The organism is Sporolactobacillus shoreicorticis (assembly GCF_024125445.1).
GTDB lineage: Bacteria > Bacillota > Bacilli > Bacillales > Sporolactobacillaceae > Sporolactobacillus > Sporolactobacillus shoreicorticis.
This window is the reverse complement of record NZ_JAMXWM010000023.1, coordinates 1-57,671: the sequence shown is the minus strand read 5'-3', so window position 1 is coordinate 57,671 and position 57,671 is coordinate 1. Positions and strand designations below refer to the sequence as shown.

The following is a 57,671-nucleotide window of genomic DNA, read 5'->3' as shown; positions in this document are numbered from 1 at the left end:
CTTCTGCTCCGTATACAGTAAGTTCCAATCCGTTCACCTCAGGTTCACATGTAATTTACTAATTAATATAGCAAATTCGTGCGGCTGCGTCACTGATTTGATTTTTGACAATTATTTCAGTTGGTCATCATGGCATAACGTATCAATAGATTTTCCAAATCAAAAAAGATATAATAAATTTAAATGCAACAGTGGAGGAGTGTGTATATGTATAATCAAGTCGAAGAAGTACTGGAGAAGCTTCGTCCCTATCTGCTGCGTGACGGCGGAGACGTGGAATTGTTAGACGTGGAAAACGGCATTGTACGTGTCCGGTTGCTCGGCGCATGCGGCAATTGTCCAAGTTCGACGCTTACACTGAAAGCAGGCATCGAACGTGCCCTCATTGAAAATGTTCCCGGAATCAAAGAGCTTGAACAAATCTTTTAAATAGAACTGGAAATGAGGAGCACCGTTTGCCTGCCGATTGCAAACGGTGCTCCTTATATCGTTATGTGCGTGCCAGCCATTCTGGTGCATAAAATCGGTCTTTATAACGATCTGCAAGAAAGGATAGCAGCCGCTCCTGATCCTTCGCTTTTTCTTCTCCTTGACGCAGGACCAATTCAAGTTCGCGCTCATCGGTGTTTGCGGGGCCGTTAAAGTACCGTTCACAGCATTCAATGAAGGTAATCGGATAAAGGAGGCGCCCATACATCTTGCCGATTGCAGGTCCACTCAATGGAAAAAAAGATTCGTAATCATCTAAGAAAGCTGCTGCTGCGGGTTCGATATCGCTTCGTGCACTTTGCCAGGTCAGCGCGCGAAGTCCTTCTGCCAAATCTCTGGACCGATCGTCAACGACCCAATGTGCTGGGTTATCCGCAGGAAAACGTTCATAATCGACAAATCGATAGTGCCCGATGCAAAGCGGTTCTGCATTTGGGAAGTTAATGGATTCATCAACAGCCATCTGAATTGCATTTTCTGCACATCCTGAAAAGTATGGAAAGTGTTCCGTGAACACTCGTTCAAATGATGAAGGCTGTTCTTCGTTTCGGCAAACATCATATTTTTTTTCCAATGCGTCAAGTCGATTCTCCAAGTGCTCTATTTTCGATTGAACTGATGACTCAGGAAATGCGGCTAAATCAACACCTGTTGTCCGCGCATGGAGCTCTGCCAGCGTTGCCCCGGCCGATCGTTCCAGTCGATCCGTTTGCTGCGGAGGATTCATCAGAACCCATGATTCTCCGTTTGCTTCCGTATCGTAGCGACCTTCACGGTTTCGCACCATTCGGCAAACCGGCAGTCCGGCCTCAATCGATAAATAATCCGCCCATCCTGCAAGCTGTTCTAAATTATGGTGATAAAATTGATTCAGGGGATGAAAATAAAGCCTGATTGGTCCATCCGTATGGGACAAATCATAGTCTTTGGCTACTACCGACCGCCAGTCCGGTGTACTCATTCACGGCCGCCTCCATTTACAGATTTCTTCTTTATCCATTCTATCGAACAGCAGCCTATTTCATCACTCGAACAAGCAATGATTTCCATAAAAAACAGCCACATGATTAACATGCGGCCAAATAAGTGGCTAGTTCGTTAAAAGATTTGTTAAAAGATCATGAAATTCGTCACCATTGGCTTATTCATGAAAAGTCCATTCACTCAAGGAATTTAATGCATAGGTGGGCTGCACTGCCTTCGTTTTCAACACTTCGGCTGAAGTCACGCCAGTATGAACGATTAACGTATCAAGACCTGCATTAATTCCTGCCATGATGTCCGTATCATAATTATCTCCGATCATGAGCGTGCGCCGCTTGGTTGTTGCCAATTTTTCAAGTGCCAAATCAATGATAATCGGTTCCGGTTTCCCAATAAATACGGGTTTTACACCTGTGGACACAGTAATCACAGAGGTCAGTGCTCCATTTCCCGGTGCAAGTCCATGTTCATTAGGAAGTGCAACATCCGGATTTGTGGAGACAAAAGCCGCACCTGAACGGACTGCAAGGCATGCCTTCGCATATTTCTCATAAGTAATCTGCCGATCCATGCCGAATGCAACAAAATCAGGATGTTCTTCTTCATAAGTGAAACCGGCAGACTGCATCGCCTGCTGCAAGCCCTGCTCACCAATGTAGAGTACCTTTGCATTTGGTTTTCTCGCTTTTATATAACTCGCTGTTGCGATGCTCGTTGTCAAGACATCATCCGGCGTGCAAGGAATGCCGAACCCGGATAGTTGATCGGCAACGGCTTCTTTCGTTCGCGTCGAATTGTTGGTTACAAACAAATAAGGCAGTCCTTTGCTTTTTAACGTCTTTACAAAGGTTACTGCTTCCGGTATTTCTTCTTTTCCCCAATAAACGGTTCCGTCAAGGTCAAGCAAGAACGCATCATACTTTTTCACCGTCTCTACCTCCATGTTCTTCTGTCTTCTTGAATTCAGCGCTCATCAATTTCCTGATTTTGTGCAAACTAACAGAAAAGGTTCATTCGATCATTTGCCATCAATTTTTCTTAATACAAAATAAGCGCATCCAAAACTGCAATATTCAATGATATAGTCCACCAGAGTGCTTATTTTCGTATCAAAAGTTGATTTCGGATTATGATCTTCATAGAAGCCGCGAAGCCTCAGCTGCTCATATCCCCAATCGCCGACTATGTAATCGAATTTGTTCAGAATTTCGCTGTATCGTTTTAAAAAGGCTTCCTCATTCCAGCCGTTCCGAACATCTTCAATAATTTCATATTTATGGTGTTCGACAGAAACGATTGAACCGGTCAATGGGATAACCTCCCCTCTTAATTGCCGCAAAGCACGTCATGATGTGTCGGCATACTGTTCATTATAGCAGATTGCACAGATTTCGTGAAAAGCGCAAAGCTAAATCATTTTATATAAAATTAAGCCAGGAAAGGATCGTTGTTAAGCCATGCCGCTGTGGTCACGAATAATCTCTTGTTTTTTCATTGTATTTTTCATATTATCACAATCCATTTGCGCACAAGCAAAGCCACGTGCACAAATGCAAGAGCGAAAGGCGCTTTATTTAAAAACCGCGCTACTCACCGACGTTCCTTGGAATGTGCTTGCCGGATGTGACCAATACGCCCGCAATATTAATGCGTTAAAAGCCGAGAAAACAAACAATAAACAACTGATTAGCATTACCTTTAAAAAGCGCGTCTGGGCCGGTCCGCTCAATCCGGATCTAAATGATGAGGATCCGAAAACCATTGCCTTATTTGGCGGTGTAGGCAAGGACGGGAACGGTGACGGCCGCGCAAGTCTTCAAAGTCCCGAGGATCGGCTCTACACATTTGCCGAACAAATCGCTCAAGCCGGACCCGGAGAAGAAAATAATCGCATTGGTTTATGGAACATCTATAAAAGAGGCAAGGCGGTAGATCTAATAGAGGACTTTGCCCAGCTGTTTGAGAATGCAAAGCCCGCTGACTTGGACCAGCACGCATTCCCCGTTCCGATCAATTACAATTATGATTATGCGTCGACATGGGGCGCGAAACGAGGATGGGGCGGCAATCGAATCCATGAAGGAACCGATATCTTTGCTGATTACGGCACTCCGGTCAGAGCAACCGCCTATGGCATTATTGAGTTAATCGGCTGGAATAAATACGGCGGCTGGCGAATCGGCATTCGCGATCTGCACGGAAATTACCACTATTTTGCACATTTGAATGGATATGCTCCCGGAATTCACCACAACATCATCACAAAGCCGGGACAGGTGATCGGCTATGTCGGCAGCTCGGGATACGGTCCGAAAGGCACAATGGGAAAATTCCCGCCACATCTGCATTACGGGCTTTACAGAGATAACGGGCACGCAGAATATTCCGTTGATCCGTATCCTTTATTACGAATCTGGGAGCGACAGGCAAATACGCACTGATCATATTGGTTTCATTGAAATAAGCAGCCTTTAAACAAAAGCTGCTTTTTTACTGATCACTTTTCTTTTTCTCGTCTGTTTTAGGTGTCTCAATCGGTACCGATGTCGAAATTCCGGATCCATTTGAGCTGTAATAGTAAGGAACGCCCGGATTGATATTTTTTCCGCCAAATGGTATACGTTGTACAATCGTCTTCGTCTTTATTTCAAAGGGAACAATTACATCAACTTTGACTTTGACTTTGAGATAAAGTAAATAGAGCGGATTGTTAATCCCTACATTCCCATACTTTGTTTTAATGTCGGTTTCAACATTGCTCACGATGTCCATTTCAACAGGAACGCGCGGTCCATAATTGCTCAGCAGCGCGTTATTTAAAACCTGCCCCAAAGGTATGTCGGCAATTAATGCATCGCCATTATGATGTTTGCTGTACACCAGATCATCAGCATGGCCATTGGTTAAGGAAATGCGCCCCTTTTCTGCCGCTCTTAAAAACCAAAGGATGCGATTAGAAATAATGCCTTTAAGTCGATTGGCTTCTTCCATATTCAGATCAAAATCAGTAACCTTGTTATCATCCGTTCGATGTGTGACAATGAGTTTCGAGTAATCTATTGTCGGAATTTCATTAGGGTCATTTTCCTTAGTCACATTGCTTAATACTTCTTGACCCGTTCCATAATTGATGGCGTAATTGCCGATTTGTTCGGTTTGCGTGAGCGCGATACTCATTACGGCGGGCTTCATTTTCTCATTGACAATCCATACCGCTATAGAAATGCAGAGGATGAAAATGAAGAGCGAGAGAAACAGCGTATGCTTGATCGACATGTTCTTTCGTCTGTAGCGCCGGCTCGGTTTAAACATGACAACCCTCCTCCACATCATTTATATGACTGTGAAAGAGGGTTAAGTCTTTTTTCTTTGGAAAACTCAGACTGATCACGGTATCTGTCTTATCCTCAGATCTTATTCAGTTTACTCGAAGAAATTAGGCCATTTTCTTCAAGGCATCTAAACCGATCGTACCCGCATGAATGCCAAGCTTTTCCGCGCCGATCGTCACTTCGGCAAGCGGCGCGTGCAGCAGATCGTCCAAGGTTCGGACACCGACTGCTTTTCCGGCCAGCACATTTCGATCCGCAAGCTTATCATTAAGAAGGTTCACATCCAGCGCTCCGCACATAATGTAGCCGTTTTTCCCAGTAATCACAAGCAGAGTCGTTTTCGGCAGTGAAACACTGATCCCTTGGTACAGGTTACCGTCTATTGTAAATGGTTGCACGTCAATCATTACTATGCCTCCCTCCTCATCTATCCTATGGAGAGAGTGGGCGATCGGTGAATAGCCTTTAATTTTTGCGCGTTTGGCTGAGCTGCCAGGCAAGCAGGTCGCGCAATGTTTCCGGCAAATAAAAGCGCTGCTCCGCTTTAACAATTGGAGGAAGAAACGATCCCAGGGTAAACATATCGATCGTCCCGACACTGTATCGTTTTGAACAATCAATCGGCCGCTCATGTATGGTAACACCAACCGGTGAATCAGAGTTCATTTTATATGACAGTCCGCTGAACACAAGCCGGCCAATCATTTTGCCGCGAAATCCAAATCCTTTTAATTCATAGGTCTGAAAATCTTTCTTTAAACCGAGTCTGATCATGTCAATAATTTCTTTTCCTGTCACTTCGACGCGGCATGGATTAATCGGATGAGGACAGATGCGATGCACCATGAAACGTGTTACAGGACCCTTCGGCAAATGATTGAGTATAACTCCTGCATTTACCAAACCAATGTCGGCGCCGCACCACTTGCGCAGTGCATCGGCCATTAAGTCAGTTAACTCAGATTTAGCAAACCAGTCAGCCTCATAATCGCGATCAAGCACGGCAATCACATCCTGCATATTTGCAATGCCTTTTTCGGTTAGATCACGCACCTCATTGTTCGCTGTTTGATCAGATGGTTCACGCAACGTCACTAGATCCGCGCCTTTATAAACCACACTCCTTTTTTGCTCATCATAATCGACCACAATATGACCGGCGTATTGAAGAAACTTTCCGGTTTGAGCGATTAATGTGCCGCTTACCATTTTTCCCTGTTCCAGCACATGGTGCGTATGTGCGCCGATAATGACATCGATTCCATCAATTTCCCGTGCGATTTTCTCATCAAACGGCAGACCGACATGCGATAATAAAATAAGAACATCAACCTTGCCACGTATCCGTTTTACAAGTTTCGTTAATTCGGAATATGGATCTTTAATAGTCCAACCAAGCTGACTGTAAAAATGAGGAAAAGAAGCAGTCAGACCGATCAGACCGACCTTAACGCCCTGCATATCCTGAATGACATAAGGTGCACACCATTCAGGACGCCTTCCCGTGTGCTGATCATATAAATTGGCAAGCACAATTTTAAAACGCCTCATGAGATATGCGGCGCCAAGCTGTTCTTTCGTAAAGGTAATCCCCTCATTATTGCCGATCGTCACGTAATCATAGCGTGCATCATTTAATAATTTTACATTCCCCGTTCCGAGCAGCCCTTCTGTCATCGGGTTTACACGGTCCATATGATCGCCCAAGTCGAGAGTCAGAAACGGCTCTCCGGCTTCGGCAAGGTGTTCTCGCTCCTGATTTAAATAACGGACTAAGCAGCCCCACGAATCAAGATGGCTGTGAATGTCATTTGTATGTAAAAAATGGAGTGTGATCAAACTTGAGGCCTCCCAATATGAACAAAACGTACAGCCATTAAAGCTGACATATCTATTTTATCCCCAGAAGCTTTTATTCTGTCAAGAAAGAATCATCGCTTGCTCTTTTTTCTTTTAGAAAAACCAGGCAAAAAACACCTGGTTTTGAGTACGCTCCGGATACTCACAATCAACTGCTGCGCTTGCGGGCAGTCCGGGAGCCTCCTCAGACAGGCAGAAATCTCGGATTCCCGCTGGCGTCTCCTACCTTCGTTTTGATCCACGGCCAAGACGTCAGTTTATTGGTTTTCATACGAGGCAAAATCATATGCTTTCCTATCTTGTTAAATAACTTGGCAAGGCGAAGACTTAAGGCTGTATTAAAAGTTTATGCGGCTCAACCCTATTTATTGGCTCAATTGACACTTTTCAGCCTGCTGAAAGGTTTATCTGTTTGAACGGCGTTTAACAGCGCCTTAAAAATAAAACCTTCCAATCCGCCGAAAGCGAATTGAAAGGTAACCATACTCAACTTGATCCTATATGTTTTTTAACCGATTGAGCCTTCCATGTTATATTTAATCAAACGATTCATTTCGACGGCATACTCCATCGGAAGTTCCTTCGTAAATGGTTCAATGAAACCCATAACGATCATTTCCGTCGCTTCTTGTTCGGTCAAACCGCGGCTCATCAGATAGAAGAGCTGTTCTTCGGAAACCTTGGAAACCTTCGCTTCATGCTCCATTGATATGTCTTTATTCAGCACTTCATTATAAGGAATCGTATCTGATGTTGATTTATCATCCATGATCAAGGTATCGCACTCAATATGAGACCGGGAATTTTTCGCGTTCGGTGCAAAATGAACCTTGCCACGATAGGTAACATTCCCACCGTTTTTTGCGATTGATTTCGAGATGATCGTTGACGATGTATTCGGCGCGAGATGGATCATCTTTGATCCGGAATCCTGATTCTGACCTTTGCCGCCAATTGCAATTGTCAGCGTGCTCCCACGCGACCCCTCGCCTTTCAGTACGACGGATGGGTATTTCATCGTAACGGCGGAACCGATGTTGCCGTCTACCCATTCCATCGTTGCATGTTCCTCACAGATCGCACGCTGAGTAACAAGATTGTATACGTTGTTCGCCCAGTTTTGAATGGTCGTGTAACGACAATAAGCATCTTTGCACACGTAGATTTCAACAATACCGCTGTGCAGCGAACTGCTGGAATATACCGGCGCGGTACAGCCTTCAACATAATGTACGGAAGCGCCTTGATCGACGATGATCAGCGTACGTTCAAACTGACCCATGCTCTCTGAGTTAATACGGAAATAGGCCTGAAGCGGTGTCTTGCAGATCACACCTTTCGGAATATAGACAAAGGAGCCCCCGGACCAGCAGGCTGCGTTCAGTGCGGAAAATTTATTGTCAGCAAAAGAAATGACTTTGCCAAAATACTGTTTAAACAAATCTTCATGCTTTTGAAGAGCGGAATCCGTATCAAGAAAAATGACGCCGTCCTTTTCAAGTTCTTCCTTCATGCTGTGATAGACAACTTCAGACTCATATTGCGCAGAAACACCTGCAAGGTATTTGCGTTCGGCTTCCGGGATACCCAGCTTATCAAAGGTGTCCTTAATTTCATTCGGTACTTCATCCCAAGTGCGGCCTTGATTTTGTACCGGTTTAACATAATAAGTCAGATCATCAAAGGCCAGACCGCTCAGATCTGCACCCCACTGCGGCATTGGCCGTTTATAGAAATGATGCAATCCTTTCAGACGGTAATTCAGCATCCATTCCGGTTCATTTTTCTTCTTGGAAATTTCGCGTACGATGTCCTCAGTCAAACCACGCTTTGTTCGAAACACAGATACGTCCTTTTCCCGGAACCCATACTTATATTCTTCAATTTCGGGCAGCTGTTGTTCTGTAGCCATCGCATTATTCCTCCTTTTTCTTCGTACTCAGCGATGCCATGGCATCGTTATTTATTAGTCACAGATCTATACTGATAATAGTCAACCGTTGACATTAGCAATTGTATCAATTAAGTTTACCACAATTTACAGAATTATTGGTTATTGGTGGCTCTTTTCCTTTTTATCTGCCTCACGCAATGCTTTTTCAACAGCCTTCCACGCTAAAGTCGCACATTTAATTCGTGCCGGGTACTGAGAAACACCATGAAGCGCTTCGGCATCACCGAGATCCATGTCATCATTATGTTCGCGCCCTTGAACCATTTCAGAGAAATCAAAGGTGAGCTGATGAATTTTATCAATTGCCAATCCCTTAATCGCTTCAGTCATCATCGAAGCGGAGGACTGGCTGATCGCACATCCGGAACCTAAATATTTTACATCAACAACCTTGTTATCTTCTATTTTAAGAGATACTTGAATCTTATCGCCGCAGGACGGATTGTTCATGTTTACCGTCACACAGTGGTCGCCGTCAAGCTCGCCTCGGTTGTGGGGCTTTTTATAATGATCCATGATGACTGAGCGGTAAAGCTGGTCAAGATTATTAAACAACATGTCCGAAGAACTCCTTCGCTTCTTTAATTCCTTTGGCAAGTGCTTCAATTTCATCCTCAGAATTGTAGAAATAGAAGCTTGCGCGAACCGTTGACTCACATTTTAAGCAGCTCATCAAGGGTTGCGCACAGTGATGTCCGGCGCGCACAGCGATTCCTTCCGAATCAAGTGCAGTCGATACATCATGAGGATGTACACCTTCAATATTGAATGAGACAAGTCCGGAGCGCTTGCTCGGGCCATAGAGCGTAACCCCTTCAATTTCCGAGAGCATATTGTATGCCTTCGCTGTCAATTGTTCTTCATAATGCTGGATCGCATCCATGCCGATACGTTGTAAATAATCAATTGCCGCTCCAAGTCCGATTGCTCCGGCAATATGCGGCGTGCCGGCTTCAAGCTTCCAAGGAAGCTCTGCCCAGGTCGCATTCTGAAAATTAACCTCGTCAATCATCTCGCCACCGGTTTCAATCGGTTCCATGGCTTCCAGCAGCTCTTGTTTGCCGTACAGAACACCAATGCCTGTCGGTCCGAGCATTTTATGACCTGAAAAAGCGAAAAAATCCGCATCCAGATCTTGAACATCCACAGTCATATGCGGCGTGCTCTGCGCTCCGTCTACAACCATAATCGCACCATGTTCATGAGCAATTTTTGCGATCTCTTTTACAGGGTTAACGGTACCCAGCACGTTGGAAACTTCGGTTACCGACACGACCTTTGTCTGATTCGTGATCGTTTCGCGCACTTTGACAAGATCCAAAGTTCCGTCAGCTTCCATTGGAAAATAACGGAGTACGGCTCCTGTTTTCTTAGCAACCTGCTGCCAGGGAATCAGGTTTGCGTGATGCTCCATCGGCGTGATCACAATCTCGTCTCCCTTGCCCAGCCGTGCAAGACCGTATCCATAAGCAATCAGATTAAGGCTCTGAGTTGTGCCCATTGTATAAATGATTTCCTTTTCGCTGCTCGCATTGATAAAACGGCGGATTTTTTCCCGCGCTTCCTCATAGCGATCCGTCGCAATCGTGCCCAATGTGTGCACGCCGCGGTGGACATTGGAATTATAGGTCTCATAATAATCAACCATTGTCTGGATGACAGACACAGGTTTCTGAGAGGTCGCCGAATTGTCCAAATAAACCAAATGATGCCCATTGACTTGTTGCTTCAGAATAGGGAAATCTTGACGAATTGTCTGAATATCCATTAGCCGACTTTCCTTTCAATTAAAGTGGTCAATTGTCTGCGAACACCTTCAATAGGAAGCAAATCAACGATCGGCGCGAGAAATCCTTCAACAATTAGTTTTTCCGCCAACTCTTGTTTAATGCCACGGCTCATCAAATAATAAAGCTGATCCGGGTCGACCCGTCCGACAGATGCCGCATGTCCAGCAATAACGTCGTATTCATCAATGAGCAGGATCGGGTTCGCATCGCCACGTGCATCGTCGCTGAGCATCAGAACACGCTGCGTCTGTTCACCATCAGCGCCCGATGCACCGTGTTCAATTTTCGTCCTTGCGTTAAAAATTGAATTTGATGCATCTTTTTGCGCGGCGCGAACAAGCAGCTGGCTTTGCGTCGCCTTACCGACATGACGCACATAATTATCAAAATTCTGTTTCTGAGTTCCGCTGCCGATACTTACCGCTTTAATATCCGCCGCTGCTCCGTCCCCTTCGAGGTTCGTTGCATTCTCGGACAAGGTGTTTCCATCATTCATTTGACCGAGTGCCCATTGAATACGTCCGTCCTTCGCAACTTCCGCCTGGCGGCTGACGTACGTAACAATTTGATCTGTAAATTCATCGACAGCGCCGTATTTTACCTGTGCGTTCTCACCCACAATGACTTCATTAACAAGGTTCGCCGCACCCTCGCCTACCGAACTGTCAGAAAGATAGCTCTCGACGAACGTAACCGAGCTGCTTTGTTCCGCAACAACAACTGTATGTGCTACGAGGCCTGAAGATGGGGCATCTTGATAATAAACAGCTTGAATCGGCTGTTCAATCACAACATTCTTGGGAATATAAAGAAATGTACCTCCGTTTACAAGCGCTGCATTCATAGCGGTCAGTTGGTGTTTTCCTATTGATGTTGTCTTAAAATAATAGTTTGCAAGCAAGTCACTATGTTCCCGAACCGCTGTTGCCAAATCGGTATAGATAACGCCTTGATCAGTCAATTCTTTAGAAAGCTGACTGTAAACAGCGGAGCTGTTTACATGAATCAGAACATTGGCTGCTTCTTCACCATTCTTCATCAGATTTTGAATACTTTCAGGCAGCTCGTTCAGCTGGCTGACAACACTGCTCCCGATCTGATAACTAAAATTGGTAAAGTTCCAGTCTGCAATCCGCGTCTTCTCCGGTTTTGGAAGCGGAAGTTCTTCAGCCAGACCCAAACCCTTTAACCGTGTATCTGTAAACCATTTAGGTTCTTTTCGTTTTTCAGCAAATTTTATGATTTCTTCCGCACCAAACGGAAGCTTTTTCAGTTGCATGGACATCCTCACCCCTCCTCACGTATGAAAAATTTATGCCTCAACCGTTTTTTCATCATCAGTAATACCGAGTTCAGTCTTCATGCCGTCATAGCCTTCTTTTTCAAGTTGCAGTGCAAGTTCCGGGCCGCCGGTTTTTACAATCTGTCCATTCATCATAATGTGAACAAAATCTGGCTTAATATAATTTAAAAGCCGCTGGTAGTGTGTAATAATCAGGCAGCCGAAGTTTTCCGAACGCATCGAGTTGACACCCTTAGCCACCCATTTCAAAGCGTCGATATCCAGACCGGAATCAATTTCATCAAGTATGGCAAATTTCGGTTCGAGCATCATCAGCTGCAAAATCTCATTGCGTTTTTTCTCACCGCCGGAAAATCCTTCATTGACGTAGCGTTCTGCGAAAGACTGATCCATTTCCAGCAGCTGCATTTTCTTATCCATCGTCTTAATGAACTTCATCAGAGGAATTTCATTGCCCTCTCCGCGTCTCCCATTGATCGCAGTTCTCAAGAAATCGGCATTGCTGACCCCGCTTACTTCGCTCGGATACTGCATGGCGAGAAACATTCCCGCCCTTGCGCGTTCGTCAACTGCCATATCGAACAGGTTCTGACCGTCAAGATGTGCCTGCCCCGAGGTGACTTCATATTTTGGATGTCCCATCAATGCAGAAGCAACGGTTGATTTTCCGGTTCCGTTCGGTCCCATCAGGGCGTGAATCTCTCCGCCCTTCATATTAAGATCAAACCCCTTAACAATAGACTTTCCTTCAACAGAAACGCGGAGATCGTTTATTTTCAATTCCGGTACAGTCATATCAAAGCCTCCAATATAAAAGTCTAATTATGGATTGAAATCCGTTCTCAATCTATTCTCATTATCATATTATATCAGATGTAAATAGATAGCAACCCAAAGGATAGTCCACAATTTACAGATACGTGTCTATCCATATTATACCGCTATTTTCAATGATCATAATAGAAGAATGAACAAAAAGGATGAAGAAAAACGTATATAAGTTTAGTTTTACACCCGCTCTACTTCCTACACGATATGATGATTTTCGCGTTACGGGCGGGACCGTGCATACAGTTAGCAAAAAATGCTTTCAGTTTTCTTATACCTAAATTCCACAAATCTTTTGTACATTTTTATCGGACAAGAATAAAATACACAAAGCGGTTCGGCCTTAGATATATTTATTTCGGATTAAATTAAAACATTATGTGTGATTCCTTATCACGGTTTTTCATGGTCTAAATGAAAAATCGCCCAACAATTACTGCTGGACGATTTCTCATTATTCTCTATCCAATATCATTCGGAAACAGGCAGTACTGCGCCTTTATATTTCTTAGTAATGAAATCTTGAATCGTTTTTGAATGAAGCACATTAACTAATTCTTTAATGGCCTTTTTATTTTGATCGCCTTTGCGTACAGCGATTATATTCGCGTAGGGTGACGAAGCTCCTTCAAGAATCAGCGCATCCTCTTTCGGGTCCAGCTTTGCCTGCAGTGCATAATTCGTATTAATTGCATAGAGATCAGCCGCACTATGCTCATATGCTTTCGGAAGAATAGCGGGATCGATCGGTTGCAGGAATTTTAGATGTTTGATATTGTCAATATCCTTAAGTGTTGCGGAGACCGGATCAACACCCGTTTTGATTTTCACGAGTCCCTTTGATTGAAGCAACAGCAAAATGCGCCCTTGTTCTGATTTGTTATTGCTGATCTGGACAGTCGCCCCGTCTTTTATCTTGCTTACATCAGTATACTTCTTTGAATAAATGCCAAAAGGTTCAATATGAATCTTGCCTGCATTTACTAAATCCGTGTTGTGTTGTTTGTTATAAAGGTCAAGATAGGGAATATGTTGAAAATAGTTAGCATCTAATTGTTTTGAAGCAAGTGCTTTATTTGGGAGGACGTAGTCTTGGAAAACTTTCACTTTCAAATCAATGCCTTTTTTCTTGAGTAAAGGCACCGCCTTTTTCAAAATTTCAGCATGCGGCACTGCTGAAGCGCCAACGGTTAACGTTTGATTTTTCTCTGAATTGCCTGATGATTGTCCACACGCCGTGAGAATGAGTACAAACGCAAGAATAACAGTCAATACACTATATTTCTTCATATCAGGTTCCCCCTAGTTATTCGTTGATTTTTTTTAAGTTCCATCATTTTAATGCATAACAGCATGCTGCTGCCTATCTCTTGTCTACATGGCGTGTAATGCGATCGCCAATATATTGAATGAAAAATACAATAATCAGTATGATAATTGTGGCAATAAAAGTTATCGTGTTGTTGTTTGCTTCAAACCCTTCATTATAGGCAATCGTACCCAGTCCGCCGGCACCGACAACACCTGCCATTGCCGTATTGCCAATGAGTGCAATCAGTGCAACCGTCATTCCGGAAGAAACGGATGGAAGTGATTCTGGAAGAAGAACTTTCCAGATAATTTGCAGACGCGTTGCTCCCATCGCTTGAGCTGCTTCAATGACTCCTTTATCTACTTCTCGCAATCCGATCTCGACTAACCGCGCGTAAAACGGCGCTGCCCCGATAATTATTGAAGGCAAAGCCGCTGTCGCACCGATCATGGTACCAAGAATCAGCACAGTAAACGGAATAAGAAGAATAATCAGGATAATGAACGGAATCGAGCGAAATACATTAACGAATGAAGCGATCAGTTTGTAAATAATCGGATTTTCATAGAGTCCGCCCTTGGCGGTTAAATAAAGCAACAGCCCTAATGCAATCCCAAGAAAAAATGTAAAGACTCCGGAAATGGCTGTCATATAGAGCGTTTGTCCCGTGGAAAGCCACATACTCGGCCAATCGACACTTTGTACCCACTCACTCATTTTTCTTTGTCACCTCAACCCTCACGCCTTCTGAACGCAGATCATCAATCGCTTTATGGATAATTTCCGAAGCACCCTGGAGAGAAACGATTGTTCGGTCTGTTCGAACACTTTCCCCGCGCACTAAGCCAAACACCTTTACCGACAGTCTGGCGTTTCCAAGCAAATGCGATAAAGCCCGTTGAAAAGCGATTTGATCATCCGAAGAGAGACTGATTACAGTCTCCTCTGCGTGCGCTGCGGAATAATCGATTTGAAATGGTGCTTTTTTGCCTGTATGGGTACCAACAAATTCTTGAGTAATGGTTTGACGCGGATTCGAAAACACAGAGGCAACTGTTCCTTGCTCAACAATTTTCCCGCCGTCAAGCACAGCCACACGATCACATATTTTCTGAATAACCGTCATCTCATGGGTAATCAAAATGATCGTCAGTCCAAGCGTCTTATTAATTTCCTTCAGAAGTGTAAGAATAGAATCAGTTGTCTTCGGATCAAGTGCCGATGTCGCCTCATCACAAAGAAGAACCTTTGGATTGTTAGCCAATGCCCGGGCAATACCTACCCGCTGTTTTTGACCGCCGCTCAGTTGTGCCGGATAGGCAGCTGCTTTACCTTCAAGCCCAACCATCCGAATCAATTCAGAAATCCGTTCTTTTCTTTGCTTCTTCTTCAGCTTCGTCAGTTCTAATGGAAAAGCGATATTCTCAGCCACTGTACGCGACCACAGCAAATTGAAATGCTGAAAGATCATCCCAATTGACCGACGTTCTTCACGCAGCTGGCGCTCATCCAGATCTGTAAGGCTTCGGCCGTCAATCGTGATCGTACCCGCCGTCGGTTTCTCAAGCAGATTAATCATCCGAATGAGTGTGCTCTTTCCTGCACCGCTGTAGCCGATGATGCCGAATACTTCTCCTTCTTGAATAGAAAGACTGACATCCGATAGTGCACGCACCGGACCCTGTTCGGTCCGAAACGTTTTTTCAACATTGCTTAATTGAATCAAACTCGTTCACCGCTTTCAAATAATACAGCTGATAAAACTTAACCTACATTTTTACTTGGCATTTGATCTATGATCTATCCGGCAGCAGTCCCCCTCACATTTCGCTTCAACCAATAAAAAAACCCGCCTTGAGAGAGGTGGGTTTCGCCTCTCTCATCTGCCAGAAACATTCGTTTCTGAAGGAATTAGCACCTTTTATTGCATCGATCTGCAATCAGGTTGCCGGGCATCATCGGGCCAGTCCCTCTGCCTCTCTGGATAAGAGTTTTTCTATACAATTGAGTGTTAATAATTTACCACGCATAACGAATACTGTCAAACCTTCTTACCCGACCAAATACCTAATTATGCACGGTTAAAAGCTCCAGGCAAATGCTTCTTTGCTTGGAACTTCATGAACAGAAATCAGGCGTAGCCTGCAGTTCGGGTATTCAAATAATTATAGCTGCTGCTCTCCCTGTTTTTATTCACCTCACCGACTTGAAAAGGATTTTGAAACAGCGGTTTAAACTGTTTAATCCTGAAGGATGCTTGCTCTATATGTGACCCGCTTCCCGAGGTAGTGCTATTAATCCGTTCTCTGATCAGCGAATGCCACGGAAGTGAAACAGCTCCTGATACTTCACGCATCTTCTCAATAGACAGCTGCTTGGCATCTTCAAGCGAAAGCGTCTTGCCATATGCATTCGCCTGCAGGTAAAGCAAGTACTTCCCAACGGACAGACCTCGCGCTTCGGCATCCTTTTTTCGTTCAAGTGAAGCTTGAAGCCACTCGATTCCTCCTCCATTCGCTTGGAGAACTTGTCTTGCACCGCTATTAAAAGATGCAGTCAGTCTCTGTGTAAATACCGACTTCTGCGAACGGCTGATTTGATTTGTCAAAACGGTTGTAACCAAACAAAGGGATTGCTTGTTCGAAGCTCCTTTGTTCTTCAGTTTTGAAAAGAGTGCTGAACTGAACTGCTGAAGAGGCATTTTTTGAACGACAGGTGTTACCTTGAGCAGCTGTCTTGCCTCACTGTTCAGAGGCTGCACAGAAATGACCTGCATATTACGATCTACACTCGCCTCAATACTTGCCTTTAAATCAAAATAAACATATGCGGCTACCGGTCCAGGAGGTGCATATGTACTGTGCGACAACGGAATAAAACACAGCAATGAAAAACCGAGTGCGACCATCGGCGTCAGGATTGATTTGGGAAGAAGGTGGAATTGGGCAAGGTGTTTACAACGTACCGTTTGTCCTATTGAAAGGTCGACCGTGCGTCTGAGCCGGACCGACTTGAAGTCGCCTTCATCAGTCAGAATGACAGCACGCCTCCCCTTCTTGGACACTAGCACACCCTGATTAATCAGTTTTCCTCCCCACCTTTCTTGGTCACCGAACCGCTTCTAGCTCCGGTTCAATATATGACTTCAGTGCACTGAACCCGCCGATATAGATCAGCGACAATGCTATTATATACTTTCGATTCCTTTCAATCGTTTTGCGGCTACACGAGACAAATTGTAACAAATCTTTTATCGGCAGCTGTTTCTTTTTCTTTAAATAAGTCACTAATTCCTTATGCTCAACCAGCCTTTTTGCCGAAACTTTTGCATTTTCACGCGCATCCGCGTGCTTCGGACAATGCTTGCTCAGCACATCAAAGGTAATCCCATACTCAAGCAGCAGTGATTGATAGCTTTCAATTTGCTCCATGCGTTCGTTAATTCGCCGCTGCTCTTCGAAGTGGTCAATAGCAGCCTGTTGCTCGATGAAACTTTCTTCCATTGTATTTTCATCATTCTGTTTTGTCTGATCCAAATAAATATGGCGCACCTGACGAGATTCTTTACGAATAAAATCAATAATTCTGCGTCGAATAACCATATCCGCAAATGTCAGAAATTTGCTTCCCTGCCCTTTTTGATATTGATTAATCGCTTCGTTAAACGCAACTAAACCGATACTGAATTCATCCATTGTCTGATCTATAAAACGATTGCATACTTTAGAAACAACCTTTTTAATAAAAGGCTGGTAGGATTCGATAATTGTGTTACGCAAGGATTCATCGCCTTGCTGTACCTGAAAAATATTCGTTTCAAGCGAAATATTAAACGCTCCGCCTAATGTTAACTGGTTTGCGCTCATCAAAACACTCACCTCTCGCTTTGGTTTCTCATTCTCTGTTCCATCCAAAAATGATTAAAATAACATAGTTCATTCATCTTTTTTTTACAATAACATGTCCTACAGAAACGTATGACTATTGTCAAAAACTTTTGTTAATGTCCGGGGTTCGAGAGTTTTGTCGAAAAAGCAAAAAACCCCTGCCTCATTTATACCATGCTTTCCTGTTGAAAAGAAAGCGACAATCTGGTAACAAAAAGATGACAAGGGCTGTTAAGTTATTTTGTGAGCGACTTTATAAGTGCCTCTATTGCTTGTACCTGTCTTTCGTTAATTAATCAATTTCTCATACGCAGCGGCATCCAGCAAATCATCGAAACTTGACGCGTCAACAGATTCAAGTTCAACCATCCACGCTTTTTCATAAGGGGATTCATTGACGAATTCCGGTGAATCTTCAAGTTCGTCATTGATTGCTGCAACAACACCACTCACCGGAGCGTATAGTTCAGAAACCGTTTTCACTGATTCAACGCTGCCAAATGAATCACCGGAACCGAGTTCGGCACCGATATCCGGAAGTTCAACAAAAACAATATCTCCGAGTTCCTTCTGAGCAAACTCCGTAATACCGATGCGAACCTTGCCGTCCGCCTCTTTCTTAACCCATTCATGATCCTTTGAATACAGCAAGTCTGTAGGTACACTCATTATTTTGCCTCCGTTTTCAGGTACTGAATATGCTTACATTCCTAAAGATACTTCTATTATAGCGTAAAATTTGGCAGATAAAACAAATGAATTTTATTCAGATATCAGTGCTTTGTCCATTCATTTTCAAACAATGCTTCACTGAATCCGACCGTTGCTTTATTTGCATCATAAACAAGCGGTCGTTTAATCAGCATCCCGTCCTGAGCAAGCCATTCAAGCCATTTTTCTTCAGGTTCATTCTTCCTGCGATTCTTAAAATCGCCGTCACGATAATGCCTCCCGCTCGTATTGAAAAATTTTCCGATCGAAATCCCGCTTTTTTCAACCAATTGCTTCAGTACCTCTTCGTCCGGCGGATGATCAGCGATATTGATTTCTTTATAGGGTATTGAATGTTCATTCAGCCATTTTTTCGCTTTTCGGCATGTTCCGCATGGCGGATAACTATACATGGTCAGCACTGCCTTCATCCTTTCCTCCACATAAATGATCTTCCTATATTATACCCGCCGTCATGAATCATGCAAAAAAACAGTCGCTCACCCAAATTTTTTGACGTTGACCGGACATACTAACAAAGAGCACCGCCACCACAAATATATAGGAGTGTGAATAACACATGAACATTCAGCAACAGAGCGGGCAGACTCCAATGAAATTCGCACAACCACCTGCGATTTTGTCGACAAAGGACTTCCTTTACATCGAAGATATCCTGTCCTGGAACCTGGAGATCATAAAAAAAGCAAATGCTTATGCTTCACTGTGTCAGGATCAAGATGTCATTCAGGCGATGAATCGGACCTGTCAGCTGCACATGCGCCATTATCAAAGTATCCTCAATCACCTGGGTAAACATGTTCAGGCAACGACTATGGCAGGGGGAATGGCACAATGATGGAAAAACAGCCGGCACAATCGATGCCGATTCAAAACACGGAAACACAAGTTCCTCAGACACCGCAGATGAATGATCGCGATTATCTGAATGATGTCCTTCTTACGGAAAAATATCTGGGCACCTCTTACGTGCATGCACTTCAGGAAGCCAGCCACCAATCGTTGTACCAAGATATCAAAGGGGTCTTTGATCAAACATGCGATCATCAGCGTGACCTCTTCAATTTGATGTTCAACAAAGGCTGGTACAAAATGGAGTCGCAGGATCCACAGAAAATCCAGCAAACACAGCAGCAATTTACGCAGTATGCACAGCAGCAATTTCCTAAATAAGCACCAATCAAGGCTGTATCAAACCATCCTGATCTTATTCAGGATGGTTTTTTTTTAGCATAGATCTGAAATGGGAGACATGAATAAATTTTCTGACAGCTCGCTAAAAAAGATGCTGTTTACTTGCTAATCACCTATAATTGAACAAAAGGAGGGAAATTAATTTGAGCAAGCGACTGATAACTATTGATGATTTAGCTGCCTTCACCTTTGCCGGTTCCCCTGCACTTTCTATTGACGGGCTTCAGGCAGTCTATGTTGTCACAAAGACTGATTTAAACCAAAACGGGTATTCTTCGTCATTATATTGGACAGACGGCGAACATTCACCGAAGCCATTGACCTATACCTATAATGATACCCTTTTGGAGAAACATCACCACCCCATTTTCTCTTCAGATGGTACGTATGTCTACTATTTATCAAACCGTACGGGAATCGATCAAGTATGGCGAATCCCTGTCTCAGGCGGAGAATCGGAGCAAGTCACTGATTTCAAAGAGGGCACGAATGATTTTACTTTGTGCCCGGATGGACAAAAACTTGTTTGTCAAACAACAAAAAAGGATAAGAAAAAATCCGACAACCCGGATGTTACGGTGGTTACGAGACTCAGGTATTTACAGAACGGCAAAGGATTTGTTGATGGAACAACGGCGCTGCACCTTTGTTCCATCGTGGACAGGCATCAAGAACTGATCACAAATCCGCATTGCGATGCAGAACTTCCTACCTTTTCACCGGATGGTAGCCAGTTGTACTTCTGTATGGGAAAACCACAACCGGATCAAAGTGATTATCTTTTGGATCTGTATGTCTATGATTTTTCCACACGAACAACAAAACGCATTTATAAAGCATTAGGTTCCATTAAAGAAATACAAATTTCGCCGGATGGACAAACGGTCGCTCTCGCAGGAAATGACGACGGAGAATGCACTCCTGAAAACATCAGCATTCTGCTCGTACCCGCAGCCGGCGGACTGGCCAAAAATCTTACTAAAAACAAGTACCTGTCACTGGGCAATTTTATCGGAACCGATGTCCGTTTTGATGACGCCCATCACTTGATTCAATGGGCAAAAGATGGACAATCCCTGACGTATCTCGTTCAAGACGGTGCGATCAGTGGATTAAAATCGATAAACTTAAATGGAGAAATCGCTACAGTATTCATGCGAAAAAAAAAGGTGATGACTTCATTTTCGATGAACAATGATAAAATCATCGCCATTCTTTCAACACCTCTTTCAACAGGAGATCTCTATTTCCTGGGAAATGGCGACACGATTCGACAAGCGAGCGATCATAATCAAGAACTTTTCAACCAATTGGATCTGAATGAACCCACTCCATTTACATATGATGGCGCTGACAACTGGAAAATTGACGGTTGGGTGCTAATGCCGCCTAAAGCCGCTCGAACCGCAAAAAAAGTACCGGTTGTATTGGAAATTCACGGCGGACCTGCAGCTGCCTATGGTGAGTCATTCAATCATGAGTTTCAATGTCTGGCGGCGCAGGGCTACGCTGTCGTCTACACAAATCCGCGAGGAAGCCGCGGCTATGGTGCTGAATTTTGTGCCGGTTGTTATGGCGACTGGGGTAGAAAGGACAAGCTTGATATTCTTAAAGGACTCGATTATGTATTAGCAAATTATCCAGAATGCGATCCCGATCGCCAATTTGTAACCGGCGGAAGCTACGGCGGGTTTATGACGAACACGCTTGTCGGAACAACGAACCGTTTCCGTGCGGCTGTTACCCAGCGATCCATCTGCAATCTCTATAATTTCTATGGAACAAGTGATATCGGCTATTACTTCCTTACTCGTTATTTTAACGGTGCTGATCTGTGGAGCGATGAGGATACACTGATGCAATTCTCTCCGATTCGCTATGCCAATCAAGTCAAAACACCGACCTGTATTATTCACAGCGAGCAAGATCATCGCTGCCCGATCGAACAAGCCGAACAATGGTATACCGCACTGCGCCGGCTTGGTGTTGAAACACGATTTGTTCGAATTAAAGGAGAAAATCATGAGCTGTCACGGAGCGGGCGGCCAAAAAATCGGCTTACTCGCCTTCAAGAAATCATCGATTGGTTCCAGCACTATAATTCACTTGCTTTGTCTCCCAATGAGTGACCGCCTTTAAACACAGCTTCATCTGAAACAGCCATCCGATCCGTTCGGGTAGCTGTTTTTACATGCTATCTCTTGCTTCTTCTAACATTGTCTGTGAAATAAAGTTGCCTATGATCGTGGGTAGATCTTCCATAAATCTGGTAACATCATGTAATTCGACCTTTTACCCCACTACCAATCTCCTAAACCCGAAACCTATTGACCAAGGAGGGAGTTACACAATGAAAAAGAAAGTCGTTGGTTTTACCATCGCAGGGATGCTTGCCTTGCCACTCGTTATGGGGGGTGGTCAGGCGAATGCGGCAGCGCAAACAAAAGATGAAATCTGCAAAGCTGCCAAAACAGACCTGCTCAATCCATGGAAGTTGAAGGATCAGCAAAATACGAATCTGGATGAGCTGCTGAAGAAACTCGGAATTACACTGGACTTCGCGCAAATTCAGGAACAGCTGTCTAAATCACCGGAGGCAGCAAACACCGCTGAAAAACCTGAGAGTCCAAAGAAAGATCGGGACACTCAGGCAGAAAAGCCGGAGCAAGCGAAGCCTGCTGAACCTCAGCAGGCCGACACACCGGCAAATTCGGAGAAACCCGCAGCAGACAATTCAGAAAAGCCTTCAGACAGCCAATCTTCAAACAGCGAAATGAATGCATATGAGCAAAAGGTTGTTGAATTGACAAATCAGGAACGAACGAAAGCCGGTCTGCAGCCATTGAAGGCCGACAACAGCACTCTATCAAAAATGGCGCGTGCCAAATCTCAAGATATGAGTGACAAAAATTATTTTGATCACCAATCGCCAACCTATGGCTCACCATTTGACATGATGAAAAAATTCGGTATTTCTTATAAATCTGCTGGTGAAAACATTGCTGCCGGTCAAAAGACACCTGAAGAAGTGGTACAAGGGTGGATGAACAGCCCGGGTCACCGTGCCAATATTTTGAATGCAAGCTTTACCACAATCGGTGTCGGCTATGTTCAGGGCGGCTCCTATGGCTCCTACTGGACTCAGGAATTCATCGGCAACTAAGCGCTCATCAAACACTCAATAGGCAACGATCCCAACAGAAAACAGCGTTTCACTGTATTTCACATGTGGACGCTGTTTTTTGCGTTGTTCTCCTTTTCACCCATCCTCACAGCAGAACCTGTTTCGAAAAGATGAATACACTGATAGAGAAAACTTGCCGATTGAAACAGACCGCGGCTTAGCTGTTCTTATTCAAGGGCAGCGCTGATCGCTTATCTTTTATATTCTTTTGTATAAAAAGACAACTTGTGAACAGGAGGTGATCCGGTTGCCTATGCGTCCGCTTTATGTTGCTATTGGTGATTCACTGACTGTTGGTATTGGCTCAACTTTCTTTCAACCGAATTTTGTCAAACTCTATCATCGCGACCTTGAGGCCTATTATCGGACGCAGATCGAGCAACGTGTATACGCAAAAAATGGGGCGACAACCGAGGGGATTCGTCATATACTTGCTCAACCTGAAGTAGCTGAGGCGGTAGCCAATGCTTCATTTATTACACTAACTGGCGGAGGCAACGATTTTCTGAAGGCAGGAAGGAAATGGATGCGAACGGGTGATTCATCACCGATTATTGAAGCCGCCGAACAGAGTATGATTCACTTTGATCAGATGATCCGGTTTATTGATTCTTTCCATGCAAACAATCCAAACCCATTCATCGTTCGCGTGTTGAATTTATACAATCCCTTATTTTACATTCCGAATACAAATCACTGGCTTGAAGAATACAACAAACAGCTCAATGATCTTGAGCGCTATCCGTTTGTCCGGGTAGCTGACATATACCGTGCTTTTTCAGGACATGAACCGCAGTTGCTCAGCTTTGACCGCATTCATCCGAATCCGATCGGTTATCGTGTCATGGCACAGGTCACAGCTCATTTAGGTTTGTCTTTTCAATAACCTTTCTCCACAGCATCATCTCTTGCTTTGCCCGAAAATCATAAAAAAGCTAAAAAAACACCCGATCCTTAATCTCTGGCCATCTGTAATTAATTCGTGTCTTTTCGGTGCTGAATCGTCACTTCGGTTACTCGCTTGCCGCGAGCCTCCTCAGACATGCGAATACAGAGCAAAAATCATATGCTTTCTTAGTGCTTAAAAACCCGGAGCAGATGCCCCGGGTTTCCTAATCAATTTATGCACGCCATTTGGGCGGCATGTTCTTACCCCAGTAGATCGTTTTTATCTCATGATGCTGCTGAAAATCATCCAATGCTGTGTGATAATGAAAATTAAAATAATAACCGTCAAGCGGTGGGTGGTCGCGCCGAACATGGAGTTTCAGCACTTCTTTACCTGATTGTCTATTATATACATGCATGATCCGTTCTCCGAGTCCCTGAGCTGGAGAATGAGTGACATCCAGTTCGCGAATCCATGCATTGCTATGTACATCACTGATCTCGTGTACCGCCTGAGCAAAGGCAGGAATAATCTGGTTTCTGTATTGTGGATTAATTCGTTCTGTAATACGCGACCCGAATTTAGCCGTACCTTGCTTTTCTGCTTCTTGTACTGCATAGCTTGAGAATCCGTCAATCAAGTCTTCTTTGGAAACATTCAGTTTCCAAGAATAGCGACTCTCTTCTTTTGCTGACGACTTGGCTTCAAAACTGGGGGAGGAAACGTCATTCCCTGTCTTTTGGACATTTTGTTTATCATTTTCTTTATCAAGATAATGGGCCGGGAGAGTCGGGACGACCGTACCAAAGGTTAGAACCGCAACACAGGCAACCAAACTCTTTTTTATCCATTGAGGGATCACAAAACCAACCTCCAAGCCAAACTTTGCCATACTTTTCTCGTATATCTATTCGAAACTCAAACGCTCATTAGGTCAGTCATTTGAAAAAAGTTCCGAACACAGCGGATCGGAACTTTTCTTCATACGTTATCGAAATTGAAATCTTCATCAGTTAACGGTTCAATGTTCAGCGGAACAACATAATCACCCTTTGTCGAGAAGAAGTCATGATTAATCGTGCTTGTATCAATTCCATTTAAAACAGTTTGGCTCACCGGCTTATGATCGTACTTATTATCATATCCTAAATTCTGCAAGGCACGGTTTGCGTTGTAGTATACATAATCCATCACTTCATCAGTTAACCCGATCTTTGTATAGATTTCGGCCGTATACGTCTTTTCCACCTCAAGCAAGCGGTCAAGAAGGGCTTCTCTTTCTTTGTCAGCCGTTCGACGCTCTTCATCCGTAAGCTCTTCACGATACAGACGCTGTGCAACCATACCGGTGAAGCTTCCGTGAATTGATTCATCTTGGATAATCTTGCGGATGATTTCGCCACTGGCGATCATCCGGCCCTGTCCAGACAGGAAAACCGGATAAAAAAAACCGCTGTAGAAGGAAAAGCTTTCAAGGAAGACAGAAGCGCACATTGCCATATAACGCTTAAACGATGTCACGTTTTCCTTCTTATCATAAAGCTGATGATACCAATAGGCAATCAGGCGGTATTTTTCCTGGAGTTCAGGCTGATTGTTCACCCATTCACCAAGATAATAATCAGTTTCCCTCGATGAAATCAGTGTTGAAAAAATATGCGAATAGGATTTTGCATGAATATGCTCCATCATTCCCATCCAAGCAAAAACAGCTTGCTCATGCATATTGTCATGGTGAATGGCCACAAGCGGCATTCCGTTATCGCCCTGCTCGCGATCAAGACCGGTAAGCCCGGAGAGTACTTCAACATAAGTTGCGCGCTCGTCTTCACTCATTTTCGACCAGTCTGAAAGGTCGCGCGATACCTTAAACGCTTCCTCCGTCCAAAACTGGTTGATGTTTTGTTTCCAGTAAACCTTTGCGATTTGATTATCGCTGCTGTTCCAGTTAATAGCTTTCATGGTAATCCATCCTTCAATTGAACTTCTCTTGATCACTAATGATCTGAGCTTAGACCGAGCAAGCCGTGCATTCTTCAGGTGACAAGAGCTGAGTTCGAGTATAGTAGAGCGATTTTAGTCCTTTTTTGTGTGCATAGACATACAGTCTCGCCAACTGACGCGTGCTGGTCATGCTGTCGACATAAAGAATCGTTGAAATCCCTTGGTCGACATGCGCTTGAATTTCAGCGATCATATCAATCACCCGAAACTGGTTCGTCTGATACGCCGACTTGTAATACCACATGGTCTGCGGTGACAAGAACGGCATCGGATAGATCGTTTCGCTGTTCCCATATTTACGCCGTTCGATAACATTTACTACCGGCATGACCGAACTCGTCGCATTCTGCACATAGCTGATCGATTGTGTTGGAGCGACCGCCAAACGATAAGCATTGTATAGGCCGTATTGTGCGACCTTCTTCTTAAGTTCCGTCCATTCTGCCGTAGTCGGAATATGAATGCCTTTAAACAACACGGCAACCTTCTCTGTTTTCGGGCCGAAAAATTCGTGTTCATATTTGGCAAAATACGTCCCGTCGGCGTAATCCGATTTTTCAAAGCCTTTAAAGGTTTTGCCGCGTTCCTTAGCGATTAGCATCGATTCTTCTATTGAATAAAAATTAACGAGCGAGAAGAACGTACGTGCAAAATCGCGAGCTTCAACCGATTCATAAGCAAGCTGATTCTTCGCCAGATAACCGTTCAAGTTCATCGCACCAAGACCGACTGAGTGCAGTTCGCGGTTTGCAAGACTCACGCCCGGTGCATTTGCGATTTCGGTCATCTCACTGACCTGAGTCAACGCTTCAATACCTGCGTGCACCGAATCACGAATTTTACCGGTCTCCATCACATTCACAATGTTTAGTGAACCGAGGATACATGAGACATCGCGGCGAATGTCATCGGGAACATCATAATCATTAATTGTTGATGTCTCCTGCAACTGAAAGATTTCTGTGCAGAGATTGGACATCTTGATATCACCAAGGCGATGCAATGGATGATTCTTGTTTGCATTGTCTTTATAGAAAATATAGGGATACCCGGACTGCATTTGCATCTGTGCGATCAGATTCAGAAATTCGCGTGTATCTGCACGCTTCTTTTTAACAGCAGAATTCGCGACAAGCTTGTCGTACATTTCATCCATATTCATATCGTCAAGATGCCTGCCGTATTCCTTGAACACTGTATACGGCGCAAACATGTAGAAAGGTTTTCCCGCCTCAGCAAGTTCAAAAAATTTGCCGGGAACGATCAGCCCGATTGACAATGTCGACAGACGTATATCTTCATCAGCATTTTCTTTCTTCGTATCAAGAAATTCCGGAGCGTCCCAATGGAAGATATTCAGGTATGCCGCGCCGGCGCCAGGCCGCTGTCCCAGCTGATCCGCATAGGAGAATCCGAGCTGCAGCTTGCGTGCAACCGGAACCACTCCTTTGGCGACTCCCTCAACCCCCTTAATTGCTTCGCCGCGCGCGCGAATTTTTGACAGATTAAGGGCAACACCTCCGCCGATTTTCGACAGCTGCTGCGAGGTGCTCTCTATGTAATTAATCGAATTGAGCGAGTCGTCTGCTTCGATCAGGAAACAGGAAACCATTTCACCTCGGCGTGCTTTTCCGGCATTAAGAAAGGTTGGTGTCGCCGGCTGATAGCGCTGCTCCATCATCGCGCGCGTCAAACGGACGGCTAAATCATAATTCCCTCGGGCTAAGAAAAGCGAAACAATAGTAACTCGTTCATCATAATTTTCAAGATAGTGAGATTTGTCATTGGTTTTCATCGCATAGTCACGATAAAATTTACTTACCGCCATGTAAGACTTGAATTGGAAATTATAGTCGGCAGCCATTCGATGCAGCTGTTCAATCTGCGCATCACTGTATGCAGCAAATACGTCATAATAATAGTGTTCGTTGACCAAATAGTGAAGACGGTCAAGTATACTGCTGAACGGAATCGTCTTCGCGCGCACTTCTTCCATGTAGACCTCAATAGCTTCTCTGTCCTTATCTAAACGGTAAAACCCGTCATCCCCGCGTGTCAGCACCTCGTTGTTCAATTCAGTGTAAGATTTTGACTTTATCGCTTCGTTCGGCAAGTGCCTTCACCCTCTCTCGAAATTCATTGACATCCTTCTCAGTACCACCAAGCTCGAATTTATATAAAACCGGTACGTGGAATAAATCAGAAATAACATCCGCCGCATGAGCAAAATTAGAGCCCCAGTTTCGATTTCCACTCGCTGCCACAGCGATGAGATACCGTCCGTTTCTCTTCAAATAGTCTTTCACCTGATCAGGAGCGTCGCCAAATCCAATGGTATTTGTCACCAAAACATAGGGTTCGTCAATAGGATCAGCACTGCTGATCGGTTGATGAGCGAGTCCGGTTTTGGCAAGAAACCTTTTAACATTCCCTGTCATTGTTGCATATAAGATGCGCAAGCGAACGCCTCTCCTTCCATCGATGCAGTAAAAGTTTTTACTAAGAAATTACCACATATAGTTTGTGGTAATTAACATACCACAATATATAGTTGTTTTTCAAGTTTAATGATCCATTCTTATAGAACAATATCTTTAATCATACGGCATGTCTCTCAGTGATTCAATACATAAAAAGCACAGAAAAAGAGAGTCCATCACTTCTTGTTCGACAAAAAAGCGCCCATAACAAGGAAAAATGCCTCTCAATGAATTAGAGTTTTTTTATTCAACTGGCTTTGTAAAACTATTTTGTTGTTCAGAACAGATTATTGGCTCATTCGTGACAAAGCTGAGCTGAGCCATTCACGCTTTCCATCGTTCATCAAATCAGCAACAAATGAGCTAATAAACAGCGTCATAATTTAGCATCGTCATCCAATTAAAATTCACGATTCTCCGAATTAAACGGTTCATTCGCGCGCCCCTTAATTGGTGTAAAGGTTCGTTTTTCTCGAAGCGAATGATCTCGGCGAATCGTTTGCTGTTCTGCAAGTTTTGCCAGATGCTCTTGAACATTGAAAGGGATTTTCCCCCGTCGATCTGGTTTCTCATAGCGATGATCACTGCCAAGCACACGCGTTTTCACATTGTCCCTCATCATTAAATCAAATAGGTCAATAATTGTTGCCTTAATTTGTTCATCCTCAATAGGAAACATCAGTTCGACACGTCGGTTTAAGTTTCGCGGCATCAGATCCGCACTGGCAAGGAACGCCAAGGTCTCGCCTCCGTTGCCGAACAGATAGATTCTGCTGTGCTCAAGATAGCGCCCGACGATGGAATGAACCTCTATATGATCGCTTACACCCGGAATGCCGGTTCGAAGACAGCAGATACCTCGAACAAGCAATTGGATGTCTACACCTGCTGCAGAGGCCCGATACAGTGCTTTAATAATCCCTTCATCTGATAATGCATTCATTTTTGCTCGAATGAATGCCGGCTTGCCGCTTTGCGCATTCTTGATCTCCGTATCAATTAAATCGAGCAGACGGTCACGCAGCCACAGAGGCGCAATCACCAATTTATAAAAATATGGCGGTTCTGAGTAACCGGAAAGCATGTTGAATACATTAGATGCATCAATGCCCATCTGTTCATTGCAGGTCAGAAGACCCATATCAGTATAAAAGTGGGCAGTAATATCGTTATAATTTCCGGTTCCAAAGTGCATGTAACGCTTAATGCCGTCCTCTTCCCTACGCACAACGAGTGCCATTTTGCAATGTGTTTTCAATCCGACCAGACCATAAATAACGTGACAGCCGGTTTTCTCCAGCTTCTGCGCCCAGTTAATGTTGTTTTCTTCATCAAATCTCGCCTTAAGTTCAACGAGTACGGTCACCTGCTTGCCATTTTCCGCTGCCTTCTCCAAATAACGGATGATCGGAGAATTTCCCGAAACACGATACAGAGTCATTTTAATCGCAAGCACATGGCGGTCTCTAGAAGCTTGCCGTATCAGTTCAATCACAGGATCAAAAGATTCATACGGATGATGAAGAAAAATATCTCCGGCCCGCATGGCATGGAAAATGGAATGATCAAGCAATTCATAGTGGACAAACGGACGATGCGGTGGATAAACCATATCGCCAGGCTGTTTGATTTGTCCAGCAAGCTTCGATAAAAAGGTCAGGTCGATGGGTCCGTTAACCCGATATACATTATCTGGGCTTACTGAAAGCCGATCGAACAGTTTGGTAACGAGCCGTTCACTGATTCCCGCCTCCACATCAAGATGAATCACATTGCCCCGTTCACGAAGTCTCAGCTGCTTCTCAATTTCCTTCAGCAAATCCTCCGTGTCCTCTTCGTCAACCTCAAGATCCATATCGCGCATGACGCGATAACACGATGCTTCATCAAGTTCATAACCGACAAAGAGTTGATTGAGATGTCTTCGGATGACGTTTTCAAGCAGAATAAAGCTTGTATGTCCTTCATGATCCGGAAGTTTAACAACACGCGGCAGCACGTTAGGCACCTGAACAGTGACAAATTCGTTTTGAGAAGCCTTGCTGCCCTTTTTATGAATAAATGCTGCGATGTTAATACTTTTGTTTAAGATTAGTGGAAACGGCCGCGATGAGTCAACCGCCATCGGCGTCAGAACCGGATAGATCTCACGGTTAAAATAATGATCAATAAAATCAAGCTGTTTCTGAGAGAGTTCTTCGATTTCCAGAAGATGAATCTTATTCTCATTAAGCATCTTCTTCAGCATCCGATTATAAGTCGTATACTGCTGATTAATCATCTGATGGGCTTTCTCGCTAATCGCCGACAGCTGCTGATCCGCTCTCAATCCCGACGCATCCGGCTTATCATAACCTACGTTGACCATATCAATCAAAGAGGCAACTCGCACCATAAAGAACTCGTCCAAGTTACTTGCCGTAATTGATAAAAATTTTATCCGTTCCAGCAGCGGATTTTCTTTATCCCTTGCTTCCTCAAGCACTCGCTCGTTAAAAAGCAGCCAGCTTAACTCACGATTGCTGAAATAGTCATCACGATCAAAATTATCCATTGCCATCCACCTATCCTCTTAAAATCGGTTTCAATCCAAATACTTCTTCAAAATAAGCTGCTTTATCTTTAAACGTCTGTTTTTCAAGTGAAAGGTCATCATCAGAACGGGCAGTAATTGTAACTTGATCATTTTTCAACGAAACAGCAATTCGTTCCACCTTTTGCTGACGGCTGTCATCCAGTGCATCGGCAATTCGTAACAGCGCAGCCAGCTTTGCAGCGATAAGTCTGCTCATCACCGGAAGCTTCCGAAAAGCAGATGAATTGCTCGACGGTGTCTCTGCGCTGTGGTACCGCGCAATATTGGCAACTATATCCCGCTCATTTTCGGAGATGCCGATGATTTCCGACGATTGAATAATATAGTAAGAATGTATATAGTGAGCATTCATATCAATATAACTTCCGGTATCCTGCAAAATTGCTGCAAGCTGCAGCAGGAGCCGTTCTCTTTTGTTCAGGCCGTGCAGACGCTTCAAGCGATCAAATAAGTGAAGCGCAAAGTTCTCAACACTGTTAATATGTTCTGTATCGCAATTATAGCGTGCAGAAATATTACGTGCAGAAACAATAATATCTTCTGTAAACGAGTGATCCATAATCCTCTTATGCATCAGGAGCAATTTATGAACAATGATCCCATCGGCCAGATCGGCATCTGAAAGAATAATACTTTCAGCCCCTGTAATCTCCAGTGTCATCTTCAAGATCATCGCAGACGGAAGCAGCTGCGATGCTGAATCATAGGGCAGCGTAAATTCCTTGGCCAGTACCTGAGGGGGAATGGTCAATATATGCTGATATAATTCCTCAAATCGCTGCCGGCTGATGATTTCATCACTGCCGCTCATAAATGCCTGTTTAAACGCCAGCAGATCGGTGCCGACCAGCACGAAGTTGCGGATGGCAACTCCTCTTGGAGCAAATTGGTGATAGCCGTCAATTTTACTGCGAATGTAATCCTCCATGATCTCTACAAAATCACCGGTTTTGCTTTCTAAGTCACCAAGCAATTCGCGAATGCGAAGCGGGCCAAGCTTAATATTTCGGGAAAAAATAAAATGACCGTCATTATAAACTGTCAATTGCATGCTGCCCGATCCAATGTCGATCAGCATGGTCCCCTGTTGGATCAGGTCGCTGAACCTATCTGTATTATAAGCAACAGCCTGATTATGAAGAAAACGTTCCTCCGCGTTTGCCAGCCATTCGACATTGAGACCTGTCTTAATCCGAATCTGCTCCTTTACATACTCTGCGTTTCTCGCCTCTTGAACCGAGCTTGCCGCAACGGCGCGATACTCGGTGACACCGTAACCATCCATTATTTGTACAAACCCCGCCAATTGACGGCACGCTTGATCAACCGTCTGAAATTCAATCATTTTATGGTTATATATATCCGCGCCGATTGAAACATCGGCTTTAACATACTCAACGATCGACATCTTGGTCAGATCGGCAATTTTTAATACGAGCGTCTGCAACCCAACTGTGATCGATGCGAACAGTTTATGTTTTGCCACCGTCCTCACCCCGTTACCTTAATCTCTTTTTCTAAATTTAAGCACTTAATTTTTATTATACTGTATATTTTACTGTGTATGAGAAGTCATTTCTATTATTTACAAAAATTTTACGTCGAACCACGACGATCATTGTCGAATTGTAATAAAAAACAGCTATTTAAGAAATTAGACTTTATCAGGAGATCGTGTTGTCCTTACTATTTCATTGATTCATTCGTGAAAGTCCGGAACTGTTCACCCCTTGAATACGCTCCGGGAGTCCCCTCAAATTGATTCCCGCGATTCCTCCCCGGCCTGCGCTTGAAATTGCTACCCACGCGTTTGGTTCACAACCCTTTGCTTTGTTGTAAAACCGTATCCTTTACTTGTAAAAAAAGAAAAAAGCCGACGACTGTCGGCTTTTTATATTAATGATTTATCAATTATTCATGGAGTAAAGACAATTTTTTATCCAAATAAAGATCAACGGCAGCCGCTGCTTTGCGTCCCTCTTCAATCGCCCAAACAATTAAGCTTGCACCACGGCGTGCATCGCCCGCGGCAAAGATGCCTTCCTGACTTGTCTGATAGCTGCGGGAATCTGCTTCGATCACGCGGCCTGAAGCGTCCTTAGCAATTTTAAAATCCTCAAATACTTTATCTTCAGCGCCTTGAAAACCAATTGCGATAAGGACAAGATCTGCCTTCCAGCTTTTTTTCGTCGCCTCATCTAAATCTTTCTTAAAAGAACCGGTGATCAGTTCCTGTACATGTCCATCTGAATCGCCAATAAATTTCTGCGTTTCAACATAGTATTCGCGCGGGTCCTTTCCAAGTACCTCTTCAGCTTCTTCATAAGCATAATCCACTGAAAAAACATTTGGATGCTCCGGCCACGGATTATTAGCCGTACGCTGAGCAGGAAGCTTACCGTGTTTACCGAACTGAACCACACTTTTACATCCTTGACGAATCGCCGTCGCCACACAATCCTCGCCTGTATCCCCGCCGCCGATCACAATCACATTCTTCCCGTTTGCATCGAAATCAGGCTTCAGTGCTTCACCATAAAGCAGATAACGATTGCTGGCAGTCAAATACTGCATCGCCGGTGAAATTCCTTTCAAGTCGCGCCCTTCGATCGACACCTCGCGATGCTTGCCGGCACCTGTGCAGAGAATAACCGCGTCATAGTTTTCTTTTAGCAATTCGACGCTGACTGTGTTTCCTACATCAGCATTTGTTTGAAAAAGAATACCTTCTTCCTCAAGCAGATGAATACGGCGATCGACAACATCCTTTTCAATTTTCATGCTTGGAATGCCATACATCAGCAAACCGCCCGGGCGATCTGAACGTTCAAAAACAGTAACCTCATGACCGATTTTATTTAATTGATCTGCACAGGCGAGTCCTGCCGGTCCTGATCCGATCACAGCAACCTTTTTGCCCGTGCGCCGTTTCGGCGGTTTCGGTACAACCCATCCCTCTTCAAAGGCACGGTCGATAATCGCTCGCTCTATGGATTTAATCGAAACCGGATCGCTGACAAAACCTGCAGTACATGATCCTTCACATGGAGCAGGACAGGCTTTCGATGTGAATTCCGGAAAATTGTTTGTTTTTGCCAAGCGATCATAAGCCTCTTTCCAGAGTCCGTGATACACAAGATCGTTCCACTCAGGAATCAGGTTATGGATGGGGCATCCGGTTGTACCTCGATTAATTGTCGTGCCAATTTGGCAATAAGGAATACCGCAATCCATACAGCGGGCCGCTTGCTTTTTGGCAGCCTTTTCCGCCAGGGGAATTTTGTATTCGCCCCAGTCATGCACACGTTCGGCCGGCTTACGTTCCTTTTGATTCTTTTTCTCTATGTTTAGGAAACCCATTAATTGTCCCATAGATCAACTTCATCCTTTCAAAATTTATCCGCTGCAAAAATCGGCCTCCTGAACTCAAACCGGTAAATAAGTGGAGTTGCGAACGCTCAGTTTTCCTTGTTTTTTCAAGTAGAATGCTTGCTCTTTCGCTTGTTCTCCGGTCAATCCCTGCGATTCATACCGCGCAATTTGTTCAAGGATTGCTTCATAGTCGCGCGGAATAATCTTGATCATCCGCTGAATGGACTCTTTCCAGTTCATGAGCGCTTTTTCGGCCTTCGGACTTCCGGTGTGATCCAGATGATTCTTAATCAAATGATAAACTTCATCCTGTTCCTGCTTATCCGTGAGCGGTTCGATATTCACCAATTCCTTATTAATGAGAGGAATCATCTGATCACGCTCACCATCGGGCAGAACATAAGCAACACCACCAGACATCCCGGCAGCGAAATTTCTCCCAATTGCCCCCAGAACGACGACTCTGCCACCGGTCATATATTCGCAGCCGTTCTCGCCGACACCTTCAACAACAGCCTTCGCCCCGCTGTTGCGCACACAAAAACGTCCGCCGGCGGTACCGCGCACGTAGGCCTCACCGCTCGTTGCGCCAAATAAGCCAACATTGCCCATCATTGCCTGTGAATCTGAATCAACATCCGCAAGCTCTTCTGATTTAATAACCACTTTTCCTCCTGACAATCCTTTGCCGACATAATCATTGGCGTCTCCTGTCAGAATCATCGTTACACCTTTCGGAATAAATGCCGCAAAGCTCTGTCCGGCACTCCCTGTAAAAGATAAAGTAATTGTATCCTCAGGCAATCCCTTGCCCCCAGTCGAACGTGAAATAAAGTAGCCAAGTGTCGATCCAACTGTTCGATCGGAGTTTTTTAATTTATAGACAAGCTGCACCGGCCGCTTATTCTCAATCGTTGGCAGACAGGTAGCAACCAAATTGCGCTCATCAAACCGGCGTTCGACATGGTGTTCCTGTGCACGAGAAAAGTAGCGTTTGGAAACGTCGCTTTCCGCCTGATAAAGCAGATCGGAGAGATCCAGCGTGCGTGCCTTCCAGTGATTGTGCACTTCCTTTTTGATTCGAAGCAAGTGCGCCTGTCCGATTATTTCATTAAGCGAACGATAGCCTAATTCAGCTAATTGTTCGCGAATATCTTGAGCAATAAACGTCATAAAATGAACAATGTGATCTGGGTTACCCATAAAATTCTTGCGCAGTTGCGGATTTTGCGTCGCAATGCCGACAGGGCATGAATCAAGATGACAAGCTCGCATCATCAGACAACCGAGAACGACAAGCGGGGCCGTAGCAAAACCGAATTCTTCCGCACCAAGACAAGCAGCAATTAAAACATCGCGTCCTGTCATCAGCTTTCCGTCGGTTTCAAGACGAACACGATCACGCAGACCGTTTTTCATCAAGGTTTGATGTGCTTCGGCCAGTCCGATTTCCCACGGCAGTCCGGCATGCTTAATACTTGTTTTAGATGCAGCACCCGTCCCGCCGTCGTGTCCACTGATCAGAATCACATCGGCTTTTCCTTTTGCAACACCGGCAGCAATGGTACCGACCCCGCCTTTTGCAACCAATTTAACGCTGATTCTCGCCTTTGGATTACTTGACTTCAGGTCATAGATCAATTGTGCCAAATCTTCAATTGAATAGATGTCATGGTGCGGCGGCGGTGAAATGAGCGCAACCCCTGTCGTTGCATGACGGGTGCGGGCGATCCAAGGATATACTTTTCCGGCAGGCAGCTGTCCGCCTTCGCCGGGTTTTGCGCCTTGCGCCATCTTAATCTGCAGTTCGTCTGCTTCAGAAAGATAATAACTTGTAACGCCAAAACGTGCTGAAGCCACTTGCTTAATTGCACTGCGGCGCCAGTTGCCATTCTGATCAAGCGTAAATCGATCGGCATCCTCCCCACCTTCACCGCTATTGCTTTTTCCGCCGATACGATTCATTGCAATCGCCATTGCCTCGTGTGCCTCTTTGCTGATTGATCCGTAAGACATTGCACCGGTTTTAAAACGTCTCAGAATGTTTTCAACAGGTTCAACCTCTTCAAGCGGAATAGGCTTTCGATCTTTTTCGAAAGTCAGTAAACTTCGAATTGTTGAGAACGGTGCATTGTCCACCATTTTTTTATAGTCTTTATACAATTGATAATCATTCGTCCGTGCTGCCTGCTGAAGCGTGTGCACAATCAACGGTTCAATTTTGTGCTGTTCCCCGCCTTGACGCCATTGCATTGTGCTGCCCGGGTCCAAGGGCTTCATTTCACCTTGCAGGCACTCCTCGACCGCCTTCTTATGCCGCAGCAGCGTTTCCGTTTCAATTTCTTCCAGCCCAATACCACCGATTTGGGTCACTGTGCCTTTAAAATATTTGTCAATAAGATCATTGGACAAGCCAAGCGCCTCAAACGTTTGCGCTCCTCGATAACTTTGAATTGATGAAATGCCTACTTTGGACATGATTTTTACAATTCCACCAACAAGAGCTTTAACATAATTTTGTTCTGCCTTTTCTTCTGATAGATCTAAATGATTTGCTTTAATCAGCGAATGAACGGTATTAAGCGCCAGATATGGATGAATGGCATCGGCTCCATAACCAAGCAATGCGGCTACCTGATGACTGTCTCTCGGTTCACCTGAATCAACAATCAAGCTGATTTGCGGACGTGTGCCCTGATTAATTAAATGATGATGCAATGCACTGACAGCAAGCAGAGATGGAATCGGCAGATGATTTTTATCCACACCACGATCCGAAAGAATAATCAGTGCCACATCATCATGGATCATTTCGTCCACATGCAGGATCAGCTGATCCACTGCTTTGGAGAGTCCGAATCTGCCTTCTTCAGCAAGATAAGTCAGTGCGACTGTCCGCGTTTTTAATTCTTGATGCTGAAGATCCTGAAAAGCTTTTCGATCAAGGATCGGATGCTTCAAACGAATTTGCGATGTCACATGTTTGCTCGGTTCAAGCAAGCTGATTTGCGGACCGAGCCATGTCATTTTCGACATAACCCGTGCTTCTCGAATCGCATCAATCGGCGGGTTTGTGACTTGTGAGAACCACTGCTTAAAGTAGTCAAATAGCAATTGCGATTTATTGGACAAGACAGCAAGCGGCGTGTCGTTGCCCATCGAACCGGTCGGCTCTTTTCCTTGTTCCGCCATGGGCTGAATGGCTTTTGTTTCATCTTCGTAGGTATATCCGAATACTTTTTGCTGAAAAAGGCGCTTGCTGTCGGAGAGAAGTTCCCCAGTTCCATGCTGCCCGTTAAGCCTGATGACTGACTTTCTCAATAGATCGGCATAATCAATTGATGAACAGATTTCTTTTTTCAATTCGTCGCTTGGTACAATCCGGCCTTTTGCCGTATCGATAAGCAGCAGTTGGCCCGGCTTCAGATGACAGCGCTGGCGTATGTTTTCCGGATTCAGATCGGCCACACCTACTTCAGACGAGAACACAACCTTATCATCATTTGTGATGTAATAACGAGCCGGTCGCAGGCCGTTACGATCGAGAACAGCACCGATTTGTTTTCCATTACAGAATCCAAGCGCCATCGGACCATCCCACGGTTCCATCGCTCTGCTGTGAAATTCATAGAAATCATGCAAATATTCAGGGAGTCCGTTGTCTCCCTCCCAAGGTTCAGGCACCATCATCATCACCGCATGCGGCAGCGAAAAACCATGATGAGTCAAAAATTCAAGTACGTTATCAAAAATAGCTGAATCACTGCCTTCGGGATCAATAATCTGAGGGAGTTTTCCGTCTTTTAAACGTTTCGCCTTGGCATTAAACCAGCTCATATTACCACGAATCGTATTAATCTCTCCATTGTGCACAATCATTCGGTTCGGATGTGCACGTTCCCAGCTTGGAAACGTATTGGTACTGTATCGTGAATGGACTAAGGCAAGTGCCGAAACAAAGCGTTCATCCTGTAAATCCGTATAAAAAGCCGACACCTCTTTTGCCCGAAGCATCCCCTTATAGACAAGCGTTTGGCTTGAGAGACTGGCAACATAGATCTCATCCTTAAGTTTTGCTTCAATCGCTTTTCTGAGCAGATACAATTTCGAATCCAGTATCGCCCCTGCGTCTTGGTTAGCCGTTCCGATAAACATTTGGTACATATATGGAGCTTTGCTTCTTGCCAGACGGCTGATTTCGTTTTCGTCGATCGGAACATCGCGCTCGCCGTATATTCTTAAATTTCGTGCAGCGATGCAGGCTTTAATTTTGCCGATTGCAACCAATCGGCTCGAACGATCCTGGGGCATAAAGAACATACCGACGCCATAGTGTCCGACAGGCGGAAGTTCAAAATCGCATATTTCCTGAAAATACCGGTCGGGAATCTGAACCAAAATTCCGGCTCCGTCACCTGTTTTTCCATCGGCAGCCTTCCCGGCTCTGTGATCAAGCCTCGCCAGCATCTCCAGTGCAGTCTTGACAATCTCATTAGACGCACGTCCTTTAATGTCCGCATACATGCCGATTCCGCACGCATCATGTTCAAATTCCGGGCGGTAAAGTCCTTCCGGCTTCTCTCTCGTCTGAGCTTCGCTCATCATAAACCTCATCCTTCCTTCTGTTCGCAATCACGCATCAAATCTGTGTGAGTTTTCTGAAAACGTATCTTCTATCTCTTTATTAGGTCAAAATTATGGTGATTTAATTTTACTCTTTCAATATCAATCTTTACAATATATAATTTAGAATAAATCAATCTCAATATTAGATGAATGGTGTGTATGTCATGGAATTAAGACAGATTCAATATTTTATAGAAGCTGCAACAAGAGAACATATAACGCAGGCATCCGAGGCGTTGCATGTGGCACAATCTGCAATCAGCCGCCAGATTGCGATGCTTGAAGACGAACTCGGAGTTGCTCTTTTTTCGCGCAAGGGACGCAATATTCAGCTCACGCAGGCAGGAAAAATATTTCTGCAGCATGCGGAACGCGGATTAATCGAGTTTGAAAAAGCTCAAAAAAAGATTAAAGAATACCTTAATCCCGAAACCGGCTTAGTCCGACTCGGAATTTCAACTAGTCTGTCCGTACACACCTTACCTATTGTTTTGCAAAAGTTTCACGACATACATCCGGGCATTGATTTCCGGCTCCATCAGGGTACTGTCCCCTACCTGATTAAATTGATCGAACAAGGCAGCATTGACTTTGCCTTTGCTTCACCAGTTCCGAAGCATCACGGCATCGTACGCAGCAGTATCCTGTATACAGAACGGATGGTCCTTCTCATATCGAAGCAGCATGGAAAAGCGGGACACGGACCGATACAACTCAGCCAACTCAAAAATGAACGATTCATCACGTTTCGCAGCAGACTTTCTCTTCAGGAACTATTTCGTGATGCGTGCAGACAGGCAGGATTTACTCCGACTATCGTTTTTGAAGGCGAGGATATGGACACAATCAAGAACTTAGTTTCATCAGATTTTGGTATCGCGTTAATGCCTGAAAATGCTGCTGCTTACAATCTTCCTGACAATGTTGCCACTCTTACACTCAGCACTCCGAAAATATCGCGATCCGTAGGGATTATTACGCCACGTGATCGCGATCTTGCCCCTTCAGAGCAGCTTTTTTCATCGTTCATCGACGAATTCTATGAACGGCTGCATCGATTTGGACAATAAAAGGCCGCATCTGTGATAGGGAGACGCGGCCTTTTAACATTCATGATTCAGCTCCCGTTTCTTTTTCAGTTTGACGAATCAGTTCGTCATGACGGCGGCGCGAATCTTCCCCAACCTGTTCATCGGCATGGTAGGATGAACGGGCTAGGGGTCCTGCCTCACAGTGCTTGAAGCCTTTTGCGAGTGCAATGTGCTTAAGCTCGTCGAATTCTTCCGGTGTATAATAGCGAATGACGTCCAAATGCTTTCGAGTCGGCTGCAAATATTGACCGATCACCATGATATCTACATGATTGGCAAGCAAATCATCCATTGCTTCAAGAATTTCTTCTTTTGTTTCACCGAGGCCAACCATAATGCTTGATTTTACAGGTGTATTGGGACTCAGTTCCTTCACCCGTTTGAGAACGGCAAGTGATCGATCATAGGTGGCGATTGCACGAACTCGTTTCGTAAGTCTACGAACGGTTTCAATATTATGATCGAAAATATCCGGCTTCGCATCCATCAGAGTCAGAATACTTTCATCATCGCCCTTCATGTCTGAAGGCAATACTTCAATGGTGCAATAAGGTGCTTTTCTTCGGATCGCGCGAATGGTTTCTGCGAAAACAAATGCTCCGCCATCCTTGAGATCATCTCGAGCGACTGCGGTCACAACAACATGGCGCAGACGCATTCTGCACACTGAATCTGCGACACGTTCAGGCTCGCGCAGATCCAATTCGGTCGGTCTTCCGGTCTTGACTGCACAAAAACGGCATCCTCTCGTACATACGTCACCTAGGATCATAAACGTCGCAGTCCGGCGAGTTGCCCAGCATTCATGAATATTCGGGCATTTTGCTTCCTCACATACTGTGTGCAGGCTCTCCTCCCTCATCAAATGTTTAATACCGCGATAATCCTGATTCGTATTGATTCGTATCTTAAGCCAATCCGGTTTCCTCAAATAGGATCTGCGCTTCTCCATACTAATTCCTCCTCATTTTTCAATAACTGATTTTCAATCATCTGGATTTGTTCCATTGATCTGTTTCATACTTTTGTTCTGCCAAAGCCAAGACGTTTCTTACATCCTTCTCAGTCAGTATCAGTGGTTGAAGCTGGATATCCAATCCTTTTTCAAAGCCGTGATAGAAGGCCTTCTTGACTTCCGCCAGATCGACTTTGCGCCCAAGCAGATCCTCAAGTGCAACCGCTTTGCCGGAAAAGGCACGCTTTGCCCGCTCCTTCAGTTTAGTGTTTGCGTAATAAAAACAATCAAAGAGTTCGTCTTCATCAACTGAAATCGGAATTGATCCATGCTGCAGGATCATTCCCTTCTGTCTTGTTTGTGCACTTCCTGCAGCTTTCCGTCCTTCAACGACCAGTTCATACCAGGACGCTTCCTCAAAGCATACCGGTGAGTGGGCACTTCCCGGCTTTGCGCTCGGAATAGCAAGATCCGCGCTTAATCCCATTGCTCGAAAACCTTCAAGCAATCCTTTGGATAAAACTCTGTATGCGCCGACAATCGAATGCGGCATATCCGGATCATCTTCGGGAATAACGACGCTATAGGTGAGTTCGTCATGATGGAGCACGGCGCGTCCGCCAGTCAAACGGCGTACACAGGTAACTTGATGCGCTTTTGTTCCTTCCCAATCAATTTTTCCGGCAGTCTTTTGAAAATAACCGATGGACAGACCCGGCGGATTCCATCCATAGAAACGAAGCACCGGCTGTCTCCGTCCCTTTGCTCCGCATTCAAGCAGATATTCATCAAGGGCCATGTTATATACCGGCGAATGAATACCTGAATCAATAAAATACCACTCTTTCTCTTTCATTTGTCAACCCGCCTTTACCTTCTGGCTTCGAGACTTCGTTCTCATGTATTCTTAAACAAAAACAAATGCAATCAATCGCAAATCTGCACACACAGAAAATGTGAGCGCTAACAATATTATAAGTCTCACACGTATAGTTTCATCATAATCTGTGCCATACTGTGATACAGTGCTCAAATATTCCCTCTGTTCATCATAACAAGAATACAATAAAAATGCATGCGCTTATCCATCGCATCATCTGATTGTCAGAAATTGAAGTATCTTCTTAATGATCGCTATGATACACTTATAGGATAGTAATTTTACACAAACGCAACTATTAACTGGGCAGATCATTGAATCTGTGACCGGTTGTTTCTATATAAATAATAACGGAACTTGATTTTCAATTTTTACTTTTTGGCTTTGTTAAAAGATTTTGTTGTTCGTACGATTTATTAATTGTTCATTTGCCGGTTTGATGAGCCATTAAAGAACATGATCGTTTAACATTACCTATTTTTTAAGGGGATCTTATTTAATGGATCGATTTCTTCAAATGACTTTTATTCCTCATATTGAAAATTCATGGAATTTTTTTCTCTGGTTTACCGACATAAACGGCGAAGTCCTGCCTTTTCCGAGCCGTTCTGCAGACAAGAAGCAGGTTCCCGGATGGCTGAGCGAAACATCTGCATATCCTTTTTTCCCTTACAGAGCGAAGTTTATTGATGATAAAAGTGACGCTGACGTTGACGGGGTCATTATGCCGATGGCCGGAGTCTTCCGCTTGATTCACGACGGGGCTATCCGGGAAGATCAACTAGGTATTTTCCCTGGACTCACAGTACAGTGGTTTCGTCAACTATCAGAAGCTGTAGACAGTTTATTAGAAAACGGACTTTTTTATCCCTTTTTCTATCATTTGAAACGCGGAAAAGAGGAACAATGCTATTTCTGTCATTGGATACCCGATGCACGCGTTCTCGCTGAAAGCGGTTTGTTTGCCGACTGGCTGAGCCGACTGCCGCGTCTCGCCTTTTCAATAGATGAACTGCAGGACCAAAGAGTACAGCAATGGGTCTACCTAGTTGTCATTTACTGGTTGAATACCATGATTCGTTCCGCTCAGAAAGCAACATTAAATCAGCCAATCGAATTAAAGAAAATAGATCATGATGCATTCCTGAATCAGATTGAAAACGGTAATCCTCTTATCGGAACAGACAAACCATGGATGGTTCTTCATGACCCGCAACAGATTGAACAGATGGATCAATTAGAATTTGAACTGGCCGGCTGGGTTCGCCCGGTTGCATCCGCACAATCCGATTCATGGGCACAGGCATTGTTGAACTATAAACGCGAACAAATGGAAGCCTATTTTGTTCCCGAAGAAGCAAACCTTATTCTTAAACCTGCAAATGCAGATGACTTGTTTTCTGTATCGTCCATTTGGGACTATACAATCAAAATTTGCGGCTGGCAAAATGGCAGACGTGCAGAGCGTTCGCCTGAAGAGGTTGCCATTCCGGCTTCTCTCAGCCAGGAAAACTGGTTATCTAAACGCTTGAATCTAATTAAAGGGCAAATACCGGAATCAATTGTTTCATTGTTCAAAGGAGTCTCCGACGGTTGCCTGTCAATACATGAACTCTCAGATCTCTATCAGTATGAGGATATCCTTGCAGATGCTTCTATTCTTGTCGTCTTTCCTGAAAATGTCGCGATTCAAGATGCTCCGTCAGTAACTGTTGATTTGGACATTCATCAGAAAAAAAGCGGAAGCGAAACATCACTTTTCAGCTTGGATTCGTTAATTACTTATGATTGGCGCATTGCAATCGGAGATATTCAACTAAGCACTGAAAAATTCAGGCAACTGGTCCGTGCCAATCAGCCGTTTATCCATCAAGGAAATCAGTGGATTCATTTGCCTGTTCATCAAATGATGAAGGCTTACGAAGAGATGGAAGATGCACTCAGCTTATTTGATACGAAACCGAGTGTTTCTGCAGCAATAAAAATCGAAGCAACACGACGACGCAAACGAAATGGCAGAATCAAAATGAATATTGATTCTGAAATCGGCAATTATCTGAGTCAATTATTAAAGAAGCCTTCTCGCAGCGTCCCAGTGCCTGATACATTTGTCGGCAGTCTACGTTCGTACCAGAAACGAGGCTATACATGGCTTGTTAATTTACGCCGTCAGCATGTCGGTGGCTGTCTCGCCGATGATATGGGACTGGGCAAAACGGTTCAAGCGATCGCCTATCTCGATTATTGCAAACAGCATCCCGAAGAGGCACCGTCCGATTCCACACACCCAAAAGGACCTGCCTTGATTATTTGTCCGACTTCGCTGGTTGCAAACTGGAATCATGAATGCGCAGCATTTTCCCCTCAGCTTGATCTGTATATTCATCATGGTACGAACCGGTTGCGCGGAAAAGCGTTCCATGAGCGTCTTCGTGCCTGCGATGTCATCGTGACCAGCTATGCCATCTACACAAAAGAAGCAGGCGAAATGCTGGCCTACAATTGGAGTTGTGTCATTCTTGATGAAGCACAGGCAATCAAAAATCCGCGGGCACAGAAAACACGGGCACTTCGCCCGATTAAGACCGCGCATCGTCTTGTATTGACTGGTACGCCGATTGAAAATCGCCTTGAGGAACTCTGGTCGATCATGAATTTTTTGAATCCGGGCTACCTCGGATCACTTGAACGTTTTCGCGCGCAGTTTATTCATCCGATTGAGAAAAAGAATAACCGTTCCAAAGCGCGCCAGCTCACACAAATGATTCGCCCCTTTCTCCTGCGTCGTGAGAAAACTGATAAGAAAATTATTCGTGACCTACCCGAAAAGGTGGAAGCAACACGAATCTGCAACTTAACCAAAAATCAAGCGTCCCTTTATCAATCCATAGTAAACAGGTTGAAGAAAAACGTTGCGGAGACAGGCGGGATTCAGAGAAAAGGACTGATCTTGTCGACATTGACCAAACTGAAGCAAGTTTGCGATCATCCTTCATTAGTTAGCGATCCATCCGCGGCCGGTGACTGGTCGTCCGGTAAACTTGATCTATTGTTTCAAATACTTGATCCTCTATTTGAACAAGATGAGAAGGTTCTTCTTTTTACGCAATATGTAAAAATGGGAAAACTTTTGCTTGAAGAAGTGCAGCGAAAATATCCGGACGCTGCTGTTTTCTTTCTTAACGGTGCCTTAAATGCCGAACAGCGTCAGAAAATGATCGACAAATTTCAGAGTCCTAATCATAAGAAAACACTTTTCATCCTTTCACTTAAGGCCGGCGGGGTGGGAATTAATTTGACAGAGGCAGGATACGTGATCCACTATGACCGCTGGTGGAATCCGGCTGTCGAAGAACAGGCTACTGACAGAGCCTACCGGATTGGTCAAGAACACAACGTCTATGTCTATAAACTGATTTGCGAAGGAACACTTGAAGAGAGAATCGACCGGCTGATTGAACGAAAAAAAAGCCTGCAGAAACAGATTCTCAGTGGCGGAGAGTCGTGGCTGACAGAAATGAGCGATCAGGAACTGTTAAATCTGATTCAATTACATGAAGGAGTGGTGTAATGGTGCGCAGACTTATGTTTCGCAATGCCAGACTGGCCGGATGGCTTGCTGATTATGCGGCAAAAACGCAGCAAAATGCATTCGAACGGGGTCTAATGCTGTACGACAAGCATCGAGTATGGGATTATCATGCGTCGAATCAAGGATTGCACGCTAGTGTCGAAGACATCCACAGCACTTTTTTTCAGATCGACATTTACTGGAATGTCGAGCAATCCGAAGCGACTTTTCCCACAAATATCGGCACAATGACCGCACATTGCGGCTGCACGTCAACTGCTCCATTTTGCGAACACATAACGGCTGCAATTATTTATTGGATCATGCGCCTCGATAAGACAAATGAAGTCGATAAAGTTGAATCAGCGATCGATCAGGGAGACAGTCCCGCCTACCGCAACCTGATCGCAGCCTTAAAGAAGCGGGCAGCGAAGGAAACGCCGAGCTATCAACGTTTTGATACGAGCAGACTGAGCATGCGCCCAGATCTTCAAAACAGTGCCGCAGAAATTGTTAAGACCCTTATGGCGCAGACAGCTAAAAAGAAAGAATAAATAAATGATCAGCGGCCGGTACTGATCGAGCTTTGTTTTTCTCTAATCGTTTATTTTTTACAAGATAAGGATCAGCATTGTCTTGTCCAATGCCTGTTCGGGACATAGCCGTCACCCCATGAGGAAGAAGGGCGCTGATTAACGCATCAATCTGTCTCGCAGATGCGACAGCCGTCACAATGTATGTTGAATCTCTGATGTCAGTGAACGTAGCTTGATACTTTGAGATCAAATGGCTGACATGGCAAGCATCCGCTTCTGATGAGAGCAACAGACATATCGTCACGAGTTCGCAATCACTTTGCGGGTCGGTTTGTTTTAATTCATGAGCACTGCTTGCTGCCTTTGTCTTTGCAAGCTCATATGTGACAGCGGTTGTATCTGCATGACGCGTCACGCAGACCTTTTTTGTGTAACGATCCCTGCCTCCCAGCGCATTTGAAAGATAATCATACAGCTCATCCTGATTCGTTAATTCGACGTTCATGTTCTGTTCCATTCTCGCTCACCCTCATTTCACCTATGTATCACACATATCTGCCATTTGATTGCTACTATCATTAAAAAACAAAAAACCTTTTCGTCCCGCACAAATAAATGTGCAGGGGCGAAAAGGTTTGGCTTTTCACGTTCCACCCGGCTTCCCAATGTTTTCACAAATATTGGCTCGGTAACTGTATCCTCAAGCTTGAGATCAGTCATTTTTGTAACAAGTGACCGGCACTCGTTCTGTCCTAATGTTTTCAGACAGACACTCAAGGGTGGTATGTTCATGTGCCGGCTACCGGGTTTTCACCATTCCCGATTCTCTACAAACCTTTCTCACATGACAAGTCCCTATCAACACTTTAATTTATTAAACGATTGACGATTGGCATTTATCGTAACGTATTTTTCACTGACGGTCAACCCCATAACTATATTTTTCAATCGTTTTCGCTCATAACCCTTTTCTAATTAGCGGGCGGCGAAAACTCATGACGTTTTCTCAGCTCGGGCAGACACAATTGCCAAGAAAAATTGTCTTGTTGTTGCTCAAGCTTCGGGTTATAATGCAAGATACATAACGTTGTACGTTATTTTACTGAAAAATAGAAAAGTGCGGACAGTTTCGTTAACATGCTGCCTGCGCCTTAATCTGTGATCACGTGAGCACATTAGCCGCGTGTGCATATGAGGAGTGATGAGAATTGAAGAAGGTGTCCGTAGGCTTGCTTGGATTCGGAACAGTCGGAACGGGCGTTGTCAGATTGCTTACCAAAGACAAAGAACGGCTTGAAAAACGCACAGGTTGCGAAATTCATCTGGAAAAAGTACTCGTTCGAAACAAAAACAGGCCGAGAAAAGTGCTCATCGATAACCGAAACTTAACCACAGATGTCTATGAAATTCTTGACCATCCAGAAATAAATGTAATTATTGAATTGATTGGCGGCGTAGATCAAACGTATCAATATATTCTGCGAGCGCTTAAAAATAAGAAAAACGTCATTACTGCCAATAAAGATCTTATGGCTTCTTACGGGGAAGAATTACTCTTAGAAGCAAAAGCGAATCATTGCGATCTTTATTACGAAGCGAGTGTTGCCGGCGGCATTCCTATTTTAAGGACACTGACCGACGGTCTGGCAGCTGATCGTATTCAGAAATTGATCGGAATTGTAAACGGGACGACCAACTATATTTTGAGCAAAATGAGCGGGGACGGCCTGTCCTATGAAAAAGCGCTCGCATCTGCCCAAAAGCTGGGGTTTGCCGAAGCGGATCCGACTTCGGATGTTGAGGGCCTGGATGCTGCTCGAAAAATGGTCATTTTAAGTCATCTCGCCTATTCTATTCCTGTGAAACTGGACGATGTGAAAATTAAAGGGATCACTGATGTGACGCGTGAAGATATTGTTTTTGCTAAAAGGCTAGGGTATACGATTAAGTTGGTCGGCATCTCCGAAGTCAATAACGGCGATATTGATGTACGCGTCGAACCGACGCTTCTTCCGGACGGCCATCCGCTCGCCGCAGTAGAGAATGAAAACAATGCGATCTACGTTTATAGTTCCGCTCTCGGCGAAACCATGTATTATGGGGCCGGAGCGGGCGAAGGACCGACCGCGGTATCAGTAGTTTCGGATCTTCTTTCAGTTGTCCGCAATATCTCGCTTGGCGTTACCGGTAATCATATTTTTTTACCGAAAAAAGAATTGCACGCCCGCAAAGATAATCTTGTTGAGAGTCAATTCTTTGTTCGCATGCATATGAAAGACGAACCCGGTTCATTCTCAAAGCTGACTGATCTTTTTAGGGAGCAGCAGATCAACCTCGAAAAGCTTTATCAGGAACCGATTCCGGGGCGTGATGTTGCAGAAGTTGCTCTTGTCACTCACGTCACAAACAAAGTACTTTTTGAAAAATCATTTGATATGCTGAAACAGTTGGATGTTATTGTGAACGCTAAATATTTCCGTGTTGAAAGGGGTTAAAATCATGGTTTGGAAAGGTTTAATGGAAACGTATAAGGATGTTTTGCCGGTTACGGATAAAACACCTCGATTGACTTTGCTTGAAGGAAACACACCGCTTATTCCACTTGAAAAACTGTCTGAGCAATTAGGCTGCGAAATTTATGGAAAATTCGAAGGTCTAAACCCAACAGGAAGTTTTAAAGACCGAGGCATGTTTCTCGCCGTTGCAAAGGCAAAGGAAAGCGGAAGCACAGGTGTCATCTGTGCCTCGACAGGAAACACATCGGCATCTGCTGCCGCCTACAGTGCGCGCGCAGGAATGGACTGCATCATTGTTATTCCTAAAGGCAAAATTGCTTTAGGCAAACTCGCACAATCCGTCATGTACGGCGCAAAGATCTTTGAAGTCAACGGAAATTTTGATCAAGCATTGGATATCGTACGTTATACGGGTGCTCACTCTGATTTTACCATTGTCAACTCGATTAATCCGTTTCGACTTGAGGGACAGAAGACGGGCGCTTACGAAATTGTTGATCAATTGGACGGCGCTCCGGACGTGCTCTGTATCCCTGTCGGTAATGCCGGAAATATCTCTGCATACTGGAAAGGCTTTAAAGAACTGCGTGACAAGAAACAGATTGCCGCTCCGGAAATTCACGGATTCGAAGCAGAAGGTTCCGCAGCAATTGTCAAAAACAAAGTCATTGAAAATCCCGAAACAATTGCGACCGCGATTCGAATCGGCAATCCGGCCAGCTGGAAGCTTGCAGTCGCTGCTGAGAAAGAGTCAGGCGGAGAAATTGACTCGGTAACCGACGAAGAGATTATTGCTGCATACAAGTTGATCGCTCGAACTGAAGGCGTTTTTGCTGAGCCTGCTTCCTGTGCATCTGTCGCCGGCTTAATGAAACACATTGCCGCAGGAAAAATTAAAAAAGGTTCGAAAATCGTCTGTATATTGACCGGAAACGGCTTGAAAGATCCGACTACGGCAATGAATACGCTGACGATTGAACCGACAATTATCGGTGCCGAAGCTTCTGCAGTTGTCGATCATCTCCAGCAGGTGTCCAAATGAGCAAGCCGCTGGCATTTCAAATAAGAGTGCCGGGAAGCACGGCTAATCTTGGACCGGGATTCGACTCGATTGGTCTGGCGGTCGGGCGTTATCTGCGCTTAGAGGCGGTCAAGGCAGAATCATGGGCTTTCCATTATGTGAATCAGCCCTCGTTTCGACCTGCACTAGAAAGCAATCTGATTTATGTTACGGCAAAAAAGATTGCTGACGAGCATGGAAAGACACTGCCTGCCTACTCTGTGGATGTGTTTAACGATATTCCGCTCTCACGCGGTCTGGGCAGCAGTGGATCTGCCATCATCGCAGGCATTGAGCTTGCTGATGTTCTGCTCGATCTCAACCTCTCTCCGGAGGACAAGTCATGGATTGCCTGCCAGGCCGAAGGTCATCCTGATAATGTCACGGCTTCACTCTACGGTGGAATGGTTATCTCGACACAATCGAAAACAAAGGTAGTCAGTGTGCGCCTGCCTGCTCCAAAATTTGATTTGGTGACGGTCATTCCCAACTTCGAATTAAAAACAAGCGAGGCACGCAAAGTCCTGCCTGAAGCATTGCCCTTCAAGCAAGCCATCGAAGCGAGCAGTATCGGCAATGTACTGGTGGCATCTCTGCTGAGCGGGGACGGAGTGTCCGCAGGCAAAATGATGGAGAGCGACAAATTTCACCAGCCATACCGTGCAAAACTGATCCCTGATATGGATGAGATCACGCATATAGCACGAAAAAACGGAGCATACGGTACCTTTCTAAGCGGTGCAGGGCCAACAGTCATGTCACTGGTTGATCGAAACAAAAGCACGTATTTATGCGATTCCCTGCAAAAAAGGTTCCAAGATTACGAATGTATTATCTTGAAACCGGTGAACGACGGCGTGCAGACACATATCGTATCTGCCAAATAATTTAAAAATACTTGCGAACAATTTTTTCTTCTCAAGGCCATAAATAGAAACCTCCTCATCTGCTCAAACTAAGAGCAAATGAGGAGGCTTTTTGATGAAAGTAAAAATTGGCTGGGGGTTTATTTTTTTATTTGCCGCTATTCTTGGCGGTTTATACGTCCTGTTTCTAGTCATGAATTCCCAATGACCAGCAATCAGATACCATCCATTGTAATCGTTTGTAATACATGTCGGAATCATCCCTGTAACAGTGCATCCTGCTGATGATTGTCCATCAACTGCAGTTTTTGACGCTGCTTCATAACACTGACAAAAAGCGCATCAATTAAAGTCATCTGAGCAGCGCGTGCCGTATAGGATTCAGATCTGAAATCAGTCGGAACAGAGACTGTGTGCAGTGAGACGTCCATCAGTTCTGCAAGCAACGATTTCATAAATCCCGTGATTCCAATCGCCGGACAACGTTTTTGTTTCACCGTTTTAGCAACTTGAACAAGGTGCTTATCTGAAGCAGAGTATGAAATAAATACTGCAGCATCACGCTCAGTCAGTTGTGAGGCCGACAACATTTGAAACTCTCCGTCACTCGGAGCGTAGGTCATGATCCCTGCTCGCACAAATTTTCTATGCGCTTCCTGAGCAATCAAGGCTGAACCGCTGCTCCCGAAAAATGCAATTCGTTGTGAGTGTGCTAAAATGGAAACAGCTTGTTTAAAGCATTCACTATTTAAAATCTGATACGTATTTTCCAATGTACGGATGTTGTCTTGAAACACTTGTTCGGCTAAATTTAAGACATCGTCTTGTCTCGTCTTGGGCATTTCTCCAAAGCGCTTATTTCGCGCAATATCAGAGGCAAGCACTATTTTCATTTCTTGAAATCCCTTAAAATCTAATCGGCGGCAAAAACGAAAAACAGTTGCATCCGCTACCTTAATCCTCGCCGAAACTTGATTAATACTGCTGTGAATCGTTTCCTTTGGGTTATTTAAAATATAATCAGCAATTCTGCGTTCTTTCTCACTCAAGTGCGGATAGGCTGACTGAATACGAACAATACATTGACTCTCTGCCATTCGTAATCCCCTCCTTCATCTATAATTCTATTGTACATCAAACGCTTACATTTGAAAATAATTTTCTGCAAACGTTTTCTATTTTTGTTTCTTGTTCCATTTTACGCATCTATTCATGTACGATAAATCAATGCATCACCCATTCTGGTAAACAAGTTATTTATCTGCCCCTTTTACAGATGCTGACTCTGCTAAGGTTCTCTTTACATTTAAAGTTTTCCATGATTAAATGTAATAGGTAAAAAAGCTCCAGAATCCTTGATGCAGCAGATTTTGTTAACATTAAGGTGTGGTTTATTTATTGGCTTTTCACGTTTTTTGGAATGCTGAAAAGTTCATCAAACAAACAGTTTTAACAACATGATTGTTTCACATCACCACTATTAAAGCTGCCTGTATCTTGGTGGCATAAGTCCTATAACCGAATAATGTGGTAGGAGAAATGTTTTGATCCGGAAAATATGAGGAGCGGTATCTATGTTTAAGAAAAATCTTGAAAAATTAAGGGCTTATGATCCCGGCCCATCGGTTGATAGAATAAAAAAGAAGTATGGTTTGAAGCGCATAGTAAAATTAGACTCCAATGAGAATGTGTACGGCGCATCGCCGAATGTACGCAAAGCAATCACTCAGGATGCTCTGCTTCCTGAGCTTTATCCGGACTGCCAAAATACTGAACTCAGGTATGAACTTTCACGAAGGCTGGGGGTAAAAGAGGATCGTTTTCTCTTTGGAGCCGGCCTGGATGAAATGATTGTCTTAATCAGCCGTGCATTTCTTGACTCGGACAGCAGCATGATCATGGCCTGGCCGACCTTTTATGAATATTACTGCCATGCTCAAATTGAAGGTGCCACGACAAAAAAAATACCTTGTGACAAAAACGGCAAACATGACTGGCAAGCGATGCTTGAGGCCATTGACGAAACAACGAAGGTCATTTGGATCTGCAACCCAAACAATCCGACCGGCACCTATTTAGCGAAATCCGAACTGGATCAGTTTATTCAAGCAGTTCCTAAACACGTGCTGATTGTCATTGACGAAGCCTATATTGATTTTGTTACAGCGAAGGACTTTCCAAATGGCTTAGACTATCTTGCGACAAATGAAAATGTACTTGTGCTTCGGACATTCTCTAAATCGTATGGGCTTGCCTCCTTCCGAATCGGCTATGCGATCGGCAGTCTGCCCGTTGTCGAAGAAATCGGCAAAGTGCGTCCTCCTTTCAACAACCCGAGGTTAAGTCAAGTTGCTGCCCTTGCCGCGCTTAAGGACAACTGTTTCAAAGATGCATGTGTGCTTAAAAATAACGAGGTTCTGTCGGTGATAACCGCTTTTCTCGATAAAAAAGGCATTTCCTACTATGGTACTCAGGCAAATTTCATCTATATTAAAGTTGCCGAACCGAAACAGGTAGCTCTGTATTGCAAGAAAAAAGGGTTCCTAATAAACCCTTTTCAGGACGGGGTAAGGGTTACGATCGGCAAAATGGACGACATGAAATGCTTTCTTCAGATTCTTGAACAGGCAATTTTTGAAACATCGGCTGAACCAAGCAAATAATTAGACCTTCCAATAGTTCTGAAGAAATCAAAATATTTTTCTTTACAAACAATCAGATAGCTGTTACAATTTGGTCACAATAAGTTAATCATTCTAATCATGACAATTGTGATGATGGAGACAGCATTGATTGGGAATTCGTTCTCAGAGAGTCGGCATTAGGCTGAAAGCCGGTACAATTCACAGTCAATTGAGCACTCCGAAACAAATCGGCGGAAAATTGCTGCAAAGTAAAGAGCAGTAGTGTGTATGCAGGTTCGGTTTAAAGCCGTTATCGATTCCAACGAAGGCCGACTTTTTTGTCGGTAAATGAGGGTGGCACCGCGAATACCAACGTCCCTCGCAGTATGTAAATCATGCTGCGGGGGACGTTTTTATTTTTTCAGGAAACCGGCGATCACTATGGCGCTGCTTCACAAATTAAAGAGAAACAGGAAGGATGAGTCAATTGTTTTTAAATCAGACGTATTTGTTTACACCCGGACCGACCCCTATTCCAAATCAAGTCAACACCGCAATGGCACGTCCGATGATTGGACATCGGAGTCCGGACTTCTCCATACTGATTGAAGATGTCGCCACACGGCTTCAGCCTATTTTCGGAACAAAGCATCCTGTCATGATTTTAACCAGCAGCGGTACGTCGGCGCTTGAAGCAGCAGTTGTGAATACAATTCACGAAGGCGACCATGCAGTCGTCATCGTTGCTGGATCATTCGGTGATCGCCTTGCTTCGATTGCGGAAAATTATGGCGCAACAGTGCACCGCTTAAACATTGAATGGGGCAAATCCTGTTCACCGGAACAGCTTGCAGCATTTATCGATACCCTTGAAGGAACACCAGTCAAAGCGGTATTCGGAACATTCAATGAAACCTCAACAGGCGTTCTGAATCCGATTCACGCGCTTGGAAAAGTTGTCAAAGAAAAAACCGGTGCTCTATTCATCGTAGACGGTGTCAGCTGCATCGGTGCCGTCCCGGTTGATATGGAAAGTGATCATATTGATATTCTCGTCACAAGTTCACAAAAAGCACTGATGCTTCCGCCGGGTCTTGCATTCGCCGCATTCAGCGATCGAGGATTGAAAGCAATTCGCGAATGTCCGGAAAGGCGTTTCTATCTCGACCTGAAACGCTATGTCGATACTTATGAAAAACAAAAATCAACACCGTTCACTCCGGCTGTCTCACTCATTCAGGGCGCTCAAGCCGTTTGCGACATGATTGAAGAAGAAGGTTGGAATAACGTGGTCAAGCGTCATGTGCTTCTGCGCGACATGATGCGTGCCGGAATTCGCGAACTTGGTCTGCCGCTTCTGACAACCGAAGAAGATGCTTCGCCAACCGTTACGGCCGTTAAGCCGGAAGGTATTTCTGCTCCGGATATTCAAAAAGCATTGAAAAAAAACTTTTCCATTACCATTGCCGGCGGTCAAAAGGATCTTAAAGGAAAAATTTTCCGTATTGGACATATGGGCTACTGCACACCGTTCGACATTCTTAAAGTATTGAGCGCACTCGAGCTGACGCTTGCAAAATTCGGACAGGCGCCTCGATTCGGTGCGGCAGTAAGAAAGGCTGAGGAGGTCTATGCAGAAAATGTATAAGGTTATTGTTACTGATCCAATCAGCGAGAACGGCCTGAATGCCTTAACAAGTAATCAAGAATTTCAAGTTGATCAGCAGACCGGTCTGGATCCTGCGGTTCTCGTTGAAGTGATTAAAGATTATGATGCACTGATTGTACGCAGTCAAACACAAGTGACCCGCGAAATCATTCAAGCTGCCGACCGGATGAAAGTAATCGCCCGCGCAGGTGTCGGCGTCGACAATATCGACATTGAAGCCGCTACTGAAAAAGGAATCATTGTCATTAATGCGCCGGCAGGCAACACAATTGCTGCAACGGAACACACAATGGCAATGATGCTGTCGCTTGCTCGCAACATCCCTCAGGCTTACGGATCGCTTACTTCAGGTAAGTGGGAACGCAAACTTTTCAAGGGGGTCGAACTCTACCAAAAAACGCTAGGCGTTGTTGGCATGGGCAGGATCGGTACCGAAGTGGCCAAACGGGCAAAAGGTTTTCAAATGAACATTCTCGGCTACGATCCGTTTCTAACCGAAGATCGTGCGAAGAAATTGGGAATTATTAAAGCAAGCTTGGATGAAATTGCGGAGCAAGCCGATTTCATTACCGTTCATACTCCGCTAACCGCTGAGACACGCGGTCTGATCAACGCCGATTATTTTGCTAAAACCAAAAAAGGCGTCCGCATCATTAATTGTGCGCGCGGCGGTATCATTGAGGAACAAGCGCTTGTCGATGCTGTAAACAGCGGTCAAGTTGCCGGGGCAGCGATTGATGTATTCGAACATGAACCGCCTGAAAATGCCGGACTTACTCGGAATCCGCGCATCATTGTTACACCACATCTCGGTGCATCAACCACCGAAGCACAAGAAAAAGTTGCTGAATCAGTTAGTGAAGAAATTGTCGGTATCTTTACTTCGGGAAGTGTGCAGCATGCCATTAACCTGCCGCATATTTCAGCGTCCGTACAGCAGAAAATCCGTCCCTATCTCACATTAAGTGAACAAATGGCCGAATTTTTGATGCAGGTTTTCAAAAAAGCACCAAATAAAATAAACATTAATTACTATGGCGAGCTCTTTTTAGAAGATACAGGGCTGCTCACTCGTCAAATGATTAAAGCACTGCTTTCCTATTACTTGGATTCTTCAATCAATATCGTCAATGTCATGCAAGTACTCAAGGCGCACAGCCTCTCATACAGCGTACAAAAAAATGCGGCTCATAAAGGGTTCACGAACTTTATCGAACTGGAGATCGTAAATGGCGACGATAAAGCAACGATCGCCTGCACGTATTTAACTGGATTTGGCGGGCGCATTGTTTCCATCAATGGTTATCGTCTTGATATGGAACCGGAAAAATACCTGCTCTATATTGATCACATGGACGTACCCGGCATGATCGGAAACGTCGGATCAATTCTTGGAAAAGGCAGCATCAACATCGGCAGCATGTACGTCGGCCGGCAAACAATCGGCGGTAAAGCAGTCATGGTCCTTACTGTTGATAAACCCGTACCGGACGGCCTTCGCGATGAATTGCTCAGTATTGAAGACTTAAATGATGTTCAGTTCGTTGAAATCGACATTCCGAATGATGAAAACTAATCATTTCTAAACTATGTCAGCCGCCTATCCTGTTTTTCAGCGATAGGTGTTTTTTTGTGAAAATGATTAAATGATGGTAAAACAACATCATTTTTATTTTTTAACAAGACCATTATGAGAGAGCAGCACCTATAGCCCCGCAAAATGATCCATGTTCCGGAATAATTGGTGTTAAGCCCCATTGCCTGCTATAGCGAGTGACAATACCCTGAAGCAAAGAATTATCGACAAAGGAGCTCCCGATATAAACGACCGTTTTTACTTCAGCTTTTTGTGCAGCCAAGACACTAAGCGAGGTAACGGTCTCAGCAACGAGTCCAATTACCGAGGCAACCTGATCGGCCGGAGATGGGGAGATTGATTCGGCGGATGCAGCTCCAAAGTTACTTGCAGTCAGATCACCGGGAATCGGCGGTGTCTCACCTTCATAGATTCGTGCCACCGTTAAATCAATTGAATCTCTTTTTCCATGCTCAGCACACTGAATCAATTTCGAATAATCGTAAACGCCTGTAAGCAGTCCCGACAGCCCTATTAGTGTCCCTCCCCCAACTCCTGTTCCACCCATCCACTCCTGTTTCATTCCTTTAACGTGATTTAGTGACGTTCCGGTTCCGACATTTGTAAGGATGAAATCCCCGAGGCTGGTATGTCCTTCATTGTTAAGCAGCTCCCGGGCCCCGGCACATGAGGCAGAGAACTCTGGGATGAGTGTCAAATCCTGTCGTTTAAGTTTCGCCCGGATTATGCTCGCTTTGCCTCCGGTAATGCAAAGATGACGGTGTACGCAATGTGTATTCAGCCATCTGATGCACTCTTTCATCTGCTTGGTAGGAAATGATTGATACACCCACCCTTTTTCAGTCTGCATCGCAACCTTGCATAGCGTTCCGCCTGCATCAATACCTGCCTTTTCAATAGTTACCATCCATTCTCCTCTTCCCCTATTAATTTACAGATAAGAAAAACCGGGCAAAAAGCGCTCGATCCTTACTTCCGTAGGATGCGATGGCTTTCGCGTTTCTCCGTATAAAATAAGCGGAGATTTTCCGGTTATATGAATCATGGCGTTTTTTTGCGGGTACATAAGGGGAATTTTTCTGCTTATGCAAAACAAAACCCTCCATTTTCACGTTTTTCAATTCGATAAACGGAATTTCTCCGTCTATTTAAGCAATTTTTTCATTCTTTTTTTAATTAAGCGGAATTTTTCCGTTTATTTCTCAGATTGGGCGCTTAACCTGCTCGCCAAACCGATAAGTCGATCAGTGCGGAGTGGAAATCAGTAGCTTATGCCGTTGATTGTCGTATCAACAAGGCAAAGCGACAAATTTTCTTTACCTGTTAGAAAAATTTGGCGAGGCCAAGTCCTTGACGCTGGCGAAACTTGCACAGGATGTGGTGGTTTCGACATTGATGGGCGTAAGTGAACTTAGTCGAAGCTCCTCTTCCTTTTTTTATACTGATATTGCTAAAACTTGGCTTCGCTAAGACTCTGACAAAGGTGAAGG

Annotated in this window: 48 protein-coding genes and 1 riboswitch (1 of these 49 running past the window's edge); of the genes, 16 read left to right on the top strand and 32 right to left on the bottom strand. The window is 44.5% G+C overall.

Annotated elements, in window-relative coordinates; genetic code table 11:
* A protein-coding gene (locus NIE88_RS16245) for a DUF1462 family protein (protein WP_373689449.1) crosses the window boundary here: on the bottom strand, window positions 1-37 show its beginning. Its footprint begins 290 nt before the window's first position; only the first 37 of its 327 coding nucleotides appear in the window; its start codon is at window positions 35-37; the stop codon falls past the left edge of the window.
* 170 nt (window positions 38-207) lie between these two features.
* Here NIE88_RS16245 and NIE88_RS16240 point away from each other — a divergent pair, with 170 nt between their 5' ends.
* Window positions 208-429, top strand: a complete 222-nt coding sequence (locus NIE88_RS16240; protein ID WP_253063727.1) for a NifU family protein — start codon at window positions 208-210, stop codon at window positions 427-429.
* A 61-nt stretch (window positions 430-490) separates the two neighbouring features.
* Here the strand turns inward: NIE88_RS16240 and NIE88_RS16235 are convergent, their stop codons facing one another.
* The 3 genes from NIE88_RS16235 to NIE88_RS16225 form a co-directional block, all read right to left on the bottom strand.
* Window positions 491-1,450, bottom strand: a complete 960-nt coding sequence (locus NIE88_RS16235) for a YutH/CotS family kinase-like spore coat protein (RefSeq protein ID WP_253063725.1) — start codon at window positions 1,448-1,450, stop codon at window positions 491-493.
* 180 nt (window positions 1,451-1,630) lie between these two features.
* Window positions 1,631-2,401: a 5' nucleotidase NucF gene (gene nucF, locus NIE88_RS16230; RefSeq protein ID WP_253063724.1), complete on the bottom strand. Its 771-nt coding sequence runs from the start codon at window positions 2,399-2,401 to the stop codon at window positions 1,631-1,633.
* Window positions 2,402-2,491: 90 nt separating this feature from the next.
* The gene (locus NIE88_RS16225) at window positions 2,492-2,782 is read right to left on the bottom strand and encodes a YutD family protein (RefSeq protein ID WP_253063722.1); all 291 of its coding nucleotides are present in this window, start codon (window positions 2,780-2,782) and stop codon (window positions 2,492-2,494) included.
* A gap of 148 nt (window positions 2,783-2,930) precedes the next feature.
* Between NIE88_RS16225 and NIE88_RS16220 the strand changes: the two genes are divergently transcribed.
* Complete coding sequence (locus NIE88_RS16220) at window positions 2,931-3,914, top strand: M23 family metallopeptidase (protein ID WP_444965498.1); 984 nt, start codon at window positions 2,931-2,933, stop codon at window positions 3,912-3,914.
* Window positions 3,915-3,963: 49 nt separating this feature from the next.
* Here NIE88_RS16220 and yunB read toward each other — a convergent pair whose 3' ends face one another.
* The 15 genes from yunB to NIE88_RS16145 all read right to left on the bottom strand — a co-directional run bounded on the left by yunB (window position 3,964) and on the right by NIE88_RS16145 (window position 18,893).
* Window positions 3,964-4,785, bottom strand: a complete 822-nt coding sequence (gene yunB, locus NIE88_RS16215) for a sporulation protein YunB (protein WP_253063718.1) — start codon at window positions 4,783-4,785, stop codon at window positions 3,964-3,966.
* A 124-nt stretch (window positions 4,786-4,909) separates the two neighbouring features.
* The gene (locus tag NIE88_RS16210) at window positions 4,910-5,212 is read right to left on the bottom strand and encodes a YunC family protein (protein WP_253063716.1); all 303 of its coding nucleotides are present in this window, start codon (window positions 5,210-5,212) and stop codon (window positions 4,910-4,912) included.
* 58 nt (window positions 5,213-5,270) lie between these two features.
* Window positions 5,271-6,644 (bottom strand): bifunctional metallophosphatase/5'-nucleotidase, encoded by a 1,374-nt coding sequence (locus NIE88_RS16205; protein ID WP_253063714.1) that lies wholly within the window; start codon window positions 6,642-6,644, stop codon window positions 5,271-5,273.
* Between the two features lie 529 nt (window positions 6,645-7,173).
* On the bottom strand, window positions 7,174-8,577 hold the full coding sequence (gene sufB / locus NIE88_RS16200; protein WP_253063712.1) for a Fe-S cluster assembly protein SufB: 1,404 nt from the start codon (window positions 8,575-8,577) through the stop codon (window positions 7,174-7,176).
* Between the two features lie 141 nt (window positions 8,578-8,718).
* Complete coding sequence (gene sufU / locus NIE88_RS16195) at window positions 8,719-9,177, bottom strand: Fe-S cluster assembly sulfur transfer protein SufU (RefSeq protein ID WP_253063710.1); 459 nt, start codon at window positions 9,175-9,177, stop codon at window positions 8,719-8,721.
* Window positions 9,167-10,387, bottom strand: a complete 1,221-nt coding sequence (locus NIE88_RS16190; protein ID WP_253063708.1) for a cysteine desulfurase — start codon at window positions 10,385-10,387, stop codon at window positions 9,167-9,169. The genes sufU and NIE88_RS16190 overlap by 11 nt, the downstream gene beginning before the upstream one ends.
* Entirely contained in the window at window positions 10,387-11,694 is a 1,308-nt protein-coding gene (gene sufD, locus NIE88_RS16185; protein WP_253063706.1) for a Fe-S cluster assembly protein SufD, read from the bottom strand. The genes NIE88_RS16190 and sufD overlap by 1 nt, the downstream gene beginning before the upstream one ends.
* A gap of 27 nt (window positions 11,695-11,721) precedes the next feature.
* Window positions 11,722-12,507: a Fe-S cluster assembly ATPase SufC gene (gene sufC, locus NIE88_RS16180; protein WP_253063704.1), complete on the bottom strand. Its 786-nt coding sequence runs from the start codon at window positions 12,505-12,507 to the stop codon at window positions 11,722-11,724.
* Between the two features lie 504 nt (window positions 12,508-13,011).
* Window positions 13,012-13,830, bottom strand: coding sequence for a MetQ/NlpA family ABC transporter substrate-binding protein (locus NIE88_RS16175; RefSeq protein WP_253063702.1), 819 nt, complete (start codon window positions 13,828-13,830; stop codon window positions 13,012-13,014).
* Between the two features lie 73 nt (window positions 13,831-13,903).
* A complete protein-coding gene (locus NIE88_RS16170; protein WP_253063700.1) occupies window positions 13,904-14,569 on the bottom strand; it encodes a methionine ABC transporter permease in 666 nt (221 codons plus the stop codon).
* Window positions 14,562-15,578: a methionine ABC transporter ATP-binding protein gene (locus NIE88_RS16165; RefSeq protein WP_253063698.1), complete on the bottom strand. Its 1,017-nt coding sequence runs from the start codon at window positions 15,576-15,578 to the stop codon at window positions 14,562-14,564. Before NIE88_RS16165 ends, NIE88_RS16170 begins: the two co-directional genes overlap by 8 nt.
* Window positions 15,579-15,728: 150 nt before the next feature.
* Window positions 15,729-15,843: riboswitch (SAM riboswitch) on the bottom strand.
* Between the two features lie 140 nt (window positions 15,844-15,983).
* Complete coding sequence (locus NIE88_RS16160; protein WP_444965497.1) at window positions 15,984-16,922, bottom strand: anti-sigma factor domain-containing protein; 939 nt, start codon at window positions 16,920-16,922, stop codon at window positions 15,984-15,986.
* A gap of 37 nt (window positions 16,923-16,959) precedes the next feature.
* Window positions 16,960-17,718, bottom strand: coding sequence for an RNA polymerase sigma-I factor (sigI, locus tag NIE88_RS16155; RefSeq protein ID WP_253063694.1), 759 nt, complete (start codon window positions 17,716-17,718; stop codon window positions 16,960-16,962).
* A gap of 309 nt (window positions 17,719-18,027) precedes the next feature.
* Window positions 18,028-18,408: a glycine cleavage system protein GcvH gene (gene gcvH, locus NIE88_RS16150; protein ID WP_253063692.1), complete on the bottom strand. Its 381-nt coding sequence runs from the start codon at window positions 18,406-18,408 to the stop codon at window positions 18,028-18,030.
* A 104-nt stretch (window positions 18,409-18,512) separates the two neighbouring features.
* On the bottom strand, window positions 18,513-18,893 hold the full coding sequence (locus NIE88_RS16145) for a Spx/MgsR family RNA polymerase-binding regulatory protein (protein WP_309247051.1): 381 nt from the start codon (window positions 18,891-18,893) through the stop codon (window positions 18,513-18,515).
* Between the two features lie 137 nt (window positions 18,894-19,030).
* Here NIE88_RS16145 and NIE88_RS16140 point away from each other — a divergent pair, with 137 nt between their 5' ends.
* From NIE88_RS16140 to NIE88_RS16120, 5 genes are all read left to right on the top strand, one after another.
* Window positions 19,031-19,309, top strand: coding sequence for a hypothetical protein (locus NIE88_RS16140; protein ID WP_253063690.1), 279 nt, complete (start codon window positions 19,031-19,033; stop codon window positions 19,307-19,309).
* Window positions 19,309-19,644 carry a spore coat protein gene (locus NIE88_RS16135; RefSeq protein ID WP_253063750.1) on the top strand — a complete coding sequence of 112 codons (336 nt, stop codon included), beginning with the start codon at window positions 19,309-19,311 and terminating at the stop codon, window positions 19,642-19,644. Before NIE88_RS16140 ends, NIE88_RS16135 begins: the two co-directional genes overlap by 1 nt.
* Before the next feature lie 164 nt (window positions 19,645-19,808).
* Entirely contained in the window at window positions 19,809-21,794 is a 1,986-nt protein-coding gene (locus tag NIE88_RS16130) for a S9 family peptidase (protein ID WP_253063688.1), read from the top strand.
* A gap of 221 nt (window positions 21,795-22,015) precedes the next feature.
* A complete protein-coding gene (locus tag NIE88_RS16125) occupies window positions 22,016-22,828 on the top strand; it encodes a CAP domain-containing protein (RefSeq protein WP_253063686.1) in 813 nt (270 codons plus the stop codon).
* Between the two features lie 274 nt (window positions 22,829-23,102).
* The gene (locus tag NIE88_RS16120) at window positions 23,103-23,735 is read left to right on the top strand and encodes a GDSL-type esterase/lipase family protein (RefSeq protein WP_253063749.1); all 633 of its coding nucleotides are present in this window, start codon (window positions 23,103-23,105) and stop codon (window positions 23,733-23,735) included.
* A gap of 235 nt (window positions 23,736-23,970) precedes the next feature.
* On the opposite strand, the gene NIE88_RS16115 is transcribed toward NIE88_RS16120, so the two are convergent.
* The 8 genes from NIE88_RS16115 to gltB all read right to left on the bottom strand — a co-directional run bounded on the left by NIE88_RS16115 (window position 23,971) and on the right by gltB (window position 38,792).
* On the bottom strand, window positions 23,971-24,630 hold the full coding sequence (locus NIE88_RS16115; RefSeq protein ID WP_253063684.1) for a YpjP family protein: 660 nt from the start codon (window positions 24,628-24,630) through the stop codon (window positions 23,971-23,973).
* Between the two features lie 89 nt (window positions 24,631-24,719).
* A complete protein-coding gene (gene nrdF, locus NIE88_RS16110; RefSeq protein ID WP_253063683.1) occupies window positions 24,720-25,700 on the bottom strand; it encodes a class 1b ribonucleoside-diphosphate reductase subunit beta in 981 nt (326 codons plus the stop codon).
* A 49-nt stretch (window positions 25,701-25,749) separates the two neighbouring features.
* Window positions 25,750-27,855 (bottom strand): class 1b ribonucleoside-diphosphate reductase subunit alpha, encoded by a 2,106-nt coding sequence (nrdE, locus tag NIE88_RS16105; RefSeq protein WP_253063681.1) that lies wholly within the window; start codon window positions 27,853-27,855, stop codon window positions 25,750-25,752.
* Window positions 27,818-28,201, bottom strand: a complete 384-nt coding sequence (gene nrdI / locus NIE88_RS16100) for a class Ib ribonucleoside-diphosphate reductase assembly flavoprotein NrdI (RefSeq protein WP_253063679.1) — start codon at window positions 28,199-28,201, stop codon at window positions 27,818-27,820. Before nrdI ends, nrdE begins: the two co-directional genes overlap by 38 nt.
* A 421-nt stretch (window positions 28,202-28,622) precedes the next feature.
* Entirely contained in the window at window positions 28,623-30,782 is a 2,160-nt protein-coding gene (locus NIE88_RS16095; protein WP_253063677.1) for an RNA degradosome polyphosphate kinase, read from the bottom strand.
* Between the two features lie 4 nt (window positions 30,783-30,786).
* On the bottom strand, window positions 30,787-32,304 hold the full coding sequence (locus tag NIE88_RS16090; protein WP_253063675.1) for a Ppx/GppA phosphatase family protein: 1,518 nt from the start codon (window positions 32,302-32,304) through the stop codon (window positions 30,787-30,789).
* Window positions 32,305-32,729: 425 nt separating this feature from the next.
* The gene (locus NIE88_RS16085; RefSeq protein WP_253063673.1) at window positions 32,730-34,190 is read right to left on the bottom strand and encodes a glutamate synthase subunit beta; all 1,461 of its coding nucleotides are present in this window, start codon (window positions 34,188-34,190) and stop codon (window positions 32,730-32,732) included.
* 54 nt (window positions 34,191-34,244) lie between these two features.
* Window positions 34,245-38,792 carry a glutamate synthase large subunit gene (gene gltB, locus NIE88_RS16080; protein ID WP_373689448.1) on the bottom strand — a complete coding sequence of 1,516 codons (4,548 nt, stop codon included), beginning with the start codon at window positions 38,790-38,792 and terminating at the stop codon, window positions 34,245-34,247.
* A gap of 188 nt (window positions 38,793-38,980) precedes the next feature.
* On the opposite strand from gltB, the gene gltC reads away from it, so the two are divergent.
* On the top strand, window positions 38,981-39,886 hold the full coding sequence (gltC, locus tag NIE88_RS16075; RefSeq protein WP_253063669.1) for a glutamate biosynthesis transcriptional regulator GltC: 906 nt from the start codon (window positions 38,981-38,983) through the stop codon (window positions 39,884-39,886).
* Between the two features lie 40 nt (window positions 39,887-39,926).
* On the opposite strand, the gene lipA is transcribed toward gltC, so the two are convergent.
* A complete protein-coding gene (lipA, locus tag NIE88_RS16070) occupies window positions 39,927-40,859 on the bottom strand; it encodes a lipoyl synthase (RefSeq protein ID WP_253063667.1) in 933 nt (310 codons plus the stop codon).
* Window positions 40,860-40,896: 37 nt separating this feature from the next.
* Complete coding sequence (gene lipM / locus NIE88_RS16065) at window positions 40,897-41,718, bottom strand: octanoyltransferase LipM (protein WP_253063665.1); 822 nt, start codon at window positions 41,716-41,718, stop codon at window positions 40,897-40,899.
* 523 nt (window positions 41,719-42,241) lie between these two features.
* Between lipM and NIE88_RS16060 the strand changes: the two genes are divergently transcribed.
* Window positions 42,242-45,313: a DEAD/DEAH box helicase gene (locus NIE88_RS16060; RefSeq protein ID WP_253063663.1), complete on the top strand. Its 3,072-nt coding sequence runs from the start codon at window positions 42,242-42,244 to the stop codon at window positions 45,311-45,313.
* Entirely contained in the window at window positions 45,313-45,867 is a 555-nt protein-coding gene (locus tag NIE88_RS16055; RefSeq protein WP_253063661.1) for a hypothetical protein, read from the top strand. Before NIE88_RS16060 ends, NIE88_RS16055 begins: the two co-directional genes overlap by 1 nt.
* Here NIE88_RS16055 and NIE88_RS16050 read toward each other — a convergent pair.
* The gene (locus tag NIE88_RS16050) at window positions 45,851-46,366 is read right to left on the bottom strand and encodes a hypothetical protein (RefSeq protein WP_253063659.1); all 516 of its coding nucleotides are present in this window, start codon (window positions 46,364-46,366) and stop codon (window positions 45,851-45,853) included. The two genes, NIE88_RS16055 and NIE88_RS16050, sit on opposite strands and share 17 nt — an antisense overlap.
* 691 nt (window positions 46,367-47,057) lie before the next feature.
* Here NIE88_RS16050 and NIE88_RS16045 point away from each other — a divergent pair.
* Genes NIE88_RS16045 through thrB form a run of 3 tightly spaced genes read left to right on the top strand, consistent with a single transcriptional unit; the run spans window position 47,058 to window position 50,312 of the window.
* Window positions 47,058-48,344, top strand: coding sequence for a homoserine dehydrogenase (locus NIE88_RS16045; RefSeq protein ID WP_253063658.1), 1,287 nt, complete (start codon window positions 47,058-47,060; stop codon window positions 48,342-48,344).
* A 4-nt stretch (window positions 48,345-48,348) separates the two neighbouring features.
* Entirely contained in the window at window positions 48,349-49,407 is a 1,059-nt protein-coding gene (gene thrC / locus NIE88_RS16040; protein WP_253063656.1) for a threonine synthase, read from the top strand.
* Entirely contained in the window at window positions 49,404-50,312 is a 909-nt protein-coding gene (gene thrB / locus NIE88_RS16035; RefSeq protein WP_253063654.1) for a homoserine kinase, read from the top strand. The genes thrC and thrB overlap by 4 nt, the downstream gene beginning before the upstream one ends.
* Before the next feature lie 236 nt (window positions 50,313-50,548).
* Here the strand turns inward: thrB and NIE88_RS16030 are convergent, their stop codons facing one another.
* Window positions 50,549-51,388 (bottom strand): MurR/RpiR family transcriptional regulator, encoded by an 840-nt coding sequence (locus NIE88_RS16030; RefSeq protein WP_253063652.1) that lies wholly within the window; start codon window positions 51,386-51,388, stop codon window positions 50,549-50,551.
* Between the two features lie 477 nt (window positions 51,389-51,865).
* Here NIE88_RS16030 and hisC point away from each other — a divergent pair, with 477 nt between their 5' ends.
* The 3 genes from hisC (at window position 51,866) to serA (ending at window position 56,160) form a co-directional block, all read left to right on the top strand.
* Window positions 51,866-52,954 carry a histidinol-phosphate transaminase gene (gene hisC / locus NIE88_RS16025; RefSeq protein ID WP_253063651.1) on the top strand — a complete coding sequence of 363 codons (1,089 nt, stop codon included), beginning with the start codon at window positions 51,866-51,868 and terminating at the stop codon, window positions 52,952-52,954.
* A gap of 439 nt (window positions 52,955-53,393) precedes the next feature.
* Window positions 53,394-54,563, top strand: a complete 1,170-nt coding sequence (locus NIE88_RS16020) for a pyridoxal-phosphate-dependent aminotransferase family protein (RefSeq protein ID WP_253063650.1) — start codon at window positions 53,394-53,396, stop codon at window positions 54,561-54,563.
* Window positions 54,556-56,160: a phosphoglycerate dehydrogenase gene (serA, locus tag NIE88_RS16015; RefSeq protein ID WP_253063649.1), complete on the top strand. Its 1,605-nt coding sequence runs from the start codon at window positions 54,556-54,558 to the stop codon at window positions 56,158-56,160. Before NIE88_RS16020 ends, serA begins: the two co-directional genes overlap by 8 nt.
* Before the next feature lie 112 nt (window positions 56,161-56,272).
* Here serA and coaW read toward each other — a convergent pair whose 3' ends face one another.
* Window positions 56,273-57,088 (bottom strand): type II pantothenate kinase, encoded by an 816-nt coding sequence (gene coaW, locus NIE88_RS16010; protein ID WP_253063648.1) that lies wholly within the window; start codon window positions 57,086-57,088, stop codon window positions 56,273-56,275.
* Window positions 57,089-57,671: the final 583 nt, after the last annotated feature.

Bases quoted from the DNA above. Each gene is read 5' to 3' on its own strand.
- NIE88_RS16030 (WP_253063652.1), bottom strand. From the start codon at position 51,388: ATGGCAGAGAGTCAATGTATTGTTCGTATTCAGTCAGCCTATCCGCAC.
- NIE88_RS16140 (WP_253063690.1), top strand. From the start codon at position 19,031: ATGAACATTCAGCAACAGAGCGGGCAGACTCCAATGAAATTCGCACAA.
- NIE88_RS16240 (WP_253063727.1), top strand. From the start codon at position 208: ATGTATAATCAAGTCGAAGAAGTACTGGAGAAGCTTCGTCCCTATCTG.
- NIE88_RS16125 (WP_253063686.1), top strand. From the start codon at position 22,016: ATGAAAAAGAAAGTCGTTGGTTTTACCATCGCAGGGATGCTTGCCTTG.
- thrC (WP_253063656.1), top strand. From the start codon at position 48,349: ATGGTTTGGAAAGGTTTAATGGAAACGTATAAGGATGTTTTGCCGGTT.
- NIE88_RS16190 (WP_253063708.1), bottom strand. From the start codon at position 10,387: ATGGATATTCAGACAATTCGTCAAGATTTCCCTATTCTGAAGCAACAA.
- NIE88_RS16115 (WP_253063684.1), bottom strand. From the start codon at position 24,630: ATGGCAAAGTTTGGCTTGGAGGTTGGTTTTGTGATCCCTCAATGGATA.
- NIE88_RS16120 (WP_253063749.1), top strand. From the start codon at position 23,103: ATGCGTCCGCTTTATGTTGCTATTGGTGATTCACTGACTGTTGGTATT.
- sufD (WP_253063706.1), bottom strand. From the start codon at position 11,694: ATGTCCATGCAACTGAAAAAGCTTCCGTTTGGTGCGGAAGAAATCATA.
- sigI (WP_253063694.1), bottom strand. From the start codon at position 17,718: ATGAGCGCAAACCAGTTAACATTAGGCGGAGCGTTTAATATTTCGCTT.
- gcvH (WP_253063692.1), bottom strand. From the start codon at position 18,408: ATGAGTGTACCTACAGACTTGCTGTATTCAAAGGATCATGAATGGGTT.
- NIE88_RS16170 (WP_253063700.1), bottom strand. From the start codon at position 14,569: ATGAGTGAGTGGGTACAAAGTGTCGATTGGCCGAGTATGTGGCTTTCC.
- thrB (WP_253063654.1), top strand. From the start codon at position 49,404: ATGAGCAAGCCGCTGGCATTTCAAATAAGAGTGCCGGGAAGCACGGCT.
- NIE88_RS16220 (WP_444965498.1), top strand. From the start codon at position 2,931: ATGCCGCTGTGGTCACGAATAATCTCTTGTTTTTTCATTGTATTTTTC.
- NIE88_RS16060 (WP_253063663.1), top strand. From the start codon at position 42,242: ATGGATCGATTTCTTCAAATGACTTTTATTCCTCATATTGAAAATTCA.
- hisC (WP_253063651.1), top strand. From the start codon at position 51,866: ATGTTTAAGAAAAATCTTGAAAAATTAAGGGCTTATGATCCCGGCCCA.
- yunB (WP_253063718.1), bottom strand. From the start codon at position 4,785: ATGTTTAAACCGAGCCGGCGCTACAGACGAAAGAACATGTCGATCAAG.
- NIE88_RS16175 (WP_253063702.1), bottom strand. From the start codon at position 13,830: ATGAAGAAATATAGTGTATTGACTGTTATTCTTGCGTTTGTACTCATT.
- NIE88_RS16020 (WP_253063650.1), top strand. From the start codon at position 53,394: ATGAGTCAATTGTTTTTAAATCAGACGTATTTGTTTACACCCGGACCG.
- sufC (WP_253063704.1), bottom strand. From the start codon at position 12,507: ATGACTGTACCGGAATTGAAAATAAACGATCTCCGCGTTTCTGTTGAA.
- gltB (WP_373689448.1), bottom strand. From the start codon at position 38,792: ATGAGCGAAGCTCAGACGAGAGAGAAGCCGGAAGGACTTTACCGCCCG.
- serA (WP_253063649.1), top strand. From the start codon at position 54,556: ATGTATAAGGTTATTGTTACTGATCCAATCAGCGAGAACGGCCTGAAT.
- nrdF (WP_253063683.1), bottom strand. From the start codon at position 25,700: ATGAAAGCTATTAACTGGAACAGCAGCGATAATCAAATCGCAAAGGTT.
- NIE88_RS16235 (WP_253063725.1), bottom strand. From the start codon at position 1,450: ATGAGTACACCGGACTGGCGGTCGGTAGTAGCCAAAGACTATGATTTG.
- lipA (WP_253063667.1), bottom strand. From the start codon at position 40,859: ATGGAGAAGCGCAGATCCTATTTGAGGAAACCGGATTGGCTTAAGATA.
- sufB (WP_253063712.1), bottom strand. From the start codon at position 8,577: ATGGCTACAGAACAACAGCTGCCCGAAATTGAAGAATATAAGTATGGG.
- lipM (WP_253063665.1), bottom strand. From the start codon at position 41,718: ATGAAAGAGAAAGAGTGGTATTTTATTGATTCAGGTATTCATTCGCCG.
- gltC (WP_253063669.1), top strand. From the start codon at position 38,981: ATGGAATTAAGACAGATTCAATATTTTATAGAAGCTGCAACAAGAGAA.
- NIE88_RS16135 (WP_253063750.1), top strand. From the start codon at position 19,309: ATGGAAAAACAGCCGGCACAATCGATGCCGATTCAAAACACGGAAACA.
- sufU (WP_253063710.1), bottom strand. From the start codon at position 9,177: ATGTTGTTTAATAATCTTGACCAGCTTTACCGCTCAGTCATCATGGAT.
- NIE88_RS16085 (WP_253063673.1), bottom strand. From the start codon at position 34,190: ATGGGACAATTAATGGGTTTCCTAAACATAGAGAAAAAGAATCAAAAG.
- NIE88_RS16095 (WP_253063677.1), bottom strand. From the start codon at position 30,782: ATGGCAATGGATAATTTTGATCGTGATGACTATTTCAGCAATCGTGAG.
- NIE88_RS16050 (WP_253063659.1), bottom strand. From the start codon at position 46,366: ATGGAACAGAACATGAACGTCGAATTAACGAATCAGGATGAGCTGTAT.
- coaW (WP_253063648.1), bottom strand. From the start codon at position 57,088: ATGGTAACTATTGAAAAGGCAGGTATTGATGCAGGCGGAACGCTATGC.
- NIE88_RS16055 (WP_253063661.1), top strand. From the start codon at position 45,313: ATGGTGCGCAGACTTATGTTTCGCAATGCCAGACTGGCCGGATGGCTT.
- NIE88_RS16210 (WP_253063716.1), bottom strand. From the start codon at position 5,212: ATGATTGACGTGCAACCATTTACAATAGACGGTAACCTGTACCAAGGG.